This is a genomic window from Streptomyces sp. NPDC050842 (assembly GCF_044456565.1).
Lineage (GTDB): Bacteria > Actinomycetota > Actinomycetes > Streptomycetales > Streptomycetaceae > Streptomyces.
Genome location: NZ_JBITGA010000012.1, coordinates 112372 through 167331, shown reverse-complemented (window position 1 = coordinate 167331; position 54960 = coordinate 112372). Strand labels below are relative to the sequence as shown.

52 protein-coding genes and 8 tRNA genes (2 of these 60 cut by a window edge) are annotated in these 54960 nt (G+C 72.7%); 23 read left to right on the top strand and 37 right to left on the bottom strand.

The genetic code is table 11. The features are described 5' to 3' along the window. On the bottom strand, nt 1-12 hold the 5' end (the start) of the coding sequence (gene pgsA / locus ACIBG6_RS33575; RefSeq protein ID WP_317593807.1) for a phosphatidylinositol phosphate synthase. Its footprint begins 648 nt before the window's first position; only the first 12 of its 660 coding nucleotides appear in the window; its start codon is at nt 10-12; the stop codon falls past the left edge of the window. Nucleotides 13-289: 277 nt separating this feature from the next. On the opposite strand from pgsA, the gene ACIBG6_RS33570 reads away from it, so the two are divergent. Together ACIBG6_RS33570 and ACIBG6_RS33565 are read left to right on the top strand one after the other, a co-directional pair. Continuing rightward, entirely contained in the window at nt 290-2497 is a 2208-nt protein-coding gene (locus ACIBG6_RS33570; RefSeq protein WP_399226488.1) for an elongation factor G-like protein EF-G2, read from the top strand. A gap of 175 nt (nt 2498-2672) precedes the next feature. Continuing rightward, entirely contained in the window at nt 2673-4328 is a 1656-nt protein-coding gene (locus tag ACIBG6_RS33565; RefSeq protein ID WP_399226486.1) for a hypothetical protein, read from the top strand. Nucleotides 4329-4393: 65 nt separating this feature from the next. Here the strand turns inward: ACIBG6_RS33565 and ACIBG6_RS33560 are convergent, their stop codons facing one another. Beyond that, on the bottom strand, nt 4394-4957 hold the full coding sequence (locus ACIBG6_RS33560; protein ID WP_317593810.1) for an HIT domain-containing protein: 564 nt from the start codon (nt 4955-4957) through the stop codon (nt 4394-4396). A 65-nt stretch (nt 4958-5022) separates the two neighbouring features. Here ACIBG6_RS33560 and ACIBG6_RS33555 point away from each other — a divergent pair, with 65 nt between their 5' ends. After that, nucleotides 5023-5709, top strand: a complete 687-nt coding sequence (locus ACIBG6_RS33555; RefSeq protein ID WP_399226485.1) for a potassium channel family protein — start codon at nt 5023-5025, stop codon at nt 5707-5709. Nucleotides 5710-5724: 15 nt separating this feature from the next. On the opposite strand, the gene thrS is transcribed toward ACIBG6_RS33555, so the two are convergent. From thrS to ACIBG6_RS33540, 3 genes are all read right to left on the bottom strand, one after another. Next, nucleotides 5725-7701, bottom strand: a complete 1977-nt coding sequence (thrS, locus tag ACIBG6_RS33550; RefSeq protein ID WP_399226484.1) for a threonine--tRNA ligase — start codon at nt 7699-7701, stop codon at nt 5725-5727. Between the two features lie 158 nt (nt 7702-7859). Continuing rightward, a complete protein-coding gene (locus tag ACIBG6_RS33545) occupies nt 7860-9200 on the bottom strand; it encodes a hypothetical protein (RefSeq protein ID WP_399226483.1) in 1341 nt (446 codons plus the stop codon). Then, nucleotides 9200-9775 carry a DUF4365 domain-containing protein gene (locus tag ACIBG6_RS33540; protein ID WP_399226482.1) on the bottom strand — a complete coding sequence of 192 codons (576 nt, stop codon included), beginning with the start codon at nt 9773-9775 and terminating at the stop codon, nt 9200-9202. The genes ACIBG6_RS33545 and ACIBG6_RS33540 overlap by 1 nt, the downstream gene beginning before the upstream one ends. Nucleotides 9776-9895: 120 nt before the next feature. Between ACIBG6_RS33540 and ACIBG6_RS33535 the strand changes: the two genes are divergently transcribed. Beyond that, nucleotides 9896-10624 (top strand): 3'-5' exonuclease, encoded by a 729-nt coding sequence (locus tag ACIBG6_RS33535; RefSeq protein WP_399226480.1) that lies wholly within the window; start codon nt 9896-9898, stop codon nt 10622-10624. 60 nt (nt 10625-10684) lie between these two features. On the opposite strand, the gene ACIBG6_RS33530 is transcribed toward ACIBG6_RS33535, so the two are convergent. After that, nucleotides 10685-10756: transfer RNA gene (locus ACIBG6_RS33530), tRNA-Val, on the bottom strand. 73 nt (nt 10757-10829) lie between these two features. After that, complete coding sequence (locus ACIBG6_RS33525; RefSeq protein WP_399226479.1) at nt 10830-11291, bottom strand: SRPBCC family protein; 462 nt, start codon at nt 11289-11291, stop codon at nt 10830-10832. Nucleotides 11292-11373: 82 nt separating this feature from the next. Here ACIBG6_RS33525 and ACIBG6_RS33520 point away from each other — a divergent pair, with 82 nt between their 5' ends. Continuing rightward, nucleotides 11374-13932: an SCO7613 C-terminal domain-containing membrane protein gene (locus tag ACIBG6_RS33520; protein WP_399226478.1), complete on the top strand. Its 2559-nt coding sequence runs from the start codon at nt 11374-11376 to the stop codon at nt 13930-13932. A gap of 97 nt (nt 13933-14029) precedes the next feature. On the opposite strand, the gene ACIBG6_RS33515 is transcribed toward ACIBG6_RS33520, so the two are convergent. Beyond that, nucleotides 14030-14104 (bottom strand) — tRNA-Val (locus ACIBG6_RS33515). 54 nt (nt 14105-14158) lie between these two features. After that, nucleotides 14159-14581 carry a TIGR02611 family protein gene (locus tag ACIBG6_RS33510; RefSeq protein ID WP_399226477.1) on the bottom strand — a complete coding sequence of 141 codons (423 nt, stop codon included), beginning with the start codon at nt 14579-14581 and terminating at the stop codon, nt 14159-14161. A 190-nt stretch (nt 14582-14771) separates the two neighbouring features. Here ACIBG6_RS33510 and ACIBG6_RS33505 point away from each other — a divergent pair, with 190 nt between their 5' ends. Continuing rightward, nucleotides 14772-15185, top strand: coding sequence for an SsgA family sporulation/cell division regulator (locus ACIBG6_RS33505; RefSeq protein WP_015032345.1), 414 nt, complete (start codon nt 14772-14774; stop codon nt 15183-15185). 191 nt (nt 15186-15376) lie between these two features. Then, nucleotides 15377-15934, top strand: a complete 558-nt coding sequence (locus tag ACIBG6_RS33500; RefSeq protein ID WP_399226476.1) for a CGNR zinc finger domain-containing protein — start codon at nt 15377-15379, stop codon at nt 15932-15934. Nucleotides 15935-15977: 43 nt separating this feature from the next. Here the strand turns inward: ACIBG6_RS33500 and ACIBG6_RS33495 are convergent, their stop codons facing one another. Together ACIBG6_RS33495 and ACIBG6_RS33490 are read right to left on the bottom strand one after the other, a co-directional pair. Further along, entirely contained in the window at nt 15978-16160 is a 183-nt protein-coding gene (locus ACIBG6_RS33495) for a hypothetical protein (RefSeq protein WP_329624481.1), read from the bottom strand. Between the two features lie 111 nt (nt 16161-16271). Next, the gene (locus ACIBG6_RS33490) at nt 16272-16685 is read right to left on the bottom strand and encodes a hypothetical protein (RefSeq protein ID WP_399226475.1); all 414 of its coding nucleotides are present in this window, start codon (nt 16683-16685) and stop codon (nt 16272-16274) included. Between the two features lie 147 nt (nt 16686-16832). On the opposite strand from ACIBG6_RS33490, the gene ACIBG6_RS33485 reads away from it, so the two are divergent. Continuing rightward, nucleotides 16833-17348 (top strand): DsbA family protein, encoded by a 516-nt coding sequence (locus ACIBG6_RS33485; RefSeq protein WP_329624479.1) that lies wholly within the window; start codon nt 16833-16835, stop codon nt 17346-17348. 6 nt (nt 17349-17354) lie between these two features. Here ACIBG6_RS33485 and ACIBG6_RS33480 read toward each other — a convergent pair whose 3' ends face one another. The 3 genes from ACIBG6_RS33480 to ACIBG6_RS33470 all read right to left on the bottom strand — a co-directional run bounded on the left by ACIBG6_RS33480 (nt 17355) and on the right by ACIBG6_RS33470 (nt 20173). Beyond that, nucleotides 17355-18194 carry a GNAT family N-acetyltransferase gene (locus ACIBG6_RS33480; RefSeq protein ID WP_399226611.1) on the bottom strand — a complete coding sequence of 280 codons (840 nt, stop codon included), beginning with the start codon at nt 18192-18194 and terminating at the stop codon, nt 17355-17357. An 84-nt stretch (nt 18195-18278) separates the two neighbouring features. Beyond that, nucleotides 18279-19109, bottom strand: coding sequence for an aminotransferase class IV (locus ACIBG6_RS33475; protein ID WP_399226474.1), 831 nt, complete (start codon nt 19107-19109; stop codon nt 18279-18281). Continuing rightward, nucleotides 19106-20173 carry a chorismate-binding protein gene (locus ACIBG6_RS33470; RefSeq protein WP_399226473.1) on the bottom strand — a complete coding sequence of 356 codons (1068 nt, stop codon included), beginning with the start codon at nt 20171-20173 and terminating at the stop codon, nt 19106-19108. Before ACIBG6_RS33470 ends, ACIBG6_RS33475 begins: the two co-directional genes overlap by 4 nt. 244 nt (nt 20174-20417) lie before the next feature. On the opposite strand from ACIBG6_RS33470, the gene ACIBG6_RS33465 reads away from it, so the two are divergent. The 6 genes from ACIBG6_RS33465 to ACIBG6_RS33440 all read left to right on the top strand — a co-directional run bounded on the left by ACIBG6_RS33465 (nt 20418) and on the right by ACIBG6_RS33440 (nt 21012). After that, nucleotides 20418-20490: transfer RNA gene (locus ACIBG6_RS33465), tRNA-Gly, on the top strand. Between the two features lie 39 nt (nt 20491-20529). Then, nucleotides 20530-20603: transfer RNA gene (locus tag ACIBG6_RS33460), tRNA-Cys, on the top strand. A 1-nt stretch (nt 20604) separates the two neighbouring features. Continuing rightward, nucleotides 20605-20676: transfer RNA gene (locus ACIBG6_RS33455), tRNA-Val, on the top strand. 34 nt (nt 20677-20710) lie between these two features. Further along, nucleotides 20711-20782, top strand: a tRNA-Val gene (locus ACIBG6_RS33450). Nucleotides 20783-20823: 41 nt separating this feature from the next. Then, nucleotides 20824-20895: transfer RNA gene (locus tag ACIBG6_RS33445), tRNA-Val, on the top strand. 42 nt (nt 20896-20937) lie between these two features. Beyond that, nucleotides 20938-21012, top strand: a tRNA-Val gene (locus tag ACIBG6_RS33440). Nucleotides 21013-21068: 56 nt separating this feature from the next. On the opposite strand, the gene ACIBG6_RS33435 is transcribed toward ACIBG6_RS33440, so the two are convergent. The 3 genes from ACIBG6_RS33435 to ACIBG6_RS33425 all read right to left on the bottom strand — a co-directional run bounded on the left by ACIBG6_RS33435 (nt 21069) and on the right by ACIBG6_RS33425 (nt 22905). After that, nucleotides 21069-21350 carry a zf-TFIIB domain-containing protein gene (locus tag ACIBG6_RS33435; RefSeq protein ID WP_399226472.1) on the bottom strand — a complete coding sequence of 94 codons (282 nt, stop codon included), beginning with the start codon at nt 21348-21350 and terminating at the stop codon, nt 21069-21071. Nucleotides 21351-21397: 47 nt separating this feature from the next. Continuing rightward, complete coding sequence (locus ACIBG6_RS33430) at nt 21398-22330, bottom strand: phosphotransferase family protein (RefSeq protein WP_399226610.1); 933 nt, start codon at nt 22328-22330, stop codon at nt 21398-21400. A gap of 407 nt (nt 22331-22737) precedes the next feature. Continuing rightward, nucleotides 22738-22905 (bottom strand): hypothetical protein, encoded by a 168-nt coding sequence (locus ACIBG6_RS33425; RefSeq protein WP_024758747.1) that lies wholly within the window; start codon nt 22903-22905, stop codon nt 22738-22740. A 562-nt stretch (nt 22906-23467) separates the two neighbouring features. Here ACIBG6_RS33425 and ACIBG6_RS33420 point away from each other — a divergent pair. Further along, nucleotides 23468-24652, top strand: coding sequence for a serine/threonine-protein kinase (locus tag ACIBG6_RS33420; RefSeq protein ID WP_399226471.1), 1185 nt, complete (start codon nt 23468-23470; stop codon nt 24650-24652). A gap of 126 nt (nt 24653-24778) precedes the next feature. Here ACIBG6_RS33420 and ACIBG6_RS33415 read toward each other — a convergent pair whose 3' ends face one another. From ACIBG6_RS33415 to ACIBG6_RS33380, 8 genes are all read right to left on the bottom strand, one after another. Then, the gene (locus tag ACIBG6_RS33415; protein ID WP_399226470.1) at nt 24779-25597 is read right to left on the bottom strand and encodes a TrmH family RNA methyltransferase; all 819 of its coding nucleotides are present in this window, start codon (nt 25595-25597) and stop codon (nt 24779-24781) included. A 75-nt stretch (nt 25598-25672) separates the two neighbouring features. Further along, a complete protein-coding gene (gene cobA, locus ACIBG6_RS33410; RefSeq protein ID WP_399226469.1) occupies nt 25673-26914 on the bottom strand; it encodes a uroporphyrinogen-III C-methyltransferase in 1242 nt (413 codons plus the stop codon). Between the two features lie 313 nt (nt 26915-27227). Continuing rightward, nucleotides 27228-30836, bottom strand: a complete 3609-nt coding sequence (gene cobT, locus ACIBG6_RS33405; RefSeq protein WP_399226468.1) for a nicotinate-nucleotide--dimethylbenzimidazole phosphoribosyltransferase — start codon at nt 30834-30836, stop codon at nt 27228-27230. A 306-nt stretch (nt 30837-31142) separates the two neighbouring features. Further along, nucleotides 31143-32423 (bottom strand): precorrin-6y C5,15-methyltransferase (decarboxylating) subunit CbiE, encoded by a 1281-nt coding sequence (gene cbiE / locus ACIBG6_RS33400; protein WP_399226467.1) that lies wholly within the window; start codon nt 32421-32423, stop codon nt 31143-31145. Nucleotides 32424-32495: 72 nt separating this feature from the next. Then, on the bottom strand, nt 32496-33131 hold the full coding sequence (locus ACIBG6_RS33395) for a GNAT family N-acetyltransferase (protein WP_399226466.1): 636 nt from the start codon (nt 33129-33131) through the stop codon (nt 32496-32498). A 184-nt stretch (nt 33132-33315) separates the two neighbouring features. After that, the gene (locus tag ACIBG6_RS33390) at nt 33316-34179 is read right to left on the bottom strand and encodes a MetQ/NlpA family ABC transporter substrate-binding protein (RefSeq protein ID WP_399226465.1); all 864 of its coding nucleotides are present in this window, start codon (nt 34177-34179) and stop codon (nt 33316-33318) included. A 122-nt stretch (nt 34180-34301) separates the two neighbouring features. Continuing rightward, nucleotides 34302-34970, bottom strand: coding sequence for a methionine ABC transporter permease (locus ACIBG6_RS33385; protein WP_399226464.1), 669 nt, complete (start codon nt 34968-34970; stop codon nt 34302-34304). Then, nucleotides 34967-36049, bottom strand: coding sequence for a methionine ABC transporter ATP-binding protein (locus tag ACIBG6_RS33380; RefSeq protein WP_399226463.1), 1083 nt, complete (start codon nt 36047-36049; stop codon nt 34967-34969). The genes ACIBG6_RS33385 and ACIBG6_RS33380 overlap by 4 nt, the downstream gene beginning before the upstream one ends. 584 nt (nt 36050-36633) lie before the next feature. Between ACIBG6_RS33380 and ACIBG6_RS33375 the strand changes: the two genes are divergently transcribed. Both ACIBG6_RS33375 and ACIBG6_RS33370 read left to right on the top strand, forming a co-directional pair. Continuing rightward, nucleotides 36634-36996: a hypothetical protein gene (locus ACIBG6_RS33375; RefSeq protein WP_399226462.1), complete on the top strand. Its 363-nt coding sequence runs from the start codon at nt 36634-36636 to the stop codon at nt 36994-36996. A 2-nt stretch (nt 36997-36998) separates the two neighbouring features. Beyond that, nucleotides 36999-37433, top strand: a complete 435-nt coding sequence (locus tag ACIBG6_RS33370) for a hypothetical protein (protein WP_399226461.1) — start codon at nt 36999-37001, stop codon at nt 37431-37433. Nucleotides 37434-37466: 33 nt separating this feature from the next. Here the strand turns inward: ACIBG6_RS33370 and ACIBG6_RS33365 are convergent, their stop codons facing one another. The 3 genes from ACIBG6_RS33365 to ACIBG6_RS33355 all read right to left on the bottom strand — a co-directional run bounded on the left by ACIBG6_RS33365 (nt 37467) and on the right by ACIBG6_RS33355 (nt 39914). Next, entirely contained in the window at nt 37467-37961 is a 495-nt protein-coding gene (locus tag ACIBG6_RS33365) for a GNAT family N-acetyltransferase (protein ID WP_399226460.1), read from the bottom strand. Between the two features lie 37 nt (nt 37962-37998). Continuing rightward, nucleotides 37999-38631, bottom strand: a complete 633-nt coding sequence (locus ACIBG6_RS33360) for a sigma-70 family RNA polymerase sigma factor (RefSeq protein WP_399226459.1) — start codon at nt 38629-38631, stop codon at nt 37999-38001. Between the two features lie 113 nt (nt 38632-38744). Continuing rightward, on the bottom strand, nt 38745-39914 hold the full coding sequence (locus ACIBG6_RS33355) for a glycerophosphodiester phosphodiesterase (protein WP_399226458.1): 1170 nt from the start codon (nt 39912-39914) through the stop codon (nt 38745-38747). Between the two features lie 226 nt (nt 39915-40140). Here ACIBG6_RS33355 and ACIBG6_RS33350 point away from each other — a divergent pair, with 226 nt between their 5' ends. After that, nucleotides 40141-40812: a lysophospholipid acyltransferase family protein gene (locus tag ACIBG6_RS33350; RefSeq protein WP_317593837.1), complete on the top strand. Its 672-nt coding sequence runs from the start codon at nt 40141-40143 to the stop codon at nt 40810-40812. 80 nt (nt 40813-40892) lie between these two features. On the opposite strand, the gene ACIBG6_RS33345 is transcribed toward ACIBG6_RS33350, so the two are convergent. The 3 genes from ACIBG6_RS33345 to argH form a co-directional block, all read right to left on the bottom strand. Next, the gene (locus ACIBG6_RS33345) at nt 40893-42437 is read right to left on the bottom strand and encodes an MFS transporter (protein ID WP_399226457.1); all 1545 of its coding nucleotides are present in this window, start codon (nt 42435-42437) and stop codon (nt 40893-40895) included. Beyond that, nucleotides 42434-42985, bottom strand: a complete 552-nt coding sequence (locus tag ACIBG6_RS33340) for a TetR/AcrR family transcriptional regulator (protein WP_399226456.1) — start codon at nt 42983-42985, stop codon at nt 42434-42436. The genes ACIBG6_RS33345 and ACIBG6_RS33340 overlap by 4 nt, the downstream gene beginning before the upstream one ends. Nucleotides 42986-43115: 130 nt before the next feature. Continuing rightward, the gene (gene argH, locus ACIBG6_RS33335) at nt 43116-44543 is read right to left on the bottom strand and encodes an argininosuccinate lyase (RefSeq protein WP_399226455.1); all 1428 of its coding nucleotides are present in this window, start codon (nt 44541-44543) and stop codon (nt 43116-43118) included. Between the two features lie 209 nt (nt 44544-44752). Between argH and ACIBG6_RS33330 the strand changes: the two genes are divergently transcribed. Both ACIBG6_RS33330 and ACIBG6_RS33325 read left to right on the top strand, forming a co-directional pair. Next, nucleotides 44753-45223: a hypothetical protein gene (locus ACIBG6_RS33330; protein WP_399226454.1), complete on the top strand. Its 471-nt coding sequence runs from the start codon at nt 44753-44755 to the stop codon at nt 45221-45223. A gap of 116 nt (nt 45224-45339) precedes the next feature. Beyond that, complete coding sequence (locus tag ACIBG6_RS33325; protein ID WP_399226453.1) at nt 45340-46038, top strand: HEAT repeat domain-containing protein; 699 nt, start codon at nt 45340-45342, stop codon at nt 46036-46038. 134 nt (nt 46039-46172) lie between these two features. Here the strand turns inward: ACIBG6_RS33325 and ACIBG6_RS33320 are convergent, their stop codons facing one another. From ACIBG6_RS33320 to argC, 5 genes are read right to left on the bottom strand one after another with little or no spacing between them, the layout of a single operon-like run. Then, complete coding sequence (locus tag ACIBG6_RS33320) at nt 46173-46706, bottom strand: arginine repressor (protein WP_055644505.1); 534 nt, start codon at nt 46704-46706, stop codon at nt 46173-46175. Nucleotides 46707-46713: 7 nt separating this feature from the next. Further along, nucleotides 46714-47919 carry an acetylornithine transaminase gene (locus ACIBG6_RS33315; RefSeq protein ID WP_399226452.1) on the bottom strand — a complete coding sequence of 402 codons (1206 nt, stop codon included), beginning with the start codon at nt 47917-47919 and terminating at the stop codon, nt 46714-46716. Between the two features lie 4 nt (nt 47920-47923). After that, nucleotides 47924-48844, bottom strand: coding sequence for an acetylglutamate kinase (gene argB, locus ACIBG6_RS33310; RefSeq protein WP_399226451.1), 921 nt, complete (start codon nt 48842-48844; stop codon nt 47924-47926). Next, entirely contained in the window at nt 48841-50007 is a 1167-nt protein-coding gene (gene argJ, locus ACIBG6_RS33305; RefSeq protein WP_399226450.1) for a bifunctional glutamate N-acetyltransferase/amino-acid acetyltransferase ArgJ, read from the bottom strand. Before argJ ends, argB begins: the two co-directional genes overlap by 4 nt. Then, complete coding sequence (argC, locus tag ACIBG6_RS33300) at nt 50004-51032, bottom strand: N-acetyl-gamma-glutamyl-phosphate reductase (RefSeq protein ID WP_399226449.1); 1029 nt, start codon at nt 51030-51032, stop codon at nt 50004-50006. Before argC ends, argJ begins: the two co-directional genes overlap by 4 nt. 151 nt (nt 51033-51183) lie before the next feature. Here argC and ACIBG6_RS33295 point away from each other — a divergent pair, with 151 nt between their 5' ends. From ACIBG6_RS33295 to ACIBG6_RS33285, 3 genes are all read left to right on the top strand, one after another. Next, nucleotides 51184-52074, top strand: a complete 891-nt coding sequence (locus ACIBG6_RS33295) for a DUF4440 domain-containing protein (RefSeq protein WP_399226448.1) — start codon at nt 51184-51186, stop codon at nt 52072-52074. A 164-nt stretch (nt 52075-52238) separates the two neighbouring features. Continuing rightward, complete coding sequence (locus tag ACIBG6_RS33290) at nt 52239-53837, top strand: ABC-F family ATP-binding cassette domain-containing protein (protein ID WP_399226447.1); 1599 nt, start codon at nt 52239-52241, stop codon at nt 53835-53837. A 129-nt stretch (nt 53838-53966) separates the two neighbouring features. Further along, a complete protein-coding gene (locus ACIBG6_RS33285) occupies nt 53967-54368 on the top strand; it encodes a VOC family protein (RefSeq protein WP_399226446.1) in 402 nt (133 codons plus the stop codon). A gap of 19 nt (nt 54369-54387) precedes the next feature. On the opposite strand, the gene ACIBG6_RS33280 is transcribed toward ACIBG6_RS33285, so the two are convergent. Further along, nucleotides 54388-54960: the end of a methyltransferase gene (locus ACIBG6_RS33280; RefSeq protein ID WP_399226445.1), read on the bottom strand. 609 nt of this gene lie beyond the right edge of the window; only the last 573 of its 1182 coding nucleotides appear in the window; its start codon lies off the right edge, out of view; it ends in the stop codon at nt 54388-54390.

Below are 54960 nucleotides of genomic sequence, written 5' to 3'. Positions count from 1 at the left end.
CTTGTTCAGCATGGCCTTCCCGAGGTTCGGTGGGCCGCGCGGCCCCTATGACCACCGGCTCACCCATCGTAGCCACGCGCGCGACGCCGACGCGGCGGGCACCCGTCCCCGCCGCGTCGGCGTCCCCGCGCGGGTCCGTGCGTGTACGACGTATGGACGCTTCCCGAAGCCGGTGCAAAGCTCGAAGGACCACCGCGGGCACGCGCAGGAGCCGCACCGCGACACGCCACTCCCCCGCGGCACCCCTCGCGTACCACCGCTCCATGCGAGCAGTCGGGAGGAACACATCATGGGTGACAAGGCGAACACGGCCGCCGGAGCCGCCGGCAGGGCTTTGACGGCCGACCGGCCCGCGTCCGTACGGAACGTGGTGCTGGTCGGCCACAGCGGATCGGGCAAGACGACCCTCGTCGAGGCGCTCGCCCAGGCCGCCGGGGCGGTCAACCGGGCGGGGCGCGTCGAGGACGGCGGGACGGTCTCCGACTACGACGAGATCGAGCACCGCCAGCAGCGCTCCGTACAGCTCTCCCTCGTCCCGGTCGGCTGGGACGGGTTCAAGATCAATCTCCTCGACACACCCGGGTACGCCGACTTCGTCGGGGAGCTGAGGGCCGGTCTGCGGGCGGCGGACGCGGCCCTCTTCGTCGTCTCGGCCGCGCAGGAGGCCGATGCCGTCGCCGCCTCCACCCGCATGGTCTGGGAGGAGTGCGCCGCCGTCGGCATGCCCCGCGCCATCGTCGTCACCCACCTCGACACCGCCCGCACCGACTTCACCGAGCTCACCGCCGTCTGCGCCGACCTCTTCGGGCACGACGACCCGGACGCCGTCCTCCCCCTCTACCTGCCGGTGCGCGGCACCGAGGGCGCCGACGGGCACGCGCCCGCCACGGGACTCGTCGGTCTGCTCTCGGAGCGGATCCTCGACTACTCGACGGGCGTACGACGCGAGGAGGCGCCCGACGAGGGCCAGCGGGAGCTGATCGCGGAGGCCCGCGCCCGGCTCATCGAGGGGATCATCGCGGAGAGCGAGGACGAGACCCTCATGGACCGCTATCTCGGCGGCGAGGAGATCGACCTGAAGACGCTCGTCGACGACCTGGAGAAGGCCGTCGCCCGGGGCGGCTTCCACCCGGTCCTCGCGGCCGCCCCCGCCGTCGACGGCGGGACGCAGGGCCTCGGCACCCTCGAACTCCTGGAGCTGATCACCGGCGGCTTCCCCTCCCCCCTGGAGCACGAGCCGCCCGCCGTCACCACGCCCGACGGGCAGCCCCGGCCACCGGTCACCTGCGACCCCGACGGCCCGCTGGTCGCCGAGGTCGTCAAGACCGCCGCCGACCCGTACGTCGGCCGGATCTCCCTGGTGCGGGTCTTCTCCGGGACGCTGCGACCCGACGAGACGGTGCACGTCTCCGGCCACGGCATGGCCGACCGGGGGCACGAGGACCACGACGTCGACGAGCGGATCGGCGGGCTCACCTCCCCCTTCGGCAAGCAGCAGCGGCCCATGGCGCACTGCATCGCCGGGGACCTCGCCAGTGTCGCGCGGCTCGGCCGCGCCGAGACCGGCGACACGATCTCCGCGAAGGACGACCCGCTCCTGATGGAGCCGTGGAGCATGCCGGAGCCCCTGCTGCCGCTCGCCGTCGAGGCGCACAGCAAGGCCGACGAGGACAAGCTCTCGCAGGGCCTGGCCCGACTGGTCGCCGAGGACCCGACCATGCGCCTCGAACAGAACCAGGACACCCGCCAGGTGGTGCTGTGGTGCCTGGGCGAGGCCCACCAGGACGTCGTCCTGGAACGGCTCCAGGGGCGGTACGGGGTCCGGGTCGACGCCGTGCCCTACAAGGTGTCGCTGCGCGAGACCTTCGGCGGCGCGTCGGCGGGCCGGGGCAGGCACGTCAAGCAGTCCGGCGGCCACGGCCAGTTCGCGATCTGCGAGCTCGACGTGGAGCCGCTGCCGGCGGGCAGCGGCATCGAGTTCGTCGACAAGGTGGTCGGCGGAGCGGTCCCGCGCCAGTTCATCGCCTCCGTCGAGAAGGGGGTACGGGCCCAGGCCGCCCGGGGCGTCGCCGCCGGCTACCCGCTCGTCGACGTCCGGATCACCCTGCGGGACGGCAAGGCCCACTCGGTCGACTCCTCCGACGCCGCCTTCCAGACGGCTGGGGCGCTCGCGCTGCGCGAGGCGGCCGCCGGGGTCCCCGTCCATCTCCTGGAGCCGGTCGCCGAGGTCCAGGTAATCGTCCCCGACGAGTACGTCGGCCCGGTCATGGGCGATCTGTCGGGGCGGCGCGGCCGGGTCGTCGGCACCGAGCAGGCGGGGCCGGGACGGACCCTGGTCAGGGCGGAGGTGCCGGAGATCGAGATCGGCCGGTACGCGATCGACCTGCGCTCCGTCTCGCACGGCACGGGCCGCTTCGACCGTGCCTACGCCCGGCACGAAGCGATGCCTCCGCACCTCGCGGACAGGATCCGCGAACAGGCCGAGAAGGGAGCCTAGTTGACGGAGCGACAGCAGTGGACGTCCGCCCTGCGCGCGCCGGGCGGACGGCATTCGGCCGTCGATATCCACAGGCCGTGACGCATCGGGCAGTACCCGGTTACGCTGTGGTGCCCAGCTCAGAAGGTGTGCGGGGCGCGGCAGTTGGGAACAGCCCGCACAGGTGATCGCGGCGATGGGGGCGGCAGTGGCTTTCGACGGATTCGGACCCGGGGCTCAGGTCCCCCTCATGGGCTCGGACGGGCAGACCGGGGCGACCCACGCCCTCGCCTCGGCCGCGTACCGGGACAGCCCGCTCAAGACGATCCAGGAGGCGGACAACGACCTCTACAAGACGACGGTCAAAGAGGGGAGATGGGGGCTCTTCCGCCCCGACCTCGGCGAGGCCTTCTCCCGCGCCGTCCAGGTCCGTGTGCTCGGCGGCGCCCGCAAGGCCCTCATCCAGTCCTTCGGCGCCGACCCCCAGCCGGTCGTCGAGCACTGCCTCGCCGCCACGCACATCCGCCGACAGCGCGACATCAAGCTGACCCTGGTCACCTTCGTCTGCGGGGTGCTCTTCCTGCCCGGTCTGCTGTTGTGGCTCGGCGTCATCCAGCTCCGCCGCCTCTCCGCCGGCTCCGAGAACAGGCGCGCTGGCGCCGCCGGCACCGCCCTCCTGGTCGCGGCCGGTGTCGTCGCCGCGATCGTCCTGCTCAAGCTGCCGTTCGACGGGATCCTGCCCAACTACCTTCGCGCGATGATCGTGGCGCCGGTCGTGGGCTGGTTCCTCGCGCGCCGGATCTGCGAGCGGTACGCCGTCGATCTGCGCGAGCGGTGGACGGGCCTGCTCAGCGGCGGCGGTGTGGGCCCCCACGTCCCCAAGTCCGCTCCCCAGGATCCGGGCGAGAAGTCGGCGGAGGAGCTCCGGGTCAATCTGGAGAAGCTCGCCGCCGAACAGCAGTCCAACATCGTCTTCTACGCGGGCGCCAAGGGCGTCCTCGGTCTCGGCACCCGCTGGGGCAGCTGGACGCTCGCCGAGGAGCTCGTCCCCCAGGCAGGCCGGGAGATCCACGCCTTCCGCGCCTGGGACGTCATACGGAAGATCCACGACGAGCTCACGCTCCTGGAGCGCGGCTCCCTCAAGACCGGCTTCCCCAAGCCGACCGTCAAGCACTGGATCGTCTCCCCGGTCGGCGAGGGCGCCGACGAGGTCACCCGCCCCGAGGGCGACAGCATCGTGCACTACCAGGTCAAGCCGCACGAGATACAGCGCATCTGCAACGACCAGCAGTTCGGTGCGGGCAACCGCCACTACCTCGGCGTGCAGTTCGCGCTCTGGGACGGGAACCTGGTCCTCACGATGATGGTGACCGTCACCTCGCTCCACCACACGCTGCGGATCGAGGTCACCGGCCACGCCCTCGGGCCCGTGCACGGCCTCTTCACCACCAAGCCGAAGGCCAAGACCAAGGAGGTCTCCAAGACCGTCCGCTTCTGGGAGACGAGGGAGATCCAACAGGCCCTCCTGGAGACCGACGACATCGTCCGGCTCGCCGTCCGCGCCCCGCTGACCTGGTACCCGCCGGTCCTGGAGTTCCTCGGCGGCAAGATGGTCCTGCCCGAGCCCTTCGGCCTGCGGCACGTCTGGGCCGGCCCGCTCTGGAAGAACCGCTTCATGGCCGACGACGCGATCCGCATGGCGACGCCGGTGCTGCGGGCCGTCCACGCCGCGACCGTCAAGATGCTCGACGACCACGGTGTGGACACGGAGCGCTTCACCAACCGCTCGCTCGTCCTCGGCGGCATGATCCAGGACCCGGGCCCGAAGAAGGCCGACGTCTACGACGCCTGAGCGGGAAGCCTGCGACGGCCCGGGTCACTGGACCCGGGCCGTCGCAGGCGTACGGACGAGACCGATCAGATGGTGGCCGGCCAGGCGTCGGCGAGCATCTTCCGGGTGTCGGCGAGCAGCTGCGGAAGCACCTTGGTGTGCCCGACGACCGGCATGAAGTTGGTGTCGCCGCCCCAGCGCGGCACCACGTGCTGGTGCAGGTGCGCGGCGATCCCGGCGCCGGCCACGGCGCCCTGGTTCATGCCGATGTTGAAGCCGTGCGCACCCGACGCCGTCCGCAGCGCGACCATCGCGCGCTTGGTGAGGTCGGCGAGCTCCGCCGTCTCCGCCACGTCCAGGTCCGTGTAGTCGGCGACGTGCCGGTAGGGGACGACCATGAGGTGGCCGCCGTTGTACGGGTACAGGTTGAGGACCGCGTACACGCTCTCGCCGCGGGCGATCACCAGACCGTCCTCGTCGGACTTCGCCGGGATCGAGCAGAACGGACAGCCGTCGTCGGCCCCCGGCCCGGTCGGCTTGTTCTCGCCCTGGATGTACGCCATCCGGTGAGGCGTCCACAGGCGCTGGAACGCGTCCCGCGTCCCGACTCCGATCTGCTGCTCCGGCTCAGTCGTCATGCTGTGCAGCATATTGCGTCGCCCGTTCGGAACGTGTCGCCGGGGCGGAAGATCCATGCAGACGCCATGCTGATCCGATGCGCGACAGGCCACCGAAACCGCCCCGGCAGGAACGCTGGGACCGCCGTATGGAGACCCCGCTCGCCGTGGCGTCCCTGGCCTATCTGACGGGCTACGCGGTCCGGGTCCTCGGCCACCACGATCTGCCCCAGGTCTGGCTCGACCTCTGCCTCGCCGTCACCCTCGCCTCCTGGGCCGTCTTCATCGCGGACTACGGGGTACGGCTCCGCCTCAGCGGCCTCGGCCCGCTCCGCTTCGTCCGCACCCACCTCCTCGACACGGTGGTCCTGTTGCTGCCCCTGCTGCGGCCGGTGCGGATGGTGACCATCTACGACCGGGTTCAGCGCCGCCAGGAGAAGCCGCGGCTCAGCCTCTACGCGCGGGTGATGGTCTACGCCGGCCTCACCACGACCCTGCTGGGCTTCGCGGGAGCGCTCACCGTCTACCAGTACGAGGTCGACGCCCCGGGCGCCACGATCCGCACCTTCGGCGACGCGGTGTGGTGGGCCTGCGCCACGCTCGCCACGGTCGGGTACGGGGACGTCTCCCCGGTGACCACGGGCGGCCGGGTGACGGCGGTGGGCGTGATGGCCTGCGGGCTCGCCCTGCTCGGCGCGGTGACGGGTTCGTTCTCGTCCTGGCTGATCCAGGCGTTCACGCGGGAGGACGAGAAGAGGCCCCCGGGGGAATCCCCGGGGGCCTGATCACGCGTGCGGCCGTCAGACCTGGACGCGGTCCTCGACGATCTTGGCGATCTTGGCGATGGCCTCGTCGACGGGGATGCCGTTCTCCTGCGAACCGTCGCGGTAGCGGAAGGAGACGGCGCCGGCGGCCATGTCGTCGTCACCCGCGATGATCATGAACGGGACCTTCTGCTTCTGCGCGTTCCGGATCTTCTTCTGCATCCGGTCCGAGGACGAGTCGACGTCCACGCGCAGGCCCTGCTTCTTCGCCTTGGCGGCGAACTCGTGCAGGTAGTCGACGTGGGCGTCGCCGATCGGGATACCGGTCGCCTGCACCGGCGCCAGCCACGGCGGCATCGCACCCGCGTAGTGCTCCAGGAGCACCGCGAAGAAGCGCTCGATGGAACCGAAGAGCGCGCGGTGGATCATGACCGGGCGCTGCTTGGTGCCGTCCGGGGAGGTGTACTCCAGGTCGAAGCGCTCCGGCAGGTTGAAGTCGAGCTGCACGGTCGACATCTGCCAGGTGCGACCGATGGCGTCGCGCGCCTGCACCGAGATCTTCGGGCCGTAGAACGCGGCGCCGCCCGGGTCGGGGGTCAGCGGGAGGCCCTGCTTCTCGGCGACCTGCTGGAGGACCGCGGTGGCCTCCTCCCAGACCTCGTCCGAGCCGACGAACTTCTCCGGGTCCTTGGTGGACAGCTCCAGGTAGAAGTCGTTCAGGCCGTAGTCGCGGAGCAGGTTGAGGACGAAGGTGAGGGTCTTGTCCAGCTCCTCCGCCATCTGCTCGCGGGTGCAGTAGATGTGCGCGTCGTCCTGGGTGAAGCCGCGCGCCCGGGTCAGACCGTGGACGACGCCGGACTTCTCGTACCGGTACACGGTGCCGAACTCGAACAGGCGCAGCGGGAGTTCACGGTACGAACGGCCGCGCGCGTCGAAGATCAGGTTGTGCATCGGGCAGTTCATGGGCTTGAGGTAGTAGTCCACGCCCTCGTCGAGCTGCATGGGGGGGTACATGCCCTCGGCGTACCAGTCCAGGTGGCCCGACTTCTCGAACAGCTTGCCCTTGGTGGCGTGCGGCGAGTAGACGAACTCGTAGCCCTCCTCCTCGTGGCGCTTGCGCGAGTAGTCCTCCATGACCCGGCGGATGATGCCGCCCTTGGGGTGGAAGACCGCGAGGCCGGAGCCGATCTCGTCCGGGACGGAGAAGAGGTCGAGCTCGTTGCCGAGCTTGCGGTGGTCGCGCTTCTCGGCCTCGGCCAGGAAGTCGAGGTGGGCCTTCAGCTCGTCCTTCGACGGCCAGGCGGTGCCGTAGATGCGCTGGAGCATCGGGTTCTTCTCGCTGCCGCGCCAGTAGGCGGCCGCGTTGCGCATGAGCTTGAACGCCGGGATGTTCCGGGTGGTCGGCAGGTGCGGACCGCGGCAGAGGTCCTTCCAGCACAGCTCGCCGGTCTTGGCGTCGAGGTTGTCGTAGATGCTCAGCTCGCCGCCGCCCACCTCGACGTTGGCCCCGTCGTCGGTGGACGCGGCGCCCTTGATGCCGATGAGCTCCAGCTTGTACGGCTCGTCGGCGAGCTCCTCGCGGGCGGCCTCGTCGGTCACCACGCGGCGGGAGAAGCGCTGGCCGCGCTTCTGGATCTCCTGCATCTTCTTCTCGATGACCTTGAGGTCCTCGGGAGTGAAGGGCTTCTCGACGTCGAAGTCGTAGTAGAAGCCGTCCCGGACCGGCGGGCCGATGCCCAGCTTGGCCTCGGGGAAGAGCTCCTGCACGGCCTGGGCCATGACGTGGGCGGTGGAGTGGCGCAGGATGTCGAGACCGTCCGGGGAGGAGATCTCGACGCCCTCGACGACATCGCCCTCGGCGAGCTCGTACGAGAGGTCCTTCAGCTCGCCGCCCACGCGGGCGGCGATCACGGTGCGGTCGTCGGCGAAGAGGGCACCGGCGGTGGTGCCCGCGCTCACCGCCCTCTCCTCTGCCTCCGAGGCGGACTGGACGGTCACACGGACTTCAGACACTGGTGTTCTTCTTCCTTCGGGGCGCAGGCAGGCACGAGGTGCCGGCGCCGACGGTGCGCGACAGAGACGAGGTGCCGCATCACGCCGATCCTACCGAGCCGACCGGCCCGCCCGCGCACCGGTTTCTCCCGCCCCGAGTCCTACCGTCGCCCCACGCGTCACGCCTCGTCCGGGCCGCACGCCTCCTCGAAGAAGTCGAGGTTCTCGTGGAGCGACTTCATCAGCCGGTCCCGTTCCGCCTCGTCGACCTGGACGGGGACGACCCCGGAGGCGTCGGTGAGGCGCCGGAAGCCGCCCCTGCTCTCCAGGCGGCCCACGACGCTGATCGGCAGCCCGACGAGATGGGCGTGGACGGCGGTGCGGTACGCCTCTTCCCCGAGGGTGACACGGACGTGCGGGACCTCCGCCCCGCCGAGCACGCGCAGCCGGACGGTGCCGTCGCCGCGCGCCCCCGAGCGGCGCATCCGGACGACGGCCCCGGTGATGCGTACCGGCACGGACGGCTCGTCGGTCAGATAGCGGGCGCTCGCCTCGCGCAGGGCGGGCAGGTCGCCGGGCGAGAACTCGACGGGTTCGGGGCGGGCGGCGCACCCCTCGGGCGCTCCGGCGGCCGGGGCCCATTCGAGGGCGACCCTGGCCCCTTCCGTGCCCCGGACCAGGGCGACGAGGGCCTCGGTGAGCTCGCGGCTGACGCCCGCCTCGACGGCGGCGTCGAAGGCCTCCATGCCGCCGGTGGCCCGCTGGTAGTCGGTGGCCTCCCGGGCCGCGTAGAGCGCGTGGTAGAGCCGGACGGCGATGGGCCGGCCCGGTTCGACCGGCAGGAAGGCGGTCAGGCCGCGTCCGCCGGGGGCGGCGCCCACGACGACGGTCTCCAGGGAGGCCTGGGCGGGCCGGCGGTGGCGGGCGCCGTGGTAACCGGCCCGTCCGCGCACGGCGAGGGCGCCCGCGAGGAGCAGCTGCCGGGCGGCCGACCTGAGCTGTTCCTGCACGGTCCACGGGACCGTGCCGGCCGGGCCGGGCGGTACGTCGCGCCACCAGCGGATCTCGTCGCTGGGGACGGAGAGGCCGGTGAGGACCTCGCGCGCGGAGGGCGTGCCGCTGTGGGCGAGGGCGGCGAGCGCCTCGCCGAGCAGGTCCTCGCAGTCGGGGAAGGCCCGGCTCTCCGGGACGAGCAGGCTCGTCCCGCCGCTTCCCGTGGCGCCCGGGCCGCCCGGCGGGGTCCAGCGGCTGTAGCGCCCGGCCGCCCCGCCGCGCCGCCGCCAGCCGTGGCGGGCGAGGAGCGCGCCGAGGACGCGCGGGTCGACCCGCCCGGGGTCGGGCGGTCCCTGCGTGTCGGCCCAGGGCCCCGCGGGCGGTGCGGGGATCCCGGTCCAGGGCCCGGGGGTGTCAGCGGGCGCCGGATGGGGCCGGTAGGGCGGCGGTACGGAGCCGGAACCGCGCCCGTCGCCCTCACCGCCGGCTCCGTACCCGCCGTCGGGGTCGCCGATCGGTCGGTGCATCAAGGTCTCCCTCCCACGCCGACCCGGGTCATGATCTCGCAGAGCGCCCGGTCGTCGAAGATCCGCGTCGTCGGGATGCGCACCGTGGTCCGGCGGCGTCCCGTGACCGGGTGTCCGGCCAGGTTGATCCAGTAGCAGCAGTGCCGCAGGTCGAGCCCGTCGTGGCTCGCCCTCAGCCAGTCCTCCTGCGTTCTCGGGACGATCATCACGACCAGGATCTTGTGCACGGACACGGGCGTCCGGGCGAGCTTCACCAGGTGGTCGTTGTCGAGCGTGAACGAGAACGCGGCGGAGGCGCTTCCCGGCGCGCGCGGCGGTATCTGGTAGGTGCACTTGAGCTGCACCTTGATGGTCACTTCGTCGTCGACGGTGTGTGCGGGAGAGCCGTGGCTGACGTGCCAGTCGATGCCGTTGTCCGGAAAGGGCTGGGACAGTGAACAGCCGGCCGCCGCGGCGACCGCGTGGAGGTAGCCCACCTGGAGGGTCTCCATGCAGGCGGTGGTGGCGAGTGAGCCGCGCGTCGTTGCTGCCCGCTGAGGCGGCAGCCCTCCCGACTCGGGCTGGGCGAGCGCCATGTCGATTTCCTTCCCCGTCCCTGGTGTTGTGACCGGTCCGCGTACGGCGCAAACAGTGCGGGTATCACCGTTTCGGGCAGGGGGTTGGCCATCTGCCGCTGGGGTGCGAGGAGTTCGGGGATGACAACGCACTGGTACGAAGGGCCCCTGGCCGCTTTCGACACGGAGACCACGGGAGTCGACGTCGAGGAGGACCGGATCGTCTCGGCCGCCCTCGTCGTACAGGACACGGTCGGAGCGCGTCCGCGGGTGACGCGCTGGCTGGTGAATCCGGGCATACCCGTGCCGGAGGGGGCCACGGCCGTACACGGACTGACGGACGATCACCTCCAGCGGAACGGCCGGTGGCCGGCTCCGGTGATGGAGGAGCTGGCACGGGCACTCGCCGAGCAGATCGCCTCGGGGCGGCCGCTCGTGGTGATGAACGCACCGTTCGACCTGACGATCCTGGACCGGGAGCTGCGCCGGCACCGGGCGTCGTCGCTGGGGACCTATCTGGCGAGTTCGCCGCTGTGCGTGCTCGACCCGCGGGTCCTGGACAAGCACTTGGACCGCTACCGCAAGGGCCGCCGGACGCTCACCGACCTCTGCGCGCACTACGAGGTGGAGCTGGCCGGTGCGCACGACGCGGCGGCGGACGCGACCGCGTCGCTGGACCTCGTACGGGCTCTGGCGCGGCGCTTCTCGTCCCGCCTCGAACGGCTGACCCCGGCGGAGCTGCACACGCTCCAGGCGGTGTGGCACGCGGCCCAGGCTCGCGGGCTCCAGGCGTGGTTCACGCGGCAGGGGACACCGGAGACGGTGGACCCGGCCTGGCCGCTGCGACCGGAACTGCGCACGGCGGCCTGACGGATGGGGCCACGGAATGACAAAGGCCGGTCCGTCTTTCGACGGACCGGCCTTTCCCGGTGGGCGATACTGGGATCGAACCAGTGACCCCTTCGGTGTGAACGAAGTGCTCTCCCGCTGAGCTAATCGCCCGGGAACGGGTTGAACCATACAGGCCGGTACGGGTTTCGTTCAAACCGCCCACCCGTCACCCGACCACCGCCCCTCATCGACGCTCTTCGAGCGGCCCCTTCATATGGGCGGCGAGTCCACGCCGTCCGCCGCGCATCATCAGGGCGTGATTGGCCCGGAAGACGGGTCGCCCCGGGACGGCGAGGGCCCGCAGGAGCCGGGCGCGGACCTCCACCTCCTGCTCGTACACGGCGCGGGTGCCCACCCCTTCCTCGACGAGAGTCCAGCGGGCCCACCCCTCCAGGTCCCCGCCGAGGCCCACCTCCAGGATCCGGGCGGCGGGGTCGCGGCGCAGGGAGCGGGCGGTGACGACGATCTCGTACGGGAGGAGGGAGCGGAAGCGGGCGGTGCCGGTGGTGTCGTCGAGGGGGACGACCTCGCGGACCTGGGGCCACCAGCGGGGGTACTCCTCGGCGCGTTCGAGCACGGCGTAGACGGCGTCGGGCGGGGCGGCGAGCCGCCAGACGCTCCGGAAGCGGTACCGGCACCAGTCCATGCCTCCAGTCTGAGGTACTCAGGCCGGGATCTGAGTACGGTGACGCATTCCCGTCGCGTGTGGCGGGGGCCACACTCCGGTCATGGACACTTCCCTGCCGCCCGCGGACGAGCTGGTGCTCGTCGACCGCGAGCTGGCGCAACTCGACGCGCGCCGGACCCAGTTGCTGGCCCGCCGGGCCTGGCTGATCCAGGTGCTGTACTCGGCGGTCCCGGCGGCGGCGCCACCGCGGCCGGGGAGCAGGGCGGTCGCGGACTCGACCCCGCGGAGCGCGCAGAACGTGCTGCTGACACTCGGCGGGACGCTCCTGACGATCGCCGCGGTCGCCTTCACCCTGGTGAGCTGGGGCTCGATGGGGATCGGCGGCCGCGCGGCGGTGCTGCTCGTGGTGACCTCGGCGGCCCTGGCCGCGCCGGTGGCGCTGCTGCGGAAGGGTCTGGTCTCGACGGCCGAGTCGGTGGCGGCGCTGGGCCTGGTCCTGATGGTCCTCGACGCGTACGCGCTGCACCGGGTGGCGCTGGCGGAGACGGACGGCCTGGGCTACACGGCGGTGGCGTCCGCGGTCCTCGCGGGGGCGTGGACGGCGTACGGCTCGGCGCTGCCCCGGCTGCGGATCCCGCTGCCGGTGGCCGTCGTCGCGGCCCAGCTGCCGCTGCCGCTGGGCGTGCTCGCGGCCGGGGGCGGGCCGACGGCCTTCGCCTGGGCGGCGCTGGTCACGGTCGCGGCGGACGCGGCGGTGGCGCTGTGGACCCGCCCGGCGGCGGTCCGGATCACGGCGGTCACCGGGGCGACGGCGCTCGGCGGCTGGTCGCTCCTGACGGGCGCGTGGCTCTCCCTGTCCGCGCCGTGGAGCGGCGCGCCGCTCCTCCTGGCGAGCGCGGCACTGACGCTGTACGTGGCCTGGCGTCGGCCTCCGCTCGCGGCGGCGGCCTCGGTGCTCGCGGGCCTGTCGGCGGTGGCGGCCCTCGGCGGCCTCCTCCGAGCGGCGCTCCCGGCGGACTGGACGGTCCCGGGGTACGCACTGTGCGGCCTCGCCCTGGCGTCGCTGTGGCGCGCGGGCGGACCGCGCCTCGGCGCGGACTCCGTGGCGGCGCCCGCGGCGGACGCCGGTGCGACCGGCGCGGGCGCGACGACCGGCGCGGATGCCGCGGTCCGGGCGGACACGCCCGCGTGGCTGCCTCGTGGCGTCCGGCTCGGGCTGGCCGGCGCCGGGGCCGGGGTCATGGCGCTCGGCGCGCTGTGGGCGCTGCCGCCCGCGGCCGTGGGGCTGCTGGGGCCGGTGGCCCGGACGACGGAGGTGTGGTCCGGCGAGCACGCCGAGCGTGCCCTGACCTCGTACCCCGCGACCGCCGTCCTGGTCCTCCTGGTGGCCGCCGCCGCGCTCGCGGCCGTCCCCCGGCTCTGGGCCCGCTGCGGCGTGCTCGCGGTGGTCTGGGCGCTGCTCACGGCCCTGCCCGTCGCCCTGAACCTGCCGTACGCGGCGACGCTGGCCCTCCAGCTCCTCACCACGGCGGCCACCCTCGGGATCGCCGTCCGCCCCGGCCCGCTCCTGCGCGGACTGCGGCGGGCCGAGGCGCCGGTCACGACGGCGCTGCCCCCGCTCCCCGGTCCCGGGGCTCCCTGGGGCACCTGGGCACCCCTGCGGCCCCAGGCGCGGGCGACCGTCCTGGAGCCCCGTACCGCGCTCGGCTGGTGCGCGTACGCCGGCGGGCTCGCGTCCGCCGTGAGCGCGGGCGCGCTGGCGCTGGACGTCCGCGAGGCCACGTTCGCCGCGCTCGGGGTGCTGCTCGGCCTGTTCGCGGGCGTCGCCGTGCTCGGGGAGGGCGCGCGCCGGGCGGTCTCCGCCTGCGTCGCCGTCCTCGCGGCGGCGGGGCTCGTCCTGGCGGTGGCGGCCGCGGCTGGGTTCGAGGACCACTGGACGGCCCTGGCGCTGCTCCTGGTCCCGGCGGCCACCGCGGCGCTCGCCGCCCGGACGCGTACGGGCCCGGTGACCCTGGCGGTCGAGATCACCGGCGCCTCCGTGGGGCTGCTCGCCCTGGGGGTCGCCGCTTCCCGGCCCGCGTTCCTCGCGCTCGCGCTGGCCGTCGGCGGGGTGATCGCGGCGGCGACGGCGGTCCGGCCGGAGCGGCGGCGGTTCGCGTCGTGGGCGGCGGCGGCCCTGTTCCTGCTCGCCACCTGGGTCCGGCTCGCGGTCTCGGACGTGACGACCCCGGAGGCGTACACGCTGCCGGTGACCGTGCCCGCACTGATCGTCGGGTTCCTGCGGCGGCGTCGGGACCCGGAGGCCTCGTCCTGGACGGCGTACGGCCGCGGTCTCGCGGCGACGCTGCTGCCGAGCCTCGTGGCGGCCTGGGTGGACCCGGACTGGGTGCGCCCGCTGCTCCTGGGGGTCGCGGCGCTCGTCGTGACGCTGCTCGGCGCGCGGTTCCGGCTGCAGGCGCTGCTCGTGCTCGGCGGTGGGGTGCTGGCCCTGGACGGGCTGCACGAGCTGGCTCCGTACGTCGTGCAGGCGGTGGGCGCGCTGCCGCGCTGGCTGCCGCCGGCGCTCGCCGGGCTCCTGCTGCTCGCGGTGGGTGCCACGTACGAGCAGCGGCTGCGGGATGCCCGGCGGCTGCGGGAGCGGCTGGCGCGGATGCGGTGACACACCGAGAACGCCGGGAACGCCGGGAACGCCGACAGCCACCGACGAACGCCGAAGGCCCGGAGACGGTGTTCCGTCTCCGGGCCTTCGGGCCGGGTGGTGGGCGATACTGGGTTCGAACCAGTGACCCCTTCGGTGTGAACGAAGTGCTCTCCCACTGAGCTAATCGCCCGGGCGCACCGCAAACATTACCCCATGTCAGCGGGGCTCCCGAACCGCCCGAAGGTCACTCGTCGATCTTCCACGGCATGACGATGCCGAACTTCCAGAGGTAGACGGCGAGCAGGGCGCCGATGATCACCAGGCCGACGGTGGTGAGGATGATGTTCCTGCGACGGACCTTGGGATCGAGGGCGCGCTGGGCGGCCTCGGTGACCTTCCGCTTGGTCCAGCGGAGCACGAGCTGTGCCCAGACGAACTCGGTCGCCCAGATCGCCATGCCGCCGAAGATGACCAGCCAGCCGGGTCCGGGCAGCGGCAGCATGACGACGCCCGCGCCGACCACGGCCAGTCCCACGATGAAGACGCCGACCTGCCAGCTCAGGTGCAGGCCTCGTCGGGACTTGATGAACTCCGGTGCGCGGGATCCCAATTCGGCTTCCTGGCCGGCTGCGGAATCCCCTGTACGCTCGTCACTCTCCGCATTCATACCCCCCAACTTACCGGACGCGAGGGGCCAACCGGTATGGCGGTATTACCCAAAGTTACATACCGCCATCCGAGCTACCTGAACGATCACAAAACCGACAGAGGGGTTTACAACGGCACTGGAGGTGGCATGTCGATTTCGCCGACGTGCGAATCCCCGAGCGCACACTGAGCGAAAGGCCCTGGCGCTTATGAACACCACGGTCAGCTGCGAGCTGCACCTGCGCCTCGTTGTGTCGAGCGAGTCCTCACTGCCTGTACCCGCGGGCCTGCGGTATGACACGGCCGATCCGTATGCCGTGCACGCCACCTTCCACACCGGAGCCGAAGAGACGGTCGAGTGGGTCTTCGCCCGCGACCTTCTCGCCGAGGGGCTGCACCGGCCCACCGGCACGGGCGACGTCCGCGTCTGGCCATCCCGTAGTCACGGCCAGGGAGTCGTCTGCATCGCGTTGAGCTCACCCGAGGGAGAAGCCCTGCTCGAGGCCCCGGCGAGGGCCCTGGAGTCGTTCCTGAAGCGGACCGACGCCGCCGTGCCACCGGGCACCGAGCACCGGCACTTCGATCTCGATACGGAGCTCTCCCACATCCTGGCCGACAGCTGAGCCAGGCCGAGAGCCGCACGGCGCCGTCCGACTCGGGGCGACGGCGCCGCGTGGGCAGTCACATAGGCACGACGACGGCGTTCCCCACCGCGCAGCCGGCGCGGTGGCGGGCGCCGTTGTCCCTTTCCCGGCCGCGCTAGAGTCAGCGCCATTCCGCGGGCGCCCGCCCGCAGCCGGCCAGGGAGCGAATCGTGCTGATCCCCCACGACACCCGGATCGCCCTCGACACCGTCGTCGATCTGATGAACACGGCCCCCCAGGGCGACCGCCCCGACGAGCTCGCGGATCTCGAAGGGCTGCGGACCTTCGTACGGGCGCACAAGATCAGCGACGTGGGCGATCTCGGAGCCGGCGACCTGAAGGCCGTCCGCGACGTCCGCGAGAAGTTCACCGCGGTGTTCTCGGCCCCCGAACCCCGGATCGCGGCCCCGCTGATCAACCAGCTGGTGGCGGCGGCGGGCACCACCCCGCAGCTCACCGACCACGACGGCTACGACCTGCACGTGCACTACTTCGCGCCGGGCGCCTCCGTGGCGGACCATCTCGGCGCCGACTGCGGCATGGCCCTCGCGTTCATCGTGGTGGCGGGCGAGCAGGAGCGGCTGCGCCGCTGCGAGGCACCGGACTGCGGCCGGGCCTTCGTCGACCTGTCCCGCAACCGCTCGCGCCGCTACTGCGACAGCCGCACCTGCGGCAACCGCCTGCACGTGGCCGCGTACCGGGCGCGCCGCAAGGAAGCGGCGGGCTGACAGCCGGACCCGCTCCCCGCGCGCAGGGCGCGGGCGCGAGGCGTCACAGCACGAAGAGGTCGTGCACGGCGGCCGTGAGCAGCAGGCAGCCGATCACCGCGAGGAAGATCATCAGCGGCGGCTGGGAGAGCGCGAACAGACAGCCGCGCGGTTCCTCCGCGGGCATGTCGACGGGTCCGGCGGCATCGGGGGCGGCGGGGACGGGCTCCCGCGAGGTATCCAGCATCTCGGGGGGATGATGACGCACGCCACGCCCGGGAAATCCCGAAACACGCCTCACCGCAAAGGCTGTTCACCCCTTCCCGTGGATCACGGGAACGGGAATCGCCAGAAGTGATCAGATTCCGTGCTTCTTCAGAATCGCCTCGATGTCGCTGAAGTCCTCTCCGGCGGACTGGCCGGTCTGCGGCTTCGGCGCCACGGCGCGCGAGGGCGAGGAAGCGGCCGGGGCCACGGCACGCGGCTCCGCTCCCCCGGTGGTCTCCTTACGCCCGCCCCGACGCCGCTCGATGGCCCGCGTGGACGAGAAGAGCAGCCAGGCGGCACCGAGCACGCCGAATCCCGCCCAGGCCACCGGGCTGAAGGCCGTGTCGGCGAGCCATTCCACGGCACCGGTCATCACGAGCCCCAGCGGAACCAGCGAATAGGCGACGATCCTGGCGGCGGACAGGAAGCGCTTCCGGTACGCCGTGACCCCGGCGATGCCCAGGCCCGCCACGGCCGCCGCGGAGCAAATGGTCTCGGCGATCATGCGATCCTCCAGGTCCGGGTGATACGTCCCTTCCATCCTGCACCGCCGAGGGCGCCCGGGGCCACGCCCCGGGGTCGTTCTCAGGGAGATCTCGGGGTCGCGGCGGCCGGATCTCCTCCCCAGGGGGCGGTGAGGGACACTGCTGCCATGAACGACTCCACCACCGCACCCGCCTCCCCCGTCGTCCTGGAGGCCTGGTTCGACCTCCAATGCCCCGACTGCTTCGTGGCCCTCGACGACGTCCGCGCGCTGCGCGAGACGTACGGCGACCGCCTCGACGTACAGCTGCGCCACTTCCCGCTGGCGAAGCACAAGCACGCCTACGCCGCCGCCCAGGCCGCCGAGGAGGCCGTCGAGCAGGGCAAGGGCTGGCCGTACGTGGAGGCGCTGCTGGCCAGGACCGCCGACCTCGGCGACCGGGGGGAGCCGGTCCTCCTGGAGGTGGCGACCGAACTGGGGCTGGACGCCGAGGAGTTCGACACCGCCCTGATCGACGGCCGGCACCTGCTGACCGTCGACGCGGACGAGGCCGAGGGCAAGGCGATCAAGGTCACCGGCACTCCGACGTACGTGATCGGCGGCGAGCGCCTCGACGGCGGCCAGAGCCAGGACGGCCTGCGGCAGCGCATCGAGGAGATCGCCGACCGCCTCCTGAAGGGCTGACCACCCCTACAGAAGCGCCTTGGCGCTGTTCACGTAGGTGGTGCGGTAGCCGAGGGACTCGTAGAGCCGGATGGCCGGGGTGTTGCCCGCGAAGACGTGGAGTCCGAACAGTTCCTCCCCGGCCTCCCGCGCGACCCGCTCGGCGAGCAGCATGAGGGCCCGGCCGTAGCCGCGCCCGCGCTGCTCCTCCGCGACCTCGATGTCGTACACGAAAGCGGCCCACCGTCCCGGTTCGAGCTCGATGCGGCCGGTCCACAGGAAGCCGGCGGGCCGCCCGTCCCGGACGACCACGTGGATCGCGATGCCGGGGGTGGCCAGGCCCTGCGGGAGGTACCGGCGGTGGCTGTCGTCGGCCTTGGCGCGGGCCTGGTCCTCAGGGACTCCGCGGTCGATCCAACTCTGCGCGAAGCCCTCCTTGGCCCGCGCCTCCCACTCGGTGAACTCGCTCCCGGTCATGGGCCTGACCTCGACACCGTCCGGCAGGGCCGGCGGCTCGGCGGCCAGTTCCTTGACCATGTTCCGGCTGCGCTCGCCGTAGCCCAGCGAGCGGGCCATCCGCAGCGCCGCCTCCGCGTCGGCGGGCACCGATATCTGCACCTCGGCGCAGCCCCAGCTCCGCAGCACCTCCTCGGAGGCGAGCGCGGCGACCGTGCCGCGGCCCCGCCGCCGGTCCGGCTCGTCGACCCGGAGTCCCTGGATCACGCCCGAGGCGGCGCCGAAGCCGGGATCGGTCGAGAGATGGACGGAGCCGACGCGGCGACTGTTCACGCACACGTCGTAGGTACGGGATCGGCCGCCGTCAGGCGTCTGCTGAAGCGGCCCGGCCGGCCGCAGGGTGGTGGTCATCATGGGTGTTCTACCCACCCCCGGGCCGTCCGTCATCCCGATTTACGCGCGACCGTTCACGCGAGGGGGCCGGCTGGAGGCGGTTCAGGCGAGGCGCGGGTCCCGGTCCTGGGCCGCGCGCTCGTCGAAGATCCGCATGGCCTTGGCGGTGACCGGCCCCGGGGCGCCGGTGAGCACACGGCCGTCGACGCGGTGCACGGCCTGGACGTCGCGGAGGGTCGAGGTCAGGAAGATCTCCTCGGCGCTCTCCAGCACGTCCAGCGGCAGATCGGTCTCCTCGGCGCTGGTCCACTCCACGGCGAGGGCCCGGGTGATGCCCGCCAGGCAGCCGGAGGCGACGGGCGGGGTGTGGATCGCGCCGTCGAGCACGACGAAGACATTGGAGCCGGTGCCCTCGCAGAGCCGCCCCAGGGTGTTGGCGAAGAGCGCCTCGGAGGCGCCCTGCTCGCGCGCCCTGGCGAGGGCGACGACGTTCTCCGCGTACGAGGTGGTCTTCAGGCCGGCGAGGGCGCTGCGCTCGTTACGGGTCCAGGGCACGGTGATCACCGCGGTGGAGTCGGCGCGGCGGGCGGTCTCGCCGAGGCCGACGACGAGGCTGCCGCCGGCGTCGCCGCGCTCCGAGCCGAGCGGCGAGAGACCGCCGGTGTACGTGATCCGCAGCCGGCCGAGCTCCATCGGGTTGGCGGCGAGGACGGCGGCGCAGGCGCGGCGGACCTCGTCGAGGTCCGGGTCGGGCAGGCCCAGACCGCGGGCGGAGCGGGTGAGTCGGTCCAGGTGGAGGGTGAGGGCAAACGTTTCTCCCCGCTCGGCCTTGACCGTCTCGAAGACGCCGTCGCCGACGGTCAGCCCGTGGTCCAGGACGGAGACCAGGGCGGTCTCCGCGTCGTGCAGCCCGCCGTTGACCCAGAGTTTCATCGAGAGATGGCCTTTCCGCTCGCCTCGTAGGCGTCCGACTCGTAGGCGCCCGACGCTATCGCGACCAGCCGGGACGCCTTCAGCTCGGTCTCCTCCCACTCGCGCTCCGGGTCCGAACCCCAGGTGATCCCGGCACCGGTGCCGAAGCGGAGCACGCCCTCGGGACGGTCGATCCAGAAGGTGCGTATGCCGACGGCCAGCTCTGCGGTGTCCGCGTCTGCGTCGACCCAGCCGATGCCTCCGCAGTACGGGCCGCGGGGGGCGGTCTCCAGGGCCTCGATGATCCGCAGGGCGCTGGACTTGGGCGCGCCGGTGACGGAGCCGGGCGGGAAGGTCGCGTCGAGGAGCTCGGGCCAGCCCGCGTCCTCGCGCAGGAGGCCGGTGACGGTGGAGACGAGATGGACGAGGCCGGGGTGCTCCTCGATCGCGCAGAGCGCGGGAACGGCGACGGTGCCGGTCGCGCTGACGCGTCCCAGGTCGTTGCGGACCAGGTCGACGATCATCACGTTCTCGGCGTGGTCCTTGGGGAGGAGGTCGGCGGCGGTGCGGCCGGTGCCCTTGATGGGGCCCGAGGTGATCAGGGCCCCTTCGCGACGGAGGTAGAGCTCGGGGGAAGCGGTGGCGATCTCCACACCGTGGGCGGGGAGGCGGATCGTTCCGGCGTAGGGCGCGGGGTTGCCCCGGGCGAGCAGCGCGGTCAGGGCGTCGACGTCGGCGGCTGCCGGGTCCGGCAGCGGCGCGGTCAGCACCCGGCAGAGGTTCGCCTGGTAGACCTCGCCGCGCGCGATGTGTTCGCGCACGCGCCGGACGCCCGCGGTGTACGCGGCGCGGTCGAGCGAGGACGTCCAGTCACCGGCCCCCGGTCCCCGCCACGCTCCCGGCACGGGCGTGGGCACCGGGTCGGGCCGCACGTCGCCGAAGCGGGCGCAGGTCAGACGGCCTTCGAAGTCCGCACAGACGGCCCAGAAGCCGGTGGAGTCCAGGGCCTCGGGGTCATGGGTGACGTCCCGGAGATCGGTCGCGACGAGGCCGCCGAAGCGGGCCAGAGGAGCAAAGTCGTGCACGCATCGAGTCTAGGTCGGGTGGACGGGGTCCCCGGGTTCGTGTGTGCGGGGTCGCGTGGGCGGGGGCTGCGCGCGACTCGGGCGACACGGCGAGTGAACGCCACGCGACCCTCCGGGGCGCCGTGGCGGGCACCCCGATCGGCGCGCAGGTCAGCACGCTGCGGAAACGCGTTTTTGTACTGGCCCAGGAATCCGCTAGAGTTCAACACGTCGCCGGGACGCGCAAGCGGAACGGAAACGACAAGCGGACGTGGCTCAGTTGGTAGAGCATCACCTTGCCAAGGTGAGGGTCGCGAGTTCGAATCTCGTCGTCCGCTCGATGTGGGGGATCTTCCCGAACCCCTGTTATCACTCCTGGTGGAGTGGCCGAGAGGCGAGGCAACGGCCTGCAAAGCCGTCTACACGGGTTCAAATCCCGTCTCCACCTCCAAGGACGATTAGCTCAGCGGGAGAGCACTTCCCTGACACGGAAGGGGTCACTGGTTCAATCCCAGTATCGTCCACTGGATCTTCGGATCCTGGATCTCCGGATCCCCCGCGCGATTAGCTCAGCGGGAGAGCGCTTCCCTGACACGGAAGAGGTCACTGGTTCAATCCCAGTATCGCGCACACAGCACCCGGCACCGTCGATCACGACGCGTGCACCACCCGCGCGATTAGCTCAGCGGGAGAGCGCTTCCCTGACACGGAAGAGGTCACTGGTTCAATCCCAGTATCGCGCACGCAGCACGGAGTATCTTCGGATACGACGTGGGTACCATCCCGCGCGATTAGCTCAGCGGGAGAGCGCTTCCCTGACACGGAAGAGGTCACTGGTTCAATCCCAGTATCGCGCACCATCTGACGAAGCCCCCGGCCGCATCTCGCGCCGGGGGCTTCCTCGTGCTCGGGATCCTCAGGAGGAGAAGAGCATCCGGCCGAAGCCGCGCTGGCGGTAGTGACCGCCGTGGTGGCCGCCCTGGTGCGGGGCTCCCCAGGCGGGGGCCGCGGGGGCGGGCTGCGCCGGGTAGGCCGGCGGGGCCGGCGGCGCCTGCTGGGCCCACTGGGACTCCAGGCGAGTCAGGGACTCCAACTCGCCGAAGTCCAGGAATATCCCGCGGCAGCCGCTGCACTGCTCGATCTGGACGCCGTTGCGGTTGTACGTGTGCATGGCCGCATGGCACTTGGGACACTGCATGCTCGGCTCAACTCCCTGACATTGCCGTTCGAATGGTGCCTTTCACTTTACGTGGACGCCGAAGCGGCCGAATCGGTTCGATGCCCGGCTATCCGCGCGCAGGTGTCGATCATCACGTCCTCGACCTCGTCGAGCGGCCGGCGCTCGGCCACGGACTTGGCGAGGGCCAGGGCCGCCGTCTGGACCGTCAGGGCCCTTGCCGGGACGTCCAGTTGGACCCACGGATCGGCGCCGACGGCCGGACCGGCCGCCTCCTGGTACGCGCCGAGGAAACGGGACCACACCTCCGGCGGCAGGATGCCGGCGGCGAACCAGGCGGCGGGGCGGGCCAGATCCCACGCGGGATCGCCGAGGCCGAGGTCGTCGATGTCGATGAGCCGCCAGGGTCCGTCGCCGACCGGCCGGGGCCCGCGCACCAGTTGGCCCAGGTGGAAGTCGCCGTGACAGAGCAGCCGGGGGCCCGACGGACCGGCGTCGGGGATCGTCCGCCAGGCGCTGAGCACGGTGGCGGCGGCGGGATGGTCCGGCGCCGTCCGGCGCATCCGGTCCACGGCGAGCGACACCTTGAGCGGGGCCCTCATCGCCGGGAGCCTCGGCGCCAATGCCGGCGGGGGCGGCGTGCGGTGGAGCAGCGCGAGGAGCCGTGCCGCGTCCTCCCAGGGGGCGGCGTCGGGATCGTCCGGGGCGACGGGCGGCCCGTACGGCCAGGCGGTGACGGGACGGCCTTCGAGTGCGACGCCGCCTCCCCGCGACGGGACCGGGAGCGGGAGCGGCGGCAGGAGGATGCCGTCGACGTCGGGGTGGGCGGCGAGCGCCAGCCGGGCGCGGTGCGCCTCGGGGTCGGTGTCGGGGGCGTGCGCCTTGGCGACGAGCGGCCCGTGGCGTACGACGGTCCCGTCGTCCCGGTCGGCGAGCACCCCGACGAGCTCGCTCGCGCAGTGGCACGGTGTGCCGGGACGGTGAGCGGCCGCGCGCGCCACGGCGGCGAGCCGGGTGAGGTGTGCGGATGGAGCGAGCCGGTCGGGCCGGTCGGGCTGGTCGGGCTGGTCGGGCTGGTCGAACCTGGCGGGCTGGTCGAGCCTGGCGGGCTGGTCGAGCCTGGCGGGCTGGTCGGGCCTGGCGGGCGGCGGCGGGGTGGGCGAGGGGGCGGCCGGTGAGGCCTGGGCGGTCGGTGAAGGTCGTGAGGGCTGGGCGGCGGGGTCCACGCGGGGAGCGTACGCGTCGCTCCCCCGAGCGACGGCCCTGGGGACCGGGTTCCGGGACGCGCGAAGGCCGGTCAGCTCCCCAGCTGACCGGCCTCACGCTGCCGTCCGCCACACCCCCGTCCCCACGGGGTTGATGGCCGGATGTCCCTGACCCGGGCCGCTCTCCCTGGTCCGGGCGCTGTTCAGCGCCCCAACATCACGCCCACGGACGACGCCTGTGTGACCACTGCTTCCCAGCCGCCGAAGACGACCACGAGCAGGGCCGCGAGAGGGAGGACCATGGCCGTGGCCACCAAGGGGTGACGACGGCCCGAAGGGCTGGTGGTCGACCGCGGTGCCGTGTACGCCATGGTTCCTCTCCTGTCGTGTCTGGCGCGGCGGGTACGTGACCTCGGGGGACGAGTGCTGCACCCGCCGCTGACAACAACACTAGGGAGCGCGAGGCGTCCGGACGTCATGCCCGCGTACCGACTTGCGGGCCTCCCGGAGGATGACGCCCGGCCGCGCGGAGTACTCCCCTGGGTGGAGACGGGGGTCCGGAAGTGGGGGTCTTCCCGGAGGGGTCGGCCCGTCCGGTGACCGGTGCGGCCCGCCGACCGGAGGTGCCGCCCGACGGGTCTCGGCGGGTGCCGGGCAGGTCACCGGGCGTGACATCGCTCACTTCACCGGGGCCTGGCCGGATCTCAGGGTCCCGGAGCCCGGTGAGGCGTCCTCCCGGCCGCGACAGGGCTCTCGCGACCCTCCGTCAAGTGATCGGCGGGGAAGGGTGGTTGAGGCCGCGTCCCGGTTCGCGCTCCGGCTTGTCGTCCCCCTCAGCACTGACAATCGATCCCGGTGCGAGGGCGCGGCCTATGAGCACGTTCGGGCGCCACTACGTAAGCTGTGCCACGTCGAACGGACGAGGGGACGGACATGGCGATGATGCGGCTCCGGCGCGAGGATCCGCGGATCGTCGGGTCGTTCCGGCTCCACCGCAGGCTGGGGGCCGGCGGGATGGGGGTCGTGTACCTCGGGTCCGACCGGCGCGGTCAGCGCGTGGCGCTCAAGGTGATCCGGCCGGACCTGGCAGAGGACCAGGAGTTCCGGTCCCGCTTCGCCCGCGAGGTCTCCGCGGCCCGGCGGATCCGCGGCGGCTGCACCGCCCGGCTGGTCGCCGCCGACCTGGAGGCCGAGCGCCCCTGGTTCGCCACCCAGTACGTGCCCGGCCCCTCGCTGCACGACCGGGTCGCCGAGGAGGGCGGCCTGCGCGCCGCCGACGTGGCCTCCATCGGAGCCGCGCTCTCGGAGGGCCTCGTCGCCGTCCACGAGGCCGGGGTCGTCCACCGCGACCTGAAGCCCTCGAACATCCTGCTCTCCCCCAAGGGCCCCCGGATCATCGACTTCGGGATCGCCTGGGCCACCGGAGCCAGCACGCTCACCCACGTGGGGACGGCCGTGGGCTCGCCCGGCTTCCTCGCCCCGGAGCAGGTGCGCGGCGCGGCCGTCACCCCCGCCACGGACGTGTTCTCGCTCGGCGCCACCCTCGCGTACGCGGCGATGGCCGACTCCCCCTTCGGGCACGGGAGTTCGGAGGTCATGCTCTACCGGGTCGTACACGAGGAGCCGCAGCTCCACGGCGTCCCCGACGCGCTCGCCCCGCTCATCCGGGCCTGTCTGGCGAAGGACCCGGAGGAACGTCCCAGCACGCTCCAGCTGTCGATGCGGCTCAAGGAGATCGCCGCCCGCGAGGCGCAGGGCCTGCCGGTCTCGCGTCCGCCCGTCCAGCGGGAGCGGGCCGAGGAGCGGAACACCGCCCGGCCGACCGAGCGGTACACGGAGCGGGACACCCGCGGCCACGGTCCCGAGCGGGACGCGGAGCGCGAGCAGCGGGGGCAGACGCGGGGCACGAACCCGGCGTCACGGCCCTCCGCCGGGCCGCGGACCGGCGGCTCCCGAGCCCCCCAGTCCCGTCCCGGCACCCGGCCGGGCGCCCGCTCGACGTCGACGGGACGCCGTCCCGCCAACCCCCGTCTGCTGCGCCAGCGCCTCTTCGTCTTCGTGGTCGTGACACTGGTCGTCGCCCTGGGCATCGCCGCCGCGCAGGCCTTGCAGGGCTAGGGCCGGGAAGGCAGAAAGCCGACCGAGGTCGTCTGACCTCCGTCGGCTCTTCACTGCCGGGAGGGCGTCCTGCCTCCGTCGGCTCTTCGCCGTCGGGAGGGCGTCCGGCCTCCGTCGGCTCTTCTGTCAGGACTCCGGGCGGCCCGTCGCCACCGCGTAGAACGCGACCGCCGCCGCCGCGCCCACGTTCAGCGAGTCGACTCCGTGGGCCATCGGGATCCGGACCCATTCGTCGGCCGCGCGCAGCGCCTGCGTGGAGAGGCCGTCGCCCTCCGCTCCGAGCATCAGCGCCACCCGCTCCAGTCGGTGAGGGGCCGCCTCGTCGATCGACGTCGCCTTCTCCGCCGGGGTCAGCGCGAGGAGCTTGAACCCCGCTTCCCGTACCGCCTCCAGGCCGCGGGGCCAGGTGTCCAGGCGGGCGTACGGGACGGAGAAGACCGCGCCCATCGAGACCTTGACGGAGCGTCGGTAGAGCGGGTCCGCGCAGTCCGGGGAGAGCAGGACGGCGTCCATGCCCAGGGCGGCGGCGCTGCGGAAGATCGCGCCGATGTTGGTGTGGTCGTTGACCGACTCCATGATCACCACCCGGCGTGCGTCGGCGAGCAGCTCCGTCGCGTCCGGGAGCGGCTTGCGCTGCATCGAGGCGAGGGCGCCGCGGTGGACGTGGTACCCGGTGACGCGTTCGGCGAGGTCCGGCTGGACCGCGTACACCGGCGCCGGGACCTCGTCGATGACGTCGCGCATGACGTCGACCCACTTGGCGGAGAGCAGCATCGACCGCATCTCGTACCCCGCCTGCCTGGCACGGCGGATGACCTTCTCGCCCTCCGCGATGAACAGGCCCTCGGCGGGCTCGCGTCTGCGTCGGAGCTCGACGTCGGTCAGGCCGGTGTAGTCGCGCAGGCGCGGGTCGTCGGGGTCGTCGATCGTGATGAGTTCGGCCACGGGGTGATACTGCCTTGTCCGGGGTGTGGTGCCAATGGTGTGCGACGGGTGGTGACAGGTTTCAGTTACCCCTGGTCACTTCACCAGCTTGCCGGGACCTTCGGTGACGACGTCACCGATGACGATGACCGCCGGCGGGCGGACCTCCTCGGCCTTGACGGTCTCGGCGACCGTCGCGAGCGTGGCGTCCACCCGGCGCTGGGCCGCCGTCGTGCCCTCCTGGACCAGGGCCAGTGGGGTCTCCGGGCTCTTGCCGTGCGCGATGAGCGCCTCGGCGATCTTCCCGATCTTGTCGACGCCCATGAGGATCACCAGGGTGCCGGTGAGCTTGGCGAGCGACGCCCAGTCGACGAGGGAGCGCGGGTCGTCCGGGGCGACGTGGCCGCTGACCACGGTGAACTCGTGGGCCACGCCCCGGTGGGTGACCGGGATGCCGGCCGCGCCCGGGACCGAGATCGAGCTGGAGATGCCGGGGACCACCGTGCAGGCGATGCCTTCGACGGCGAGCGCCTGGGCCTCTTCCATGCCTCGGCCGAAGACGAACGGGTCGCCGCCCTTGAGACGGACGACCGACTTTCCGGCCTTCGCGTGCTCGATCAGCGCGTTGTTGATGGCCTCCTGGGCCATGAAGCGGCCGTACGGGATCTTCGCCGCGTCGATCACCTCGACGTGCGGGGGCAGTTCGTCGAGGAGGTCACGGGGGCCGAGCCGGTCGGCGATGACCACGTCCGCCTCGGCGAGCAGCCGGCGTCCGCGGACGGTGATCAGGTCCGGGTCGCCCGGGCCGCCGCCGACCAGGGCGACGAAGGGGGTACGGGAGCGGTGTGCGGGGGCAGCGAGGGAACCGTCACGGAGGCCCTCGACGATCGCGTCGCGCACGGCGGCGGAGCGGCGGGGGTCGTGGCCGGTGAGCACCGCGACGGTGATGCCCGCGTCGCGGCCGGTGGCCGGGGTCCAGGCGGTGGCCGCCTCGGCGTCGTCGGAGCGCACGCACCAGGTGCGGGTCCGCTCGGCCTCGGCGGAGGCCGCGGCGTTGGCCGTCGCGTCGGTGGTGGCCACCAGCGCGTACCAGGTGTCGGCGAGGTCACCGTCCTCGTACCGCCGCTTCACCCAGGCGATCTCGCCCGCCTCGGCCATCGCCTCCACGGAGGGCGTCGCGGACGGGGAGATCAGCGTGATGTCGGCGCCCGCGGCGATCAGCGCGGGCAGGCGGCGCTGGGCCACCTGGCCGCCGCCGAGAACGACGACGCGGCGGCCGGCGAGGCGCAGTCCGACGGGGTAGGCGGGGTGCGTCGCGTTCTCGGTGTGCTCGGCCATGGGTGAGCGGCTCCTCGGAGAGGCTGTGCGTGTGCGGGCCGCTGCTGCGGTGAAGCGGCTGGTGGGGTGGGCGGGGACGCCTGGTGCCCACGATATCGGGGGTGAGGGGGCGTCACGCTGTGACGGATCTCCCCGTGGTGCGTCCGTGCGTGGGGGACGCTCCGGGAGCGTGTTCGGGACTGCATGTTTTACGGCGGCTGCGGGCGCATGAGGGCCGGAGGCTCTCATGCGCCACAAAACACGCTCTACGTCCCGAACACGCTCCCTGCGCGTCCCCCACTCCCCTTTGCGGGTGGGAGACGCGCCGGTGGTGCTACTTCTCGGTGACTCCCGCCGAGTCGAACGTGGCCACCTCGTGCATCGCTCGGGCCGCGCTCTGGACCAGGGGAAGCGCCAGGAGGGCTCCCGTGCCTTCGCCGAGGCGGAGGTCCAGGTCGACCAGGGGGCGCAGACCCAGCTTGTTCAGGGCCGCCACGTGGCCCGGCTCCGCGCTGCGGTGGCCGGCGATGCAGGCCGCGAGCGACTCCGGGGCGATCGCGCGGGCCACGAGGGCCGCCGCGCCGGTCGAGACGCCGTCGAGGATCACCGGGGTACGGAGCGAGGCCGCGCCCAGGATCAGGCCGACGAGGGCCGCGTGCTCCAGGCCGCCGATCGCCGAGAGGACGCCGATCGGGTCCGCCGGGTCCGGCTTGTGCAGGTCGAGGGCGCGGCGGACCACGTCCACCTTGCGGGCGTGCGTCTCGTCGTTGATGCCGGTGCCGCGGCCCGTGACCTCGGCGGCGTCGACCCCGGTGTAGACCGAGATCAGCGCGGCGGACGCGGTCGTGTTCGCGATGCCCATCTCGCCGGTGAGGATCGCCTTGTTGCCCGCGGCCACGAGGTCGCGGGCCGTTTCGATGCCCACCTCGATCGCGGCGAGCACTTCCTCGTGGGTCATCGCGAGACCCGTGGTGAAGTCGCCGGTGCCCGGGCGGACCTTGCGGGGAAGGAGACCGGGGGTCGCCGGGAGCTCGGTGGCGACGCCGACGTCGATGACGCAGACCTCGGCGCCTACCTGGTTGGCGAACGCGTTGCAGACCGCTCCCCCGCCGAGGAAGTTGGCCACCATCTGGCCGGTGACCTCCTGCGGCCAGGGCGTGACGCCCTGGGCGTGGACCCCGTGGTCACCGGCGAAGATCGCGACGGCCGCCGGCTCCGGGATCGGGGGAGGGCAGATGCGGGAGAGGCCGGCGAGCTGCGCCGAGATGATCTCCAGCATGCCCAGGGCACCCGCGGGCTTGGTCATGCGCTTCTGGCGCTCCCAGGCCTCGCCGAGCGCCTTGGCGTCCAGCGGACGGATGTTGGCGACGGTCTCCTGGAGCAGGTCGTGCGGCTCCTCGCCGGGCAGGGCGCGGCGGCCGTACGTCTCCTCGTGGACGACCCAGGCCAGCGGGCGGCGCTTGGACCAGCCCGCCTGCATCAGCTCGGGCTCCTCGGGGAACTCGTCGACGTATCCCACGCAGAGGTACGCGACGACTTCGAGGTGCTCGGGCAGGCCGAGGGTACGGACCATCTCGCGCTCGTCGAAGAAGCTGACCCAGCCGACGCCGAGGCCCTCGGCGCGGGCGGCGAGCCAGAGGTTCTCGACGGCGAGCGCCGAGGAGTACGGGGCCATCTGCGGCTGCGTGTAGCGGCCCAGGGTGTGGCGGCCGCCCCGGGTGGGGTCGGCGGTCACGACGATGTTGACCGGGGTGTCGAGGATGGCCTCGATCTTCAGTTCCTTGAACTGCTTGGCCCGGGCCTTGGGCAGCGACTTGGCGTAGGCGTCGCGCTGCCGCTGGGCCAGTTCGTGCATCGTCTGCCGGGTCTCGGCGGAGCGGATGACGACGAAGTCCCAGGGCTGCGAGTGGCCGACGCTGGGGGCCGTGTGGGCGGCCTCCAGGACGCGGAGCAGCACCTCGTGCGGGATGGGGTCGGAGCGGAAGCCGTTGCGGATGTCGCGGCGCTCGCGCATCACCCGCAGGACCGCCTCGCGCTCGGCGTCGTCGTAGCCGGGCGCCGGGGCTCCTTGGGCCGCGACCTGCTCCTCGTCCGTGGAGATGACGTCGTCCACGGCGACGACGTCGTTCACGGCGATGACGTCGTCGGTGGCCGTGAGTTCGTCCGTGGCCGTGACGTCGTCCGTAGCCGTGACGCCGTCCGTGGTGGTCGGCTCTTCGGCGACGGGGAGTTCTTCGGCGGCCGTGAGCTGCTCGGTGACGGTCGGCTCGTCCGTGGCGGTGAGCTGTTCGGCTGCGGGGAGTTCGTCCGCTTCCACCAGGTCCGCGGCGTCCACGAAGCCGTCGAGGTCGGTGTCCGCCTCTGCCTCGGGGGTCGCCTCAGGCTCCGGGGCCAGGGCTGCGGCCTCGGCTGCGACGGCCTCGGGCTGCGCCGCCACCGCCTCGGTGGGCTCGGCGGGGGCGGGCTGTTCCTGCTGCTCCGGCTGTTCGTGCGGCGCGGCCTCTGCCTGGATCTCTGCCTGCGCCTCCGGCGCCTGCTCGGGCAGCGGCTCGGGGGTGACCTCCGCGACGACGAGCGGCTCCACCGGCGTCTGCTCCACGGGAGCCTCGAGCACGACGACGGGCTCGGCGGTCGGCTCTGCCGGAATGTGTACGACGGCCTCGGCCGGCTGCACCGGCTCCTCGGCGGGCTCCGGCTCCGGCGCCTGCTCCGCCTCGGGGGCGGGCGCGGGGGCTTCCGCGGCGGGCTCGGCCTCGCGCGGCGCGGGCACGATGGCCTGGGGCTCGACGGGCTCCGGGGCGACGGCCTCGGCGGGCTCCTCCGCCGGCGCCTCGGGTGCGACAGCCGCGGGGACCTCGGGTGCGACAGCCGCGGGGACCTCGGGTGCGACGGCCGCGGGGACCTGGGCCGGGGCCTCGGCCTCGGCGGCCGGGGTCGGGGCCAGGTGCGGGGCCGTCGGGACGGAGCCCTCCACCTGGACGAACTGGCCGGTCGTCGGGACGACCGTTTCTGCGGGGGCGACCGGCTGGGGTGCCACGGCCTCCTGCGGCTGCGCGGCCCACGGCTCGGCGCCCTGCGGCGCGAGCTGCCGGTCCTGCGGGATGTCGAAGTACTCGGGGCCCGTCGTCGGCGGTCCCGGGTTCCGTACGGGCATCGGCGCGGGTGTGGTGGCCACGACCGGCGCGGGCTGCGGGACCTGGGCGGGCGCGGCGGCCGGGCCTCGGTCGGCGAGCGAGAGCACGACGCCACCGGTGACCTCGGGCACGGGCGGACCCATGTGCAGGGGCCTCCGGGCGGGCGGCGGGGTCGGTGCGCCGGTGGGCGGCGGCACGCGGACGCCGCCGAGGTCGACCGAACCGGTGTCGCGGCCCGCGGCCTCGTGGGCGCCGGTGTCGAGAATGCCGGGCTCGTAGCCGTGGTCGGCGAGGACGGGCTCCTGCGGGGCGACGGGGACGCCGTGCGCCGGGGTGCCCTGGACGGGCGTGCCGTGTGCCGGAGTGCCGTGCACCGGGGTCCCGTGCGCCGGCGTGCCGACCGCCTGCGCCTGCGGCGGCGTCTGGACCTGAGGAGCGGTCAGTACGTCGGCGAGGACGAAGGAGTCCGGGAGCGGGCCCGTGAGGGGGTCGGTGAGCGGGTCGCCCATCGGGGCGGCCGTCTCCGGGGCCGCCGGCGCGGCGGCGGTCACGGGCAGCCCGCCCTGGTGCGGGACCACGGGGGGCACCTGCGGGGCCGGTACGGCGACCGGCGGCGCGGGGGCGACGCCCGGCGGGTGCTCGCTCCAGGCGCCCTGGGCGCCCGGCATGAGAAGGATGTCGTCGTCTTCGGCTGCGTGCTCGGAGGGGTCCAGGAAGGTGTACGCGCCCGGTGCGGGGATGCCCGGCTGCTCGACCATGCCTGCGTTCTCCGGCAGTCCCTCGCCCGAGACCTGGCCGGTGTCCGTCATGCGTACCCCTCGCCCATCGCTTGTGCTTCCTTCAGACCTGCGCCCGTCGTGTACAACGAGCGCACGCGCCGCGCGGCACGAAGGACGCGCGGACACCCACTCATTGTCGCGGCCCTCGGCCGTCGTGGCAGGCAGATCCGCCACGGCGTGCTGTGGACTGCGCCACGTCGCGCGGTCCCCCCTTGCTCCGTACCACATCAGCGAGCCGAAAGGGCCGCCGATTCGAGACATTCGAGAACCTCATGCCGAACGTCCCGGTGCGGTACAACAATCGGCCAGCCTACCTGTCCCCGCGGGGCGGCCGGATCACTGGGCGCCGTCGCTCCTGCGTCCGGCCAGCAGGAAGACGACCGAACGCTCGCGCTCCGACCAGTCGTCCGGGTCGAGTCCGACGGTCTGGAGGAGGAGGCTCTCGACGGTGTAGCCGCCGTCGGCGAGGGCGGTGCCGATGGCCTCCGCCTCGTCGCGGGTGGAGGCGTGGGCGACGATGCGCTCGGGGCGTCGGTCGGTGCAGGCGGTGACGACGGGGACGCCGCCGGCCGCGATGCGTACGACATCGGGTTCGGGCAGGTCCTCCAGGACGTGCGGGGCGCGGCCGGCGACGGTCTGGAGCGGCACGCCGTGACGGCGGGCGGCCGCTTCGGTGCGGGCGCAGGCGGCCGGGTCGGTGTCCACGGCGATGACGGCGGCACCGAAGCGGGCGGCCTCGACGGCGAAGGCGCCGCCCGCGCAGCCGATGTCCCAGACCAGGTCGCCGACCCGGGGGCCGAGCCGGGCGAGCTGGGCGGCGCGCAGGGCCGGGTCCTCGCCGGCTCCGGGCCGGACCGGCGGGTTGGCGCCGGTGGTGCCGGGGCCGTGGCCCCGCGGGTCGTACCCCCCGGGGGCGTACTCCTCGGCCGGCAGGCCCCAGCCCCGTACGGAGCGCACGGCCGGGTCCTGGCCCATCAGCCAGGGGACGGCCGGGGCGTGGGTGCCCGCGCCGCCCACTCCCCCGATGACGAGGACGACGTTGGGGTCGCGCCAGGCGTGGTCGGCGGCGCTGTCGGAGGTGAGGACGGAGACCCGTTCGCGGTCGGTGCCGAGCTCCTCGCAGACGACGAAGGTGCGGTGTACCCCGTCGAGGAGGAGGGCGAGTTCGGCCGGTCCCGCGCCCGGCGAGGTGAGGACGGCGACCTTGGGGTGGGCGCGGCAGACGTTCACGGCGCGCCGCAGGGTGCGCTGGTGGGCGACGACGATCCGGGCGTCCTCCCAGGGCATCCCGGCGCGGGCGAAGGCGGCGGCGACGGAGGAGACCGCGGGGACGACCTCGACCTCCAGGCCGTGCTCGGGGGCGCGCAGGGTGCGGACGACGCCGAAGAAACCGGGGTCGCCGTCGGCGAGGACGACGGCGGTGCCGCGGTGGCCCGCGATGCGGCGGGCGGCGAGGTCGACGCTGCCGAGGCGGACGCGTTCGGCCGCGGCGGGCACCTCGGGCAGTGCCAGGTGGTGGGCCGCGCCGGCCACGAGGGTGGCGGCGGAGAGCGCGGACGTGGCCGCCGAGGTGAGGGGCGAGCCGTCCCAGCCGATCACCGTGACGCGGTCCGCCATCGTCGTCTGTCTCCTGTGGTGTTGTCGCAGGTCGGGGGCATGCCGAGCGTACCCCGGGTTGGTCTGCGGGGCTCAGCTCCAGTCGGTGTACGAGGAGTATCCGGCCTCGGCCATCTGGTCGGCGAGACCATCGAGGTCCTCGGGGAGCAGGCCCCAGACGATGAAGTCGGTGCGCAGGTCGGTCCAGCCGCCGTCCTCGGTACGGGTGCGCGCTATGCAGGCGTTGCGGAGGACGCCTTCGCTGATGCAGCCGATCTTCTGGGCGACCTGCTGGGAGGCGGTGTTGTCCGCCGCCGTGCGCAGTTCGAGGCGCTCGAACCTCTGGTCGCCGAAGAGCCACTGGGCGGTGGCGAGCGCGGCTTCGGAGGCGTACCCCTCGCCGCGGGCCCACGGGGCGATGATGTAGGAGAGCTCGGTGGAGCGCACACGCCAATTGGTGTTGCCCAGCTGGATGATGCCCACGAGCCGCTGGGTGAGGAACTCGGTGACGGCGAGGTCGAGGCCTCGGCCGGCGGCGCGTTCGGTGGGGGCGTACTCGGTGATCCAGCGGCGGGCGGCGTCCTCGGTGTACGGCTGGGGTACGGCCGTCCACGCCCCGACCATCTCGTCGTTCATCATCTCGGCCAGAGCCGGGGCGTCGGCCTCTTCGAGCGCGCGCAGCACCAACCGGTCCGTGTTGATGGAGATGTCCGGAAAGGTGGTAGTCATGCTCAGCTCCATGCCGTGGACCGTCCGAATCGACCGTGAACGCACAGCATGCAGCATGCGGCCGTCGGCGCGCATGGCCGGGTGGGGGTGTGGCGAAGGCCCCGCGCATCGGACGGGATGCGGGGGCCTTCGTCACAAGGACTGTACGGGGAAACCGGTCTGACGGTTCCTCGGACGCCGGGTCCTACTTGGCGACGGCGCCGAACGCCGGGATGACCGAGCCCTTGTAGGTGTCCTCGATGTACTTCTTCACCTCGGGCGAGTTGAGGAGCTCGGCGAGCTTCTGCACGCGGGCGTCCTTCTCGTTGCCCTCCTTGACGGCGAGGAAGTTGGCGTACGGGTTGCCGTCGGCCTTCTCCAGGACGAGGGCGTCCTTCGCCGGGGAGAGGTCGGCCTCGATGGCGTAGTTGCCGTTGATGACGGCGGCGTCCACGTCGCTCAGGGCGCGGGGCACGGTGGCGGCCTCCAGCTCCTTGAACTCCAGGCCCTTCTTGTCGGTGATGTCGGAGAGCTTGGCGTTGGTGCCGACACCCGGCTTGACGGTGATCAGGCCGTTCTCGGCGAGCAGCTGGAGCGCGCGGCCGCCGTTGGTGGTGTCGTTGGGGACGGCGATCGTCTGGCCCGCCTTGATGTCCTTCACCGACTTGAGGCTCTTGGAGTAGAGGCCCAGCGGCTCCAGGTGGACGTTGACCACGGGGACGATGGTGGTCTTGTTCTTCTGGTTGAAGTCGTCGAGGTACGGCTTGTGCTGGAAGAAGTTGGCGTCGACCAGGCCGGACTGGGTGGAGGTGTTCGGCAGGACGTAGTCCGTGAACTCCTTCACCTCCAGCTTCAGGCCCGCCTTCTCGGCCAGGTTGTCCTTGACGTAGTTGAGGATGTCGGCGTGCGGCGTCGGGGACGCGGCGACGACGAGCGCCTTGGAGGTGTCACCGGAGCCGGCCGCGTCCTTGGAGGAGGACGGGTCCGAGGAGGTGCCGCAGGCGGTGAGGCCGAGGGCGAGGGCGGCGGTGGCGGCGATACCGGCGGTGAGCTTGATGTTCTTGCGCACGAAGAGTGCCTCTTTCCGGTGGAGCGGTGGACGCCTGGACAACAAGTCCGGGCTGTTCTTCGAAAAACGAAGCCTTGGGGTGGGGCGCGGCGGCCCGGAGTACGTCCCGGGCCACGTACGGCTCAGGCCGTGCGGCCCCGGCGGGCGAGGAGCCGGACGACTCCGTCGCCGATGAGCTGGACGACGGTCACGATCAGGACCAGGACGACGACGGTGACGAGCATGAACGTCGTGTCGAAGCGCTGGTATCCGTAGGTGACGGCCTTGGAGCCGAGGCCCTCGCCGCCGACCGCGCCGGCCATCGCCGAGTAGCCGATGAGCACGATCACCGTGGTGGTGACGCCCGAGACGAGCGAGGGCAGGGCCTGCGGGAGCAGCACCTTGCGGACGATGGTCGGGATGCCGCCGCCCATGGCCTGGACGGCCTCGACGAGCCCGTGGTCGACCTCGCGGATCGCCGTCTCGACGAGGCGCGCGAAGAAGGGGATGGCGCCGATGGCGAGCGGCACGATCATCGCGGTGGGGCCGATGAAGGTGCCGACGACGAAGGTGGTGACGGGGATCAGCGCGATCAGCAGGATGATGAACGGCAGCGAACGCCCGATGTTCACGATCGCACCGACGACCTTGTTCACCGGCCGGTTCTGCAGCAGTCCGCCCTTGTCCGTGAGGACGAGGAGGATGCCGAGCGGCAGGCCGCCGAGCACGGTCACGACGGCGGCCCAGAGGACCATGTAGAGCGTGTCGACGGTGCCCTGCTCCAGCAGGGGCTGCATCTCGGACCAGGTCACTTGGCACCATCCTTGGCCAGTACGGGCACGGTGTCGGCCGGCACGGTGACCGCTTCGGCGGCCGCGTCGGCTTCCTCGGGGTCGACGGGTTCGACCTGGAGGCCCTGCTCGCGCAGGAAGCCGACCGGGACGACGTTGTCCTCGTACCGTCCGGGGAGTTCGATCCGCATCCGGCCGATCTGCTTGCCGCCCACGGTGTCCATCGCCGCCCCGAGGATCGAGATGTCGATGTTGTAGGTGCGGGAGAGCTGGGAGATGACCGGCTGGGTCGCGGACTCGCCGTGGAAGGTGACGTCGACGACCGTGCGGTCGGGGCCCGTGGGGGCGCCGCTGACCGGGAAGAGCTCGGACGCCAGCTGGGAGCCGGGGGTGGCGAGCAGTCCGGTGACGGTGCCGGACTCGACGACGCGGCCGTGCTGCATGAGGGCGGCGGAGTCGCAGATCGTCTTGACGACGTCCATCTCGTGCGTGATGAGCAGGACGGTGAGGCCGAGCTGCCGGTTGAGGTCGCGCAGGAGCTGGAGGATGGAGCGGGTGGTCTCCGGGTCGAGGGCGCTGGTGGCCTCGTCGGAGAGGAGGACCTTGGGCTCGCCGGCGAGGGCGCGGGCGATGCCGACGCGCTGCTTCTGGCCGCCGGAGAGCTGGCCCGGGTAGGACTTGGCCTTGTCGGCGAGGCCGACGAGGTCGAGGAGTTCGAGGGCACGGCGGGATCGTTCGGCGCCGGAGACGCCGAGGATCTCCAGGGGAAGCTCGATGTTGTCCTTGACCGTGCGGGAGGACAGCAGGTTGAAGTGCTGGAAGACCATGCCGATGCTGCTGCGCGCCCGGCGCAGGTCCTTCCCGGCGCGGCGGCCCTTTCCGGCGAGGGCGGTGAGGTCGACTCCGTCGACGGTCACGGTGCCGGAGGTGGGGCGCTCCAGGAGGTTGACGCAGCGGATGAGCGAGGACTTGCCGGCGCCGCTCTGGCCGATCACGCCGAAGACCTCGCCCTCGCGGACGTGCAGGTCGACGCCGTCCAGAGCGGTGACCTGGCGGCCGCGCGACTCGTAGACCTTGGTCAGGCCCGAAGTGGTGATCACAGGGTTTCCGTCACTGTCGAGTGCGCGGCGCGGGGTCCGCCGGGCACGGGGCATTCGTCGTTCGGACAGTCAGGCGCACGGAGGCCGGTCCGGCTGGTGGCCGGAGGCGGTGTGCGCACGGGGCAGGCACGGTCCGCCGCCGGATGGCGGGAGGATCGGCTCGGCCGTCTGGTCTCGCTTCGGGGCGCGAGACGCTGCGGGGGCCCTCAGAAGGCGCACATTCGACACATACAACGAGCACCGGGCGTCGTGATCGCCTCGGTCGCAAGGGTGCGGCTGCTCGTCGTGGTCATGTCTGCAAGTAAAGCATGCGCAGTCGCGAACGAAAGTGCAGTGTCCGAATAGCGGACGCCGTTGAGATGCCATGCGGACATTCATCGGCGGGGCGTACGCGGGCCGCTGTCCGGTGCTTGGCCTGCGAGGACGTACCCGGCCGTGCCCGACGGTCGACGAGGGTCCGGATCAGGCGCGGGCGGCAGGTGTGGCCAAGACCACGGTCCGTGCGTCCGCCACCGACCTGGTGCGGAAGAGGGAGGCGGGGGGCGAGCGCATCGGGCCTTTCGGACCGTAATACCCTCGGGCGCATGCTCGACGCCCTGACGGTCGCGGTCTCCGTGGCCGCGCTCGCCCTCGCCGCCTGGTGCGGCTTCGCCGCCTTCCGGGACCAGCCGACCAAGGACTGGCACTTCATCGGCATGGCCGTGGTGACCTTCCTGGTCCTGGCCCAGCTGATCGTCGGCATCGTGCAGCTCGTGCGCGGCGACAAGGCCGAGGAGGGCGCGACGGTCTTCGTCGCCTATCTGCTGGGCGCGCTGTGCGCGGTGCCGATCGCCGGGTTCATGTCGCTCGCGGAGCGCAGCCGGTGGGGCTCGGCGACGGTGGCCGCCGGTGCGGTGGTCCTGGCCGTTCTCGAAGTGCGTCTCTACGACATTTGGACGGTGGGCTGACCATGACCGAGACGCAGGAGAAGGCGGCACAGGGCGCGAGGACCCGTCTCGTCTCGGGCCCGGGCATCCTGCTCGTCTGGCTGTACGGCGTGATGTCGGTCGGCGCGGTCTCCCGCTCGATCTACCAGATCGCGACCGAGTTCGACCGGGCGCCGCTCGCGTACGGCCTGTCGGCGGTGGCGGCCGTGGTCTATGCCTTCATCACCTACACGCTGGTACGGGGTGGGGAGACGGCCCGCAGGGCGGCGCTGGTCTGCTGCGCCGCCGAGCTCGCGGGCGTGCTGATCGTGGGGACCTGGACGCTGGTGGAGCCGTCCGCCTTCCCGGACGCGACGGTCTGGTCGGACTACGGCTACGGCTACCTCTTCATCCCGGTGCTGCTGCCGCTGACCGGCATCTGGTGGCTGCGCCGGTCGCGTACCGCCGTCGCAGCCTGAGCCGTCGCAGCCCGAGTCGTCGCCGCCCGAGTTTCAGGCGGCGTCCTTCTCCAGGGTCACGAGGGTGAGCTTGGGGCCGAGCTCGCGGGCCGCCACCTGTGCGTACCCCTTGCTGCGGTAGAGCCGCAGATTTCCCTCGCTGCGGTGGCCGGTGAAGAGCTGGAAGCGCTTGGCGGAGGGCGCGGCCGGTGCGGTCGCGGCGGCGAAGTGGCGCTCGATGCCGTCGAGGAGACGGCCTCCCAGGCCGTGGCGCTGCATGCGCGGATGGACGATCAGCTTGGCGATCCGTACCGTGCCGTCCTCGTCGAGGCGGGCCCGCACCGAGGCGACGACCTCGTCGCCGAGCCGGGCCACCAGGCCGTACCCCTCGTCCAGTTCGCCGCGCAGCGCGTCGAGCGACTGGGTGAGCGGTTCGATGGACCAGTCTCCGTACAGCTCCGCCTCGCTCTGGTAGCAGAGGTACTGCAGCTTCAGGATGTGCTCCGCGTCCTGCGCGTCCGCTGCTGAGATGGTCACACTCAGGCCCATGTGTGCACGCCTCCCGCTCATGTGGTTCGCCGTCGGTTTATCGCACCCTTCCCCGTCGGCCGGGGGCGGGAACCTCTGCAGCCAGCATTCTGCGCAGGCATCCCAGGCAACGGGAACGCATCGGCCCCAAACTGCCTTGTGAGATACCCAACTCTCCTGCGATTTCCCGGTAGGTGGGGTCTTCCGGATCGAGCATCGCGGTGAGCAGGCGCGGGCACCGGCCGGGCGTTCGCGTGACGGCGGCGCGCAGGGTGCGGTGGCGTTCGGCGACGAGGAGCGAGGTCTCCGGGGAGCCTTCCGGTCCCCCTTCGGTGTCCGGCGGCGAGGTCGGCTCGCCCTGGTACGGGCGCTCCCGGTCGGTGGTCCGGCGGGCGCGACGGGCCTCGGCGCGGACGGCGCGGCGCAGCCAGTCGGCGGGCCGCTCGGGGGCGCCCGTCTCCTGGAGTCGCTCCAGGAGGCGGAGCCAGACGGCCTGTTCGAGGTCGCCGGGGTCGACGCCGGCGGCCGGGGCCTCGGCGTCCGACTCTGCGGCGAGCAGCGGGGCGAGGGCGGCGAGGAGGCCGGGGGTCGCGAGGGAGTCGGGAGCGGGGGCGGGGGCGGGGGCCGGGGCTGCGGCGGGTGCCGGGGCTGCGGCCGGGTCCGCGTACGTCGTGGTCTCGGGGGTGGTCATGACCGGCACGATGTCCGGCTGCGCGGATGCGGTTGCGGTGCGGGGCGTAAACCACCCGGGAGGAGGTCGTACCGGCCCGAACGGCCGGGCCGGACGGCCTCCTCCCGCGCCGGTCAGTCGCGGGCGGCCGTGAAGTCCGCGGCGGCGAGCAGCGCGGTGTCGGGGTTGTCGGAGAAGATGCCGTCGATCCCCGTCTCCAGGTACCGCTTCAGCGCCCCGAAGGCGTCGCCGTAGGCCGTCGGGTCCGTGCCCCGGCGGAAGTCGGCGGGGAGGAAGCTGTTCTCGTTGCGGTGCGTGTACGGGTGGAGGAGCAGCCCCTCGGCGTGCGCGTCGCGGACGAGGGTGGTCGGGGTGCCGAGGCGGCCGGTCGCGTCCTTCGGGATCACCAGGTCGAGCGTGGGGCCGATGCCCTGCGCGTACGAGGCGATCCAGCGCAGGCCCTCGGGCGTGACCAGGTCGGCGACGGTGCGCGGGTCACCGGCCTGGACGAAGTCCCAGGGGCGGCTGGCCGCGGCGGAGAGCAGGACCACTCCCGGGGAGTCGACCAGCTTCGCCAGCCGCTGGATGCTGCTGGGCTCGAAGGACTGGAGGAAGACCGGGGAGTTCGCGCGGTGGCGTCCGTAGCGGCGCAGGAGCTTGGCGAGCCGCTCCTCCAGGCCGAGGCCGAGGGAGCGGAAGTAGGTGGGGTGCTTGGTCTCGACGTGCAGCCAGACGTCGCGGCCCCGGCGGCGGCCCTCCTCGTCGGCCCAGCGGAGCACCTCCTCGAAGGTGGGGATCGTCCAGCGGCCGTCGTAGAGGGTGTTCTCCTGGCGGGTGCCGGGGATCCGCTCCTTCGCCCGCAGGGTCTTGAGCTCGGCGAGGGTGAAGTCCTCGGTGAACCAGCCGGTGTACGAGGTGCCGTCGACGCTCTTGGTGGTCTTCCGGGAGGCGAACTCGGGGTGGTCGGCGACGTCGGTGGTGCCGGTGATGTCGTTCTCGTGGCGGCAGACGAGGTGCCCGTCCCGGGTGGGGACGAGGTCCTGCTCGATGACGTGGGCGCCGAGGTCGAGGGCGTGCCGGTAGGAGCCGAGCGTGTGCTCGGGGCGGTAGCCGCTGGCGCCTCGGTGGGCGATGACGGTGGGAACGGGGAGGGAGCGGTGGCCGCGGCCGCGGCTGTCGCCCCGGGCCTCGTCGGCGTGGGCGGTGCCCGTGGGGAGGGCCGTCGAGGCCCCCAGTACCGCCGCCGCTCCGGCCGCTCCGAGAACGGTCCGCCGTGCCGGGGTCCGGCGCTCGCCCTGGGTCATGAAGGCTCCTCTTGTGTGATGTCCCGCACCTGTCAACGGGGAGCTCCGACGCTAGGCAAGGAGGCCCTACGGACGGCAGACCTCTGCCGAACATGGCGGAAACACACGTCAACACTGCGTATCCACTCGGTGAACCCGATGTGCGTACGGCGGTGACCCGCGAGTATCGTCGCCAGCTGCACCGTCGGCTGGCCCGACCCCGCCCGCGCGTCACCCGGAGGAACCGTTGTCCCGTCTCGCGATCATCAAGGCAGTGCTCGGGCCGGTCATGCGCCTGATGTTCCGCCCCCGCGTGGAGGGCGCCGAGAACATCCCGGGGACCGGTCCCGTCATCCTCGCGGGCAACCACCTGACCTTCATCGACTCGATGATCATGCCGATCTGCCTGGACCGTCAGGTCTTCTTCATCGGCAAGGACGAGTACGTGACGGGCAAGGGCATCAAGGGCCGGGCGATGGCCTGGTTCTTCACCAGCGTCGGCATGATCCCGGTGGACCGGGACGGCGGGCGCGGCGGTGTGGCGGCGCTGATGACCGGGCGGCGGGTCCTGGAGGAGGGCAAGATCTTCTCGATCTACCCGGAGGGCACCCGCTCCCCCGACGGCCGGCTGTACCGGGGCCGTACGGGCATCGCGCGCCTCACCCTGATGACCGGTGCGCCGGTGGTGCCGTTCGCGATGATCGGCACCGACAAGATCCAGCCGGGCGGGGCGGGGGTGCCGCGGCCGGGCAAGGTCACGGTCCGCTTCGGCGAGCCGATGGAGTTCTCGCGGTACGACGGGATGGACCGCGACCGCTATGTCCTGCGGGCGGTGACGGACTCGGTGATGGCCGAGGTGATGCGGCTGTCCGGGCAGGAGTACGTGGACATGTACGCCACCAAGGCGAAGGCCGCGTAACGCTCGTATACGCACGTGCCGGTGCCCCCGTACAGCTGGACTGTGCGGGGGCACCGGCGTGTTCCACGGCGTCAGTGCCGTCAGTGCTCGACGCCGTCCTCCAGCTTCTGGCCCCTGAGCAGGAACCAGGCCGCGACCGAGGCCGCGAGGAGGACCGCCGCGCCGACGCCGGCCGCGATCCGCAGACCGTCGACGAAGGCCAGCTGGGCGGCCGACACCAGGGCGGTCGCCGTCTCCGGGGCGAGGGCGCCGGAGGCCTCCACAGCGCCGCCGAGCGACTCGTGGGCGGCCGAGGCGATGTCGGTGGGGACACCGGTCGGGGTGGCGAAGTTCCGGTAGACGCCGGTCACGATCGAACCGAGTACGGCGATGCCGAGCGCGGCGCCGAGCTCGTACGCGGTCTCGGAGACGGCGGAGGCGGAGCCCGCCTGGTCCTTCGGAACGCTGGACAGGATCACGTCGGCGGTGACGGTGAAGGCGAAGCCGGCGCCCACGCCGACGACGAGCAGGCTCGCGCCGAGCAGCGGATAGCCGGTGTTCCCGTCGATCGTCGTCAGGACGGCGAGGGAGAGGCCGACGGCCGCGAGACCGCCCGCCACGACGGACCGCACGGAGAACCGTCGGGCGACGACACCGGCGACGAGACCGGCCGTGACGGCGCCGATCGCGGCGGGGAGCTCGGCGAGACCGGCCTCCAGGGGCTGGCGGCCCTGGACCAGCTGGAAGAACTGGGACAGGAAGAACACCAGGCCGGAGAGGCCCAGGATGGTCAGCAGGTCGGCGAGGACGGCGCCGGAGAATCCGCGGTTGCGGAAGAGGCGCATGTCCAGGAGCGGCGCGGGCAGGGTGAGCTGCCTGCGGACGAACCAGGTCAGGGCGGTGGCACCGGCGAGGGCGGCCAGCCCCGCGTCGAGGGAGAGGCCGTGGGAGGCCAGTTCCTTGATCGCGTACACGACGGCGATCACGCCGACGAGGGAGAGGCCGACGCTGGTGAGGTCCCAGGGGCCCGGGTTCGGGTTCTTCGACTCGGGGATCATCTTGATGCCGACGAGGACGAGGACCGCCATGACGGGCAGGTTGATGAGGAAGACCGAGCCCCACCAGAAGTGCTCCAGGAGGAATCCGCCGACGACCGGTCCGACGGCGGCACCGGCCGAGGCCATGGCGCCCCAGATGCCGATGGCGAGGCTGCGCTCACGCGGGTCGTGGAAGAGGTTCCGGATGAGCGCCAGGGTGGACGGCATCAGGGTGGCGCCGGCGACGCCGAGCAGCGCGCGGGCCACGATCATCATCTCGGGGCTGGTCGCGTAGGCGTTCAGGACGGAGACCGCACCGAAGGCCGTGGCGCCGATGAGCAGCAGCTTCTTACGGCCGATGCGGTCGCCGAGGCTGCCCATGGAGACCAGGAGTCCGGCGATGACGAACGAGTAGACGTCGCCGATCCAGAGCAGCTGGGAGCCGGAGGGCTTGAGGTCCTCGGAGAGGAAGGGGGTGGCGAGGCCGAGGACCGTCGCGTCCACCGCCACGAGCAGGACGGCCAGGACGAGGACGGAAAGGGCGAGCCACCGGCCGGGGCGGCGGACGCCCTCGATATGGTCGGGGTGCTTGAGGGTACTGATGCTCACTTCTCCACGCTCCTGCGCGCTCCGCCGAGCAACAGCTCGACGATCATGTACTGGAAGTCCTTGGCGGCGACCCGGCCGTCCTGCACGGCCCAGGCTGCCGAACCGACGAGCCCGTAGAAGGCCTCGGTGAGCCAGGCGGGGGTCAGGTCGATCCGGAAGGTGCCCTCTTCCTGGCCGCGCTTGAAGAGGTCGGAGACCCGGGCGTCGAGGCGGGCCCAGCCTTCGTTCTGCTGGTCGCCCTCGAAGAGCTGGTTCTCGGTCACGAGGAACGACAGCAGCGGCGCCATCGGCTCCGTCTCGGCGACGAGCCTGCGTACGGCCTCGTCGGCGGGCCCCTCGTCTATGCGGGCCCGGTCGTGCGCCGCCTCCAACTCCTGGATCCCGAGCTCCTCCAGAGCCCTGACCAGGGCGTCGCGCCCGGCGAAGTGCCGGTGCAGCGTGGCCCGACCGATCCCGGCGGCCCGCGCGACCTCGTCCATGGTGGCGGTCGCCTTGCGGGAGAGCAGGGCGGCGGCGCTGTGGAGCACCTGGGTGCGATCGACTGACATGAGACGACCATACACCGAATGAGACATCACTGTCTCATTACCGAGCGAGAGAGCCCGGCGAGTCGGGCAAGCGAAAAGGCGCCGCCGCCCTCCGGTGTGGAGGGCGGCGGCGCCGCGAGCGTCGTGCGGGCTACTTCTTGGCGTCGGCCCAGGCGTGCTGGATCACCAGGTCGGCCTTGACCTCGACGAGCTGGGTGGCGACCGCCGAGGGGGCGGTGCCGCCTCGGCCGTCACGGGAGGCGAGGGCGCCGGGGACGTTGAGGACCGTGCGGACCTCGGGGGTGAGGTGCTCGGAGATCTTGGCGAACTGGTCGTCCGTGAGCTCGTCCAGCTCCTTGCCCTCGGACTCGGCGACCTTGACGCACTCGCCGGCGACCTCGTGCGCCACCCGAAACGGCACGCCCTGCTTGACCAGCCACTCCGCGATGTCCGTCGCGAGCGAGAAGCCCGCCGGGGCCAGCTCCTCCATGCGCTCGCGGTGGACCGTGAGCGTGGCCATCATGCCGGTGAAGGCGGGCAGCAGGACCTCCAACTGGTCGCAGGAGTCGAAGACCGGCTCCTTGTCCTCCTGGAGGTCGCGGTTGTACGCGAGCGGGAGAGCCTTGAGCGTGGCGAGCAGGCCCGTCAGGTTGCCGATGAGACGGCCCGACTTGCCCCGCGCCAGTTCGGCGATGTCCGGGTTCTTCTTCTGCGGCATGATCGACGAGCCCGTGGAGAAGGCGTCGTGGAGGGTCACGAAGGAGAACTCCTTCGTGTTCCAGATGATGATCTCCTCCGCGATCCGGGAGAGGTTCACCCCGATCATCGCCGTGATGAAGGCGAACTCCGCCACGAAGTCACGGGAGGCCGTGCCGTCGATCGAGTTGCCGACGGAGCCGCGCTCGAAGCCGAGGTCCTTGGCGACCGCCTCCGGGTCGAGCCCGAGCGAGGAGCCCGCGAGGGCACCGGAGCCGTACGGGGAGACGGCCGTCCGGGTGTCCCACTGGCGCAGCCGCTCGCCGTCCCGGGACAGGGACTGGGCGTGGGCCAGGACGTGGTGGGCGAAGAGCACCGGCTGGGCGTGCTGGAGGTGCGTACGGCCGGGCATGGCGACGTCCGCGTGCGCCTCGGCGAGGCCGACCAGGGCGTCCTGGAGGTCGGCGATGAGGCCGCCGATGACGCGGGCGTGGTCCCGGAGGTACATCCGGAAGAGGGTGGCGACCTGGTCGTTCCGGGACCGGCCGGCGCGCAGCTTGCCGCCGAGGTCGGGGCCGAGGCGCTCCAGGAGGCCGCGCTCCAGGGCGGTGTGGACGTCCTCGTCGGCGATCGTGCCGACGAAGGAGCCGTCGGCGACGTCCGCCTCCAGCAGGTCGAGGCCCGCGAGCATGCGCGTCAGCTCGTCCTCGGTGAGCAGCCCCGCCTTGTGCAGCACGCGCGCGTGGGCGCGGGAGCCGGCGATGTCGTACGGCGCGAGACGCCAGTCGAAGTGGACCGACGCGGACAGCTTCGCGAGGGCCTCGGCGGGGCCGTCGGCGAACCGGCCGCCCCAGAGCCGGACGTCACCGTTGTTGCTGCTCACAGCTGCTACTCCTCAGGAGGGTGGGTGTACGTGTGCGGGTCACGCCAGGTCATGCCGGGCGGCGATCGCGCACCCTCTACTAGGCATAACTATGCGGTCCACCGTATGTTTTGTCAACGCGATGCCGGGCAGGTCGACACCCGGCCCGGCGATCCCGGTGATCCCGATAATCAGGGGCGTCCTGCCGCCTTGAGTCCTAGGCTCCGGCCATGTCGAGCAACGCGCACGTGGACGTCTCGGACCACCTGGCCCGCGCCCTCGAAGGGGCCGACGCCGGCGCGTGGGCCGAACTGGACGGACACGTCCGTGGCCTGACCCGGTGGGGCGGCCGCGTCCCGCCCCGAGGCACGTGGCTCTCCCCCACGCCGAGCCGCCCTCCCACCACCCTCGAACTGGCACTCGCCGTGTGCGACCCCGACGGCCGGACCAGGGAGGCCGCCCTCCCGTACGTCACCCACGTCCCCACGCTCCTCCCCCTGGCCGTGATCCGCTGCGCCGACTGGGTCGAGCCCGTACGGGAACGGGCCCGGGCCCTGCTGCGCGCGGAGCTGCCGGGGCTCGCGCCCGAGACGCTCACCGCAGTGGCCTCCGTCGCCCTCCGGGAGGGTCGCCGGCTGCGCGGGGACTCCGCACGCGAACTGCTGATCGCACGGCTCCACGAGAGTCCGAGGCGCATCTGACGGCGCTGCTCACCGCCGAGGACCGGGCCGTTCGGCGGCTCGCGCACCGGGTCGCCGTCGAGCGCGGTCTCCTCTCCCCCGCGCGGCTCGCCACGATCGCCGCCGGCGACCCGGACGTGGTCGTCCAGGATCTGTGCGCGAGCGCGGCGATCGCCGCCTCGGGCGACTCGGTCGACGAGACCGTTCTCGCCCCCTTGCTGGCATCCCGGACCGGCCGTGTGCGGGCGGCGGGCGTCACGGCGCTTCGCCGGAGCGGGCGGGCCGCCGACGCCGAGCCGTTCCTGTACGACCGCTCCGTGCTCGTACGGGCGTGCGCCCGCTGGGCCCTGCGGCAGGTGGGTACGGATCCGTCGACGCTCTACCGGGCCGCCTGCGCCGCCGGGGACCGGACGCCCGACTTCGCTCCGGTGGGTCTCGCCGAGTGCGGCGACCGGGCCGCGGACGCGCCGACGCTCTGGTCGCTCATCGCGCACGAGCGGCCCCGGGTGCGGGCCGGCGCCGTGGTGGGGCTGCGGCTGCTCGACGCCGTCCGGCCCCAGCGGCTCGTACCGCTGCTCGACGACAGTTCGCCGCGGGTCGTACGCGAGGCCACGAAGGCGCTGGGCCCCTGGCCCGAGCAGCTTCCGGCCGCTTCCCCGCCCAATCCCCTGGCCGATCCCTCAGCCGAGGTGCCGACCGTGGTGTCCGTCGACGCGACGGCCACCGGCCAGGTCGATGCCCCGGTCCACGCGTCGGCCTCGAAGCCGGGCGCGTGGGTGCTCCGAGTGCTCCGCCTCGCACGCGGGCGCGATCGCACTCGGACACCCGGGACGTGAGACGGCAGCGCCCCGGCGCGTCAACGGCGGCGGGGCGACGGCCGGTTGTGGGTCCGTGCCGGCAGCACATCGCCGTCGGCACGCGGAGCGTTCCGACGGCGATCAACCGGTGCCGACACGGGTACTACGTCAGGTCAGCCCTTCTGCGCCAGGCGCAGCAGGTGGTCGGCGAGTGCTTGACCGCCCGTCGGGTCCCGGCTGATCAGCAGGAGGGTGTCGTCGCCCGCGATCGTGCCGAGGATCGCGTGGAGTTCGGCCTGGTCGATGGCCGACGCGAGGAACTGGGCCGCGCCCGGCGGGGTCCGCAGCACCACCAGGTTGGCGGAGGCCTCGGCGGAGATCAGCAGTTCGCCGGAGAGGCGCCGCATGCGCTCCTCCTTGGCGGACTCGCCGAGCGGGGCCTGCGGGGTGCGGAAGCCGCCCTCGCTGGGCACCGCGTAGATCAGCTCTCCCCCGGTGTTGCGGATCTTCACCGCGCCCAGCTCGTCGAGGTCGCGGGAGAGCGTCGCCTGAGTGACGCTCAGCCCGTCGTCCGCGAGGAGCTTGGCGAGCTGGCTCTGCGAGCGCACCGGCTGACGGTTGAGGATGTCGACGATCCTGCGGTGGCGTGCGGTGCGGGTCTGCGGAACGGACGGCCCGCCGTGCTCGTTCTCCTGCGCGTCGGTCATCGTCGTCTCATTCTCCGGTTCGTCCTTGCCCGTTCGCCACGTCGAGGACTCCGGGGAGGGCCCGGAGGAAGGTGTCCGCCTCGGCGTCGGTGAGGACCAGCGGAGGCATGATCCTGACGACATCGGGGGCGGGCGCGTTCACCAGGAGGCCGGCGTCCTGGGCCGCCTCCTGCACCTGGGGTGCGAGGGGCCCGGTGAGCACGATACCCAGCAGGAGGCCCGCACCACGGACGTGGGAGACCAGCGGGTGGCCCAGACCCTCGATTCCCGAGCGCAGCCGCTCCCCGACCGCCTTGACGTGGTCGAGGGCGGCGTCGGCCCCGAGGGTGTCCAGGACGGCGAGTCCGGCGGCGCAGGCGATCGGGTTGCCGCCGAAGGTGGTGCCGTGGTGGCCGGGGCCGAAGAGGTCCGCGGCCGGGCCGAAGGCGACGGTCGCACCGAGCGGGAGGCCGCCGCCGAGCCCCTTGGCGAGGGTCACGACATCCGGCTCGACGCCGTCGTGGGCCTGGTACTCGAACCAGTGGCCGCAGCGGCCGATGCCGGTCTGGACCTCGTCGAGGACGAGGAGGGTGCCGGTGGCGCGGGTGATCTCCCGGGCGGCCTTGAGGTAGCCGGGGGGCGGGACGACGACGCCGTTCTCGCCCTGGATCGGCTCGATGATCACGAAGGCCGTGTCCTCGGTGACCGCGGCGCGCAGGGCCTCGACGTCGCCGTAAGGGACGTGGGTGACGTCACCGGGCAGCGGCAGGAAGGGGGTCTGCTTGCCGGGCTGGCCGGTGAGCGCGAGGGAGCCCATGGTCCGGCCGTGGAAACCGCCGTCGGTGGCGACCATGTGCGTACGACCGGTGAGCCGGCCGATCTTGAACGCGGCCTCGTTGGCCTCGGCGCCCGAGTTGCAGAAGAAGACCCTGCCGGGCCGGCCGAAGAGGCCGAGCAGCCGCTCGGCGAGGGCGACGGGCGGCTCGGCGACGAAGAGATTGGAGACGTGGCCGAGGCTCTGGACCTGCCGGGTCACGGCCTCGACGATCGCCGGGTGTCCGTGGCCGAGGGCGTTGACGGCGATGCCGCCGACGAAGTCGAGGTACTCGTTGCCGTCGGCGTCCCAGACCTTGGCGCCCTCACCGCGGACGAGGGGCAGCCGGGGGGTGCCGTAGTTGTTCATGAGCGAGCCCTGCCACCGCTGGGTCAGCTGCTCATTGCCGGTGCTGCTCATCGGTTCAGTCCCCCTGTCCGTCGGGCACGACCATCGTCCCGATGCCCTCGTCGGTGAAGATCTCCAGCAGGATCGAGTGCTGGACCCGGCCGTCGATCACGCGGGCCGTGGTGACCCCGTTCCGTACGGCGTGCAGGCAGCCCTCCATCTTGGGGACCATGCCGCTGGAGAGCTCGGGCAGCAGCTTCTCCAGCTGGCTCGCGGTGAGCCTGCTGATGACCTCGTCGCTGTTCGGCCAGTCCTCGTAGAGGCCCTCTACGTCGGTCAGGACCATCAGTGTCTCGGCACCCAGCGCCGCAGCGAGTGCCGCAGCCGCCGTATCAGCATTGACGTTGTAGACATGTCCGTCGTCCTGGGAGCGGGCGATGGAGGAGATGACCGGGATCCGGCCGTCCTCCAGGAGCGCCTCGATGGCGCCGGTGTCGATGGCGGTGATCTCGCCGACCCGGCCGATGTCGACCTGTTCGCCTCCGATGACCGGCTGGTGCTTCGTGGCCGTGATGGTGTGCGCGTCCTCGCCCGTCATGCCGATGGCGAACGGGCCGTGCTGGTTGAGCAGCCCGACGAGCTCGCGCTGGACCTGTCCGGCGAGGACCATCCGTACGACGTCCATGGCGTCCTCGGTGGTGACGCGCAGGCCGGCCTTGAACTCGCTGACGATGCCGTGCTTGTCGAGCGCGGCGCTGATCTGGGGGCCGCCGCCGTGCACGACGACCGGCTTGAGGCCGGCGTGGCGCAGGAAGACGACGTCCTGGGCGAAGGCGGCCTTCAGGTCCTCGTCGATCATGGCGTTTCCGCCGAACTTGATGACGACGGTCTTGCCGTGGTGGCGGGTGAGCCAGGGCAGGGCCTCGATGAGGATCTGGGCCTTCGGGAGGGCGGTGTGCTTCCGCGCGGGCGTGTTGGGGTTGTCGGCCTTGTTCACGACGAGTACGCGCTGTTCTCGTGGACGTAGTCGGCGGTGAGGTCGTTCGCCCAGATGACGGCGGACTCGGAGCCGGCGGCCAGGTCGGCGGTGATGGTGACCTCCCGGTAGCGCATGTCGACGAGCTCGCGGTCCTCGCCGACGGAGCCGTTCTTGCAGACCCACACGCCGTTGATGGCGACGTTGAGCCGGTCCGGGTCGAAGGCCGCCCGCGTGGTGCCGATGGCGGAGAGCACCCGGCCCCAGTTGGGGTCCTCACCGTGGATGGCGCACTTGAGGAGGTTGTTCCGGGCGATGGACCGGCCCACCTCGACGGCGTCGTCCTCGGTCGCGGCGTTGATCACCTCGATGCGGATGTCCTTGCTGGCGCCCTCGGCGTCGCCGATGAGCTGGCGGGCGAGGTCGTCGCAGACGGCCCGTACGGCCTCGGTGAACTCGTCCTGCGCGGGGGTGACGCCGGAGGCGCCGGAGGCGAGGAGGAGCACGGTGTCGTTGGTGGACATGCAGCCGTCGGAGTCGACCCGGTCGAAGGTGACGCGGGTGGCGCCCCGGAGGGCGCTGTCCAGGCCCTTGGCGTCGACGTCGGCATCGGTGGTGAGGACGACGAGCATGGTGGCGAGGCCGGGGGCGAGCATGCCGGCGCCCTTGGCCATGCCGCCGACCGTCCAGCCTTCCTTCGTGACCACGGAGGTCTTGTGGACGGTGTCGGTGGTCTTGATGGCGATGGCGGCCTTCTCGCCGCCGTGCTCGGAGAGTTCGTCCGCGGCCTTCTCGACGCCGGGGAGGAGCTTGTCCATGGGGAGCAGGATGCCGATGAGGCCGGTGGAGGCGACGGCGACGTCGCCGGCGCCGACCTCCGGGCCCTTGGCGCTCAGGACCTCGGCGACCTTCTCGGCGGTGGTGTGGGTGTCCTGGAAGCCCTGGGGACCGGTGCAGGCGTTGGCGCCGCCGGAGTTGAGGACGACGGCGGTCAGTTCGCCGTCGGCGAGGACCTGCTGGGACCAGAGGACCGGCGCGGCCTTGACGCGGTTGGAGGTGAAGACTCCCGCGGCGGCGCGGCGGGGCCCGGTGTTGACCACGAGGGCCAGGTCCGGGTTGCCGTTCTGCTTGATTCCGGCGGCGATGCCCGCTGCCGTGAATCCCTTCGCTGCGGTCACGCTCACGGCGCAACTCCAATCGTGGAAAGTCCGGTGTCCTCGGGGAGGCCCAGGGCGATGTTCATGCTCTGCACCGCACCGCCGGCGGTGCCCTTGGTGAGGTTGTCGATGGCGCTGATGGCGATGATCCGGTTCGCGGCCGCGTCGTACGTGACCTGTACCTGAACGGCGTTGGAACCGTAGACGGACGCCGTCGCCGGCCACTGCCCCTCGGGGAGCAGGTGGACGAAGGGCTCGTCGGCGAAGGCCTTCTCGTACGCGTCCCGTACGGATCCGGCGGTGACGCCCGGCTTCGCGGCGGCCGTGCAGGTGGCGAGGATGCCGCGGGGCATCGGGGCCAGGGTGGGCGTGAAGGAGACGGTGACCCGCTCCCCCGCGGGACCGCTGAGGTTCTGGATCATCTCGGGGGTGTGGCGGTGGCCGCCACCGACGCCGTACGGCGACATGCTGCCCATGACCTCGCTGCCGAGGAGGTGGGGCTTGGCGGCCTTGCCCGCGCCGGAGGTCCCTGAGGCGGCGACGATCACGGCTTCGGGCTCGGCGAGGCCGTTCGCGTACGCCGGGAAGAGGGCGAGCGAGACGGCGGTGGGGTAGCAGCCGGGCACCGCGATGCGCTTGGACCCTTCGAGCGCGGCGCGGGCGCCGGGCAGCTCGGGGAGGCCGTAGGGCCAGGTACCCGCGTGCGGGGAGCCGTAGTACGTCTCCCAGTCGGCGGGGTTCTCCAGCCGGAAGTCGGCGCCCATGTCGACGACGAGGACGTCGGGACCGAGCTGCTCGGCGACGGCGGCCGACTGCCCGTGCGGCAGCGCCAGGAAGACGACGTCGTGCCCGGCGAGCTCCGCGGGCTCGGTCGGCGCGAGGACGCGGTCGGCGAGCGGGAGCAGGTGGGGCTGGAGGGCGCCGAGCTTCTGGCCCGCGTTGGAGTGGCCCGTCAGGGTGCCGATCTCGACGTGGGGGTGGGCGAGAAGGAGGCGCAGGAGCTCTCCGCCCGCGTATCCGCTCGCGCCGGCGACCGCTGCTCGTACCTTCATCGAAACCCTCCTCGTGGATGGCATGACTATACGTGCGTCCGCAGTTTTATGCAACGACCGACCGCCCCGGGGCCGGGGCGGCCACGTCGTGTCACATCGGGGGGTGTCCTCGCGTCAAGGCGGTGACGGAACCGACGAGGAGTGAGGCCCCATGCACGACGACACATTGCTCACCGCTCTGACCAGGCGCTTCGATGCCGATCAGGAGCAGCTGCGGGGCGTGGCCCTGCGCATGACGGGGTCGCGGGCCGAGGCCGAGGACGTGCTCGCGGCGGTACGGGCGGAGCTCGGGCGGGATGGCACGGATGTCGCCGGAGCCTGGCTGGCGGCCCACGTGGGGCAGGCATGCGTACGCGGACTCCAGGAACGGGCGGCCGCCGGGCGGCCGGGGCCTGAGGGCGGAGGGCTGGGCGGGGGCGGGGGTCTGGGCAGGGGCGGAGATCTGGGCGGGGGCGGGGCCATCGGGGCCCCGGCCGGGGCGGACCTCGGGGTGCACTCCGTGTGGCTCGCGCTGCTCGTGATCCTTGAGGCCCTCGGGGCCGAGGAGCGGCTCGCGTACGTCCTGCACGACCTGTTCGGGCTGCCGGCCGACGAGACGGCTCGGGTCACCGGCGGCTCCCCCGAGGACGCGGCGCGGCTCGCCCGGCGCGTCCGGGAGCGGATCCGGGGCGGCGGGGCGGCGCGGACCGACGGCGTTCCGGGCCGGCAGCGCGCGGTGGCGGAGCGGTTTCTCGCGGCCGCACGCGCGCGTGACGCCCGCGCGCTGGCTGCCGTCCTCGCCCCGGACGTCGTGGCGTACTCCGCGCGCGGGCCGGTCCACGGCGCCCCGGCCGTCGCGGAGGCGGCCGCCTCCTTCGCCCGCCTCGCCGACATGGCGAGGCCCGCGCTGGTCGACGGGTCCGTCGGGCTCGTCGCCTTCGTGGCCGGCGTCCCGGTCTCCGCGGTGGCGTTCGCGCTCCGGCACGACCGGATCGTCGCCCTCGACATCGTCGCCGGGGAGGACCGGGTACGCGCCCTGGACCTGGCCTTTCCCGACGGGTGAGCGGGCGGGGCAGGGAGGGGGCGGGCCCTGGGCGGGGCGGAATTCCGGTGCGTCGGGGTGCGCGCTCCGTTAGCCTCGACGTATGTCTACGCCCCGAATCTCCTAGCTGCGGACCCACGCCCACGCCACCCGTGTGTCCTTCAGCTGTTTCGGAGCGTTATCCCATGATCACCGTTCATGGTGCCGACGTGCGCGTCGGCGCCCGGCTCCTGCTGTCCGGCGTCTCCTTCCACATCGCCCCCGGCGACCGGATCGGCCTCGTCGGCCGCAACGGCGCCGGCAAGACCACCCTGCTCGACACCCTGGCCGGGCTGCGCGCCCCGGCCGCCGGCTCCGTCACCCGTACGGGCTCCGTCGGCCATCTCGCGCAGGACTCGCGGGCCGCCGACCCGACCGTGTCCGTCACCGACCGGATCCTCTCCGCGCGCGGTCTCGACCTGGCCGTCCGGCGGCTCGCGGAGGCGGCCCGCCGACTCGGCGAGGCGCCCGACGCGCGGGCGCTCGCCGCGTACGACCGGGCGGAGGCCGCGTTCGAGGCGGGCGGCGGGTACGCGGCCGAGGCGGAGGCGGCCCGGGTCGCCGCCGGGCTCGGCCTGCCCGCCGAGGTGATGGACCGGCCCGTCGGCCGGCTGTCCGGCGGGCAGAAGCGCCGGGTCGAGCTGGCCCGGATCCTCTTCGCCGGTCACGGCCCGGAGGACACCCTGCTCCTCGACGAGCCGACCAACCACCTGGACGCCGACTCGATCGGCTGGCTGCGCGGCTTCCTGACCGCCCACCGGGGCGGCCTCGTGCTGATCAGCCACGACGTCCGGCTCCTCACCGACACCGTCAACCGGGTCTTCCACCTCGACCCGCAGCGCGCCGCGCTCGACGTCCACAACACCGGTTGGCAGGTCTACCTCGCGCAGCGGGACGCCGACGAGCGGCGCCGAGTGCGCGAGCGCGCCAACACGGAGCGGAAGGCGGCCGCGCTGCACGCGCAGGCGGAGCGCATGAAGTCCCGCGTGGCGACGGCGACGACGGCCCGCAGCATGGCGCGCCGGGCCGACCGGATGCTCGCCGGGCTCGACCCCGCGCGCCAGGCCGAGCGGGTCGCCCGCATCCGGCTGCCCGAGCCCGCGCCCTGCGGCCGTACGCCGCTGGGTGCGGTCTCGCTCACCAAGGCGTACGGGGAGCGCCCCGTCCTCGGCGGGGTGGACCTGGCGGTGGACCGGGGCAGCAGGCTGGTCGTCCTCGGGCTCAACGGAGCCGGGAAGACGACGCTGCTGCGGCTTCTCGCCGGGGCGGAGACGCCCGACGCGGGACGGGTCGTACGCGGCCACGGCCTGCGCCTCGGGTACTTCGCCCAGGAACACGACACGCTGGACCGGGGCCGCACGGTCCGGGAGAACCTCGCGGGGGCCGCACCGCACCTGACGGACGGTGAGGTACGGGCGGTGCTGGGCGCCTTCCTGTTCCGGGGCGACGACGCCGACAAGCTGGCCGGGGTGCTCTCCGGCGGCGAGAAGACCCGGCTGGCGCTGGCCGCCCTCGTCCACTCCGGCGCCAACGTCCTGCTCCTCGACGAGCCCACGAACAATCTGGACCCCGCCTCCCGCGACGAGGTCCTGGCGGCCGTGGGCACCTACCCGGGCGCGATCGTGATGGTCACGCACGACGAGGACGCCGTCGACGCGCTGCGCCCGGAGCGGGTCCTGCTGCTCCCGGACGCGGACGAGGACCTGTGGAGCGAGGAGTACCGGGAGTTCGTCACCCTGGCGTGACGGGGAGGGGAGGGCGGGGCGGCGGGGCGCCGGGACCGTGACCCTGACCTACGCGTCAGGGTTCAGTCCGGGGGACGAGGGGGAAAGCCCCGAGGCCCCGGCGCCTCGCGCCCGCCTAGCCTGGAGGGCATGATCATCGATGCGCAGACCCACGTACGGGTCGCCCGCCCCTCGCGGGACCTCGCCGCCGCCGAGCGGTTCTACGTCGACGGGCTCGGCCTCTCCGTGCAGTGGCGGACCACCGTGCGGGTGCCCGGCGAACACGACCTCCTCATGGTCGGCCCGGCCGGCGGGGGCTGGCACTTCGAGCTGACCCGCGACCCCGAGCACCCGGTGGAGCCCACCCCCACCGTGGAGGACCTGTTCGTCGTCTACCTCGGCGCGCCCGTCGAGGAGGAGCAGGTCGAGCGGCTGCTCGCGGCGGGCGGTACGCGGATACCCGCGCACAACCCGTACTGGGACGAGTACGGCGTCACCGTCGCCGACCCCGACGGCTACCAGCTCGTCCTGTGCTCCCGTACGTGGGGCTGAATCCTGGGGCGGTGACGCCTCAGGCGGTGTCCTCGCGATCGGGCTGACGGACCGCCCGGATCACCACGAACTTCGGGTCGCTCGCGACGAGCTCGCTGTTTCCGAAGATGCGGCGGAGGGTGACGTGGTAGCCGAGGTGGCGGTTGCCGACGACCCACAGTTCGCCGCCCGGCCGCAGCGCGCGCCGCGCTTCCGTGAACATGCGGCGGGCCGTGCGGTCGGTGGTGGCCTGGTGACTGTGGAACGGCGGGTTGTTGAGGACGAGGTCGACCGAGCCGGCGGGCAGGTCCGAGAGCCCGTCGCCGACGATGAACTCGGCCTTGCGCCCTTCGCCCACATGGGTGCGGAAGTTCTCCTCGGCGGAGGCGACCGCTGGGTACGACTCGTCGGTGAAGACCAGTTCCGCGTCGGGTTCGTGGAGGGCGATGGCGAGACCCACCACGCCGTTGCCGCAGCCGAGGTCGGCGACCCGGGCGCGGCCGAGGTCACCGGGCAGGTTCGCGAGCAGGAAGCGGGTGCCGATGTCGAGGCGGTCGGCGCAGAAGACCCCGGCGTGGTTGGTGACGGTCAGGCCGGGGAGGCCGGGCGCGGG

Coding starts and splice junctions, on each gene's coding strand:
- ACIBG6_RS33320 (WP_055644505.1), bottom strand. CDS start 46,706: ATGACCGACGCGCAGGAGAACGAGCACGGCGGGCCGTCCGTTCCGCAG.
- cbiE (WP_399226467.1), bottom strand. CDS start 32,423: ATGGCGGACCGCGTCACGGTGATCGGCTGGGACGGCTCGCCCCTCACC.
- ACIBG6_RS33485 (WP_329624479.1), top strand. CDS start 16,833: ATGAACGACTCCACCACCGCACCCGCCTCCCCCGTCGTCCTGGAGGCC.
- ACIBG6_RS33435 (WP_399226472.1), bottom strand. CDS start 21,350: ATGCAGTGTCCCAAGTGCCATGCGGCCATGCACACGTACAACCGCAAC.
- ACIBG6_RS33535 (WP_399226480.1), top strand. CDS start 9,896: ATGACAACGCACTGGTACGAAGGGCCCCTGGCCGCTTTCGACACGGAG.
- ACIBG6_RS33295 (WP_399226448.1), top strand. CDS start 51,184: ATGCACGACGACACATTGCTCACCGCTCTGACCAGGCGCTTCGATGCC.
- ACIBG6_RS33540 (WP_399226482.1), bottom strand. CDS start 9,775: ATGGCGCTCGCCCAGCCCGAGTCGGGAGGGCTGCCGCCTCAGCGGGCA.
- cobA (WP_399226469.1), bottom strand. CDS start 26,914: ATGGCCGAGCACACCGAGAACGCGACGCACCCCGCCTACCCCGTCGGA.
- ACIBG6_RS33330 (WP_399226454.1), top strand. CDS start 44,753: ATGTCGAGCAACGCGCACGTGGACGTCTCGGACCACCTGGCCCGCGCC.
- argC (WP_399226449.1), bottom strand. CDS start 51,032: ATGAAGGTACGAGCAGCGGTCGCCGGCGCGAGCGGATACGCGGGCGGA.
- ACIBG6_RS33420 (WP_399226471.1), top strand. CDS start 23,468: ATGGCGATGATGCGGCTCCGGCGCGAGGATCCGCGGATCGTCGGGTCG.
- ACIBG6_RS33360 (WP_399226459.1), bottom strand. CDS start 38,631: ATGACCACCCCCGAGACCACGACGTACGCGGACCCGGCCGCAGCCCCG.
- ACIBG6_RS33545 (WP_399226483.1), bottom strand. CDS start 9,200: ATGCACCGACCGATCGGCGACCCCGACGGCGGGTACGGAGCCGGCGGT.
- cobT (WP_399226468.1), bottom strand. CDS start 30,836: ATGACGGACACCGGCCAGGTCTCGGGCGAGGGACTGCCGGAGAACGCA.
- ACIBG6_RS33285 (WP_399226446.1), top strand. CDS start 53,967: ATGATCATCGATGCGCAGACCCACGTACGGGTCGCCCGCCCCTCGCGG.
- ACIBG6_RS33555 (WP_399226485.1), top strand. CDS start 5,023: ATGCGCGACAGGCCACCGAAACCGCCCCGGCAGGAACGCTGGGACCGC.
- ACIBG6_RS33490 (WP_399226475.1), bottom strand. CDS start 16,685: ATGATCGCCGAGACCATTTGCTCCGCGGCGGCCGTGGCGGGCCTGGGC.
- ACIBG6_RS33425 (WP_024758747.1), bottom strand. CDS start 22,905: ATGGCGTACACGGCACCGCGGTCGACCACCAGCCCTTCGGGCCGTCGT.
- ACIBG6_RS33475 (WP_399226474.1), bottom strand. CDS start 19,109: ATGAAACTCTGGGTCAACGGCGGGCTGCACGACGCGGAGACCGCCCTG.
- ACIBG6_RS33375 (WP_399226462.1), top strand. CDS start 36,634: ATGCTCGACGCCCTGACGGTCGCGGTCTCCGTGGCCGCGCTCGCCCTC.
- ACIBG6_RS33505 (WP_015032345.1), top strand. CDS start 14,772: ATGAACACCACGGTCAGCTGCGAGCTGCACCTGCGCCTCGTTGTGTCG.
- ACIBG6_RS33480 (WP_399226611.1), bottom strand. CDS start 18,194: ATGACCACCACCCTGCGGCCGGCCGGGCCGCTTCAGCAGACGCCTGAC.
- ACIBG6_RS33525 (WP_399226479.1), bottom strand. CDS start 11,291: ATGGACTGGTGCCGGTACCGCTTCCGGAGCGTCTGGCGGCTCGCCGCC.
- ACIBG6_RS33510 (WP_399226477.1), bottom strand. CDS start 14,581: ATGAATGCGGAGAGTGACGAGCGTACAGGGGATTCCGCAGCCGGCCAG.
- ACIBG6_RS33395 (WP_399226466.1), bottom strand. CDS start 33,131: ATGACTACCACCTTTCCGGACATCTCCATCAACACGGACCGGTTGGTG.
- ACIBG6_RS33340 (WP_399226456.1), bottom strand. CDS start 42,985: ATGTCAGTCGATCGCACCCAGGTGCTCCACAGCGCCGCCGCCCTGCTC.
- ACIBG6_RS33355 (WP_399226458.1), bottom strand. CDS start 39,914: ATGACCCAGGGCGAGCGCCGGACCCCGGCACGGCGGACCGTTCTCGGA.
- ACIBG6_RS33315 (WP_399226452.1), bottom strand. CDS start 47,919: ATGAGCAGCACCGGCAATGAGCAGCTGACCCAGCGGTGGCAGGGCTCG.
- ACIBG6_RS33520 (WP_399226478.1), top strand. CDS start 11,374: ATGGACACTTCCCTGCCGCCCGCGGACGAGCTGGTGCTCGTCGACCGC.
- ACIBG6_RS33365 (WP_399226460.1), bottom strand. CDS start 37,961: ATGGGCCTGAGTGTGACCATCTCAGCAGCGGACGCGCAGGACGCGGAG.
- ACIBG6_RS33560 (WP_317593810.1), bottom strand. CDS start 4,957: ATGCTGCACAGCATGACGACTGAGCCGGAGCAGCAGATCGGAGTCGGG.
- ACIBG6_RS33290 (WP_399226447.1), top strand. CDS start 52,239: ATGATCACCGTTCATGGTGCCGACGTGCGCGTCGGCGCCCGGCTCCTG.
- ACIBG6_RS33370 (WP_399226461.1), top strand. CDS start 36,999: ATGACCGAGACGCAGGAGAAGGCGGCACAGGGCGCGAGGACCCGTCTC.
- ACIBG6_RS33495 (WP_329624481.1), bottom strand. CDS start 16,160: ATGCTGGATACCTCGCGGGAGCCCGTCCCCGCCGCCCCCGATGCCGCC.
- ACIBG6_RS33565 (WP_399226486.1), top strand. CDS start 2,673: ATGGGGGCGGCAGTGGCTTTCGACGGATTCGGACCCGGGGCTCAGGTC.
- ACIBG6_RS33570 (WP_399226488.1), top strand. CDS start 290: ATGGGTGACAAGGCGAACACGGCCGCCGGAGCCGCCGGCAGGGCTTTG.